This is a genomic window from Citrobacter sp. UYEF32, assembly GCF_040546205.1.
In the GTDB taxonomy this organism is placed as follows: Bacteria; Pseudomonadota; Gammaproteobacteria; order Enterobacterales; family Enterobacteriaceae; genus Phytobacter; species Phytobacter diazotrophicus.
This window is the reverse complement of record NZ_JBEPNI010000014.1, coordinates 1-54,337: the sequence shown is the minus strand read 5'-3', so window position 1 is coordinate 54,337 and position 54,337 is coordinate 1. Positions and strand designations below refer to the sequence as shown.

Here is a 54,337-nt window from a genome sequence, read left to right as displayed (position 1 = left end):
GAGGCCGAAAAACTGCGCGCCCAGCTTGCCGCAGCGAATGAGAAAACCGCGACGCTTGGCAAGAATATCGCCGAACTGGAGAAAACGGCGCAGGCGAATAGCGCGCGCACCGCCGCACTCGAACAGAGCCTGAAAGAGGCCACCAGCCAGAAAGCGCTGCTGGAGCAGCAACTGGCGAAGCAGTCCGACATCGACAAAACGCTGGCAACGCAGCGGGCGGAGGCCGAAAAACTGCGCGCCCAGCTTGCCGCAGCGAATGAGAAAACCGCGACGCTTGGCAAGAATATCGCCGAACTGGAGAAAACGGCGCAGGCAAATAGCGCGCGCACCGCCACGCTCGAACAGAGCCTGAAAGAGGCCACCAGCCAGAAGGCGCTGCTGGAGCAGCAACTGGCGAAGCACTCCGACATCGACAAAACGCTGGCAACGCAGCGGGCGGAGGCCGAAAAACTGCGCGCCCAACTTGCGGCGGCGAATGAGAAAACCGCGACGCTTGGCAAGAATATCGCAAAACTGGAGAAAACCGCGCAGGCAAATAGCGCGCGTACCGCCACGCTCGAACAGAGCCTGAAAGAGGCCACCAGCCAGAAGGCGCTGCTGGAGCAGCAACTGGCGAAGCAGTCCGACAGCGATAAGACGCTGGCGACGCAGCGGGCGGAGGCCGAAAAACTGCGCGCCCAACTTTCGGCGGCGAATGAGAAAACCGCGACGCTTGGCAAGAATATCGCCGAACTGGAGAAAACCGCGCAGGCGAATAGCGCGCGTACCGCCGCACTCGAACAGAGCCTGAAAGAGGCCACCAGCCAGAAGGCGCTGCTGGAGCAGCAACTGGCGAAGCAGTCCGACAGCGATAAAACGCTGGCGACGCTACTTGAGCAAGCCAGTAAACAAAACAGCGAACAGCTCGCTCAGCTTAATACTGCCAAAGACAAGATCGCAGAACAGTTCGCGCGTCTTATTAAACTTGAGCAGCAGGCAAAAAAAGCCGACGAAGAGAAAAAGCAGGCGTTGGCCAGTCTGGCAACGTTACAAAAGGAGCACGATGCGACTTCCCTTGAACTGGTTAAAGCAAAGCAGTCCGCCTACTCACTGAAAAAGCACAAGTCTGAGGAGGCAAAAATAAACTATGCCTACGGTGCGTATTACGCGGTTAAGGTTCTCTACGAATTCAAAGTACTGGAGAATGCCGGGCACAAGTTCTTACCTCTGGCCTTCCAGCAGGGGTTCAAAGATAAGCTCGCCAACACAATGCAACTGAGCGAAGAAGACGTTGGTCAGACTTTAACTCGTTTTGATCAGCAGGTGGGGGCGGCGAACGAGCGAGAACGGGAGCGTAACAAAAAACAGAGCATCCAGTTTGTTGCGCAGGCAGCGAAAGTCAAAGGCGCTGAGCGGACCCACAACGGCGTGGTTTACCAGGTTATCAAAAAAGGCAAAACACCGCTATTAACCGCAAACGATACGGTTCGTTTCCGGCTTGATGAAAAAATCAGTACCGGAAAGAAAATTTCTGTCGGCGAAGTACGAATTGGTATGGTGATTAAGCTTCCGGAATTAATGCAGCAAGGCTTGCTGCGTATCGGCAGTGGAGGCAAGGTCAGGATCACCGTTCCGAGTGAACTTGCCTATGGTGAACAGGGGATACCCGGTTCTGTGCCGCCAGGCGTGGCCTCGGAAATAACCCTCGAAATTCTTGGCATCGTGAAATAGCATAAGATGGGCCTCCTGGCTGGAGGCCCTTAGGTTATGCATCCGTGACCCGGTACTCAACGCAATGTGCTTCATCGGGCTGAGGAACCTCAAGCCTGGACGACATGCGCAGAATGACCTCTTCCGGTACGGCATGCTGGCGATTGGCATTCTGCGTTTTCCATTGCGGCCAGGGCACTTCCAGATAAACAATTTTTACCCTCGCCCCGTAAGCCGTGAACAGGCTGATAAGCTGAGTTCGCAGTTGCCGGCTGATGTTTGTTGCATTCCACACGAAGGGCGTTTTTTGCCGCAAAAGCACGCGCGCTTCCTCTTTCGCCAGTTGTACGACTTGCCCGGTTGCCGTGCGATCGGCGGGACTTACGCCCAACCGCCTGCGAATATCATCCAGGCTTATGACGGCCAACCCTTTGCAATGTTCGCTGATATAGCGATCTTTCCCCATTCCGGGCAGTGCGCTAAGCAAGGTCACCTCGAAGGACTCTGTGTCCCAGGGCACAAAATTTGCCGGGCTGTTCTCATGCGTCAGGTAATGCCAGCGTGCGGTATCGGATGCAAAGGGGCGCGCTTGCCCCCAGCAGTGCTGCTCCTGACAAAAGAGCTCAAACAAAGCAATGCGATCAAGCATCTCCTGTTTGTCTTCGCAATGACGCCCCTCCATATCGGCACGCGCGAGCAATGCCAGCAGTCGAGTGTCAATACGCATCGCAGCACTCAGCAGTAAGCGCTCAGGCGACGGGCGTTCCAGCAGCCATAAGGGGAGGCCATGCAGACGCACCAGCGCTGCAATCTGCTCGCGCAGGGCAAATGGCGTCGGGATGTCACGCCACAAAATTTGCCGTGCAGTGAGCTCACCTTTGCGGGCATGACCAGGCGAGTGGATACGTCCGTCATCGTCCTGGTGCGTGGTGCTGCGCTTTTCGACATCGTGCAGGAGCGCCGCGGCCCACATTATTTCCTGCTGCTGGCGTGGCAGTTGCTGATACTCATCCATTTCCGTCAACGCATTGAGGACCATCTCGGTGTGGATCCCTACATTGCCTTCCGCATGGTGAAAGGGATCCTGTGGAACCTGATGCATCTCTTCCACCCAGTTAAAACGCTGGCGTAAAGTGGCCCAGTTTTTGTCTTCGTTTAGCTGCCAGATCATCGTGTGCCTCCTGCTGCAAACTCATACGCCATACGGGCGCGTTGCCAGTTGCGCTTCCAGTGCTCGGTGGTTTTCACATGATTTTTGCGCACAAACTTGAAGACATTATGTGCAAATTCATCAACAGGAAATTCTTCACTGTTGCGGGTGACCACACCTTCGAGCGTACACGGCTTGCCGGTCTGGGTATCCCAGGGCGCAAATGCGCCACTGCCGGTTGTGAGCGCCAGAAACTCACGCTGCCACGCCTTTTCATCGTTTCCAGGCTGTGGGCCTTTCATCTCTGGTACGCAGGGAAAATCAAAGAGCGCAGCATAAAATTTGACCTCTTCCCAGCTTAACCAGACGTCCTGGCAGCGGATCGCAAAGAGAAAGAAATCCTGCTCCAGCGCGTGATACTCAATGGAATGGACGGCGTAAAGATTCTCACCAAAGAGTTCGAGATCGCCGAGATCGTTTTTCAGCAATTGCCAGCGCTGACGAATCTTATGTGTCCATGCGGATTGGGTAGGCGCAGCGTGCGAACGCGCAAAAACGCCATAGCGGTTCAGGCAGTTATTCTCACCGTCCAGCTTTTCCGTATGGACCAGCGACGCGATCGACTGCACATCACGCCAGTAATCGGCATTGATGCGGTCATCGCTGGTGGTGCCAGGGGAGAAAGGATAGTGCCAGGTTCTCCCATATTTTCGTTGTGAATTCATGATAATCCATTATTTTTTTGTGTAATTATTGTTCGCCCGCGCGGCGTGCGAATGCCAGGTTGAGTGGGTTAAAAATGTGAGGTTAACAATCACCCGCAAAAGGGGTGGACGACGTCAGAGGGATAAACAACCTGAGCGCGTTGCTCAGAACCGGTTAAGGTGAATGGAAGATTTCGGGGCGGGCGTAAAGATACACGCGTTATGATGATAAAACAACCACCTGCGAGTGCGGGCATAAAAAAAGGGATCCGAAGATCCCTTAGGTGAAAGCTTTTTTCTGCCGGAATGAGCGGTGCTTAGTGCGCACCACCACCACCGCCGCCAGCACCAAACGGCGGTCTGGCAAACCACACAAGGCCCAGCAAGACCAGGAATACCGCGGCCGACATCCAGAAAATCTCATTGGCGGAAATAATCAGCCCCTGATTGGTGATTTGCTGGGCTATCCAGCCGGATGCCTGCTGCTGTGACATCCCCAGCCCTTGCAACTGGTTATACATTTCCTGCGCGTTCGGGTTGTAAGGGTTTACTGACTCGGTCAGTTGCGCGTGATGCATCGATTCCCGGTTGGTCCACATGGTGGTGGTGATCGATGTCCCGATGGAACCAGCCAGCGTTCGGGCAAAGTTCGACAGGCTCGACGCCGCCGCCAGACGCTCTGGTGGCAGACCGGACAGGGTAATCGTCGTCAGCGGCATAAAGAAGCAGGCCACGGCGAAACCCTGAATAAATTGCGGCCATGCGGAAGCGCCAAAATCCATTCCCGGCTCAAAGGTATATGCACGCCAGTAGAAGCAGACGGCATACATAATAAAGCTGAATGTAACCAGCCTGCGCATATCGAGCTTATGGGCAAAACGACCAATGATCGGCGACAGCAGGACCGGGATCACCCCAACTGGCGCAGAGGCAAGCCCCGCCCATGTCGCGGTGTAGCCATAAACTTCCTGCAATAGCTGCGGCAACAGAACAATCGCGCCGAAATAGAGCATATAGGCGAGACTGATACACAAACAGCCGATGGTAAAATTCCGCGACTTAAAGAGCGACAGGTCGACTATCGGGTTCTCATCCGTCAACTCCCACACCACAAGAAAGCTTATCGCCACCACGGCGACAATGGTCAGGATGATGATCTCGCGGGAGTTGAACCAGTCCAGTTCTTTACCCTGGTCGAGCATCACCTGCAGGCTACCGATACCAATCACCAGTAACGCCAGGCCCACGCCGTCGATGCGGCGCTGTTCAGTGCGCGTTTCACGACCACGCAGCGATTGGAGAGTCAGCAGTACGACCAGTACGCCGATAGGGACGTTGATAAAGAAGATCCAGCCCCAGTGGTAGTTATCACTGATATAACCGCCGAGGATCGGGCCGCAAATGGGGGCTACGATCACCGTCATCGACCACAGCGCCAGCGCAATGGAACGTTTAGCGGGCGGGTAGTTACTCAGCAACAGACTCTGTGAGAGTGGAATCAACGGCCCGGCGACAATCCCCTGAATGACACGGAAGAAGATCAACATGCTCAGGCTATTGGAGACGCCGCACGCCCAGGAGGCGATAGCAAAAGCGACGGTAGACCAGAGGAACAGTTTGACCTCACCCACACGCTTCGCCAGCCAGCCGGTGATCGGAATCGAGATGGCGTTTGCCACCCCGAAAGAGGTGATAACCCAGGTACCCTGGCTCAGGGAAGAGCCAAGGTTGCCGGCAATCGTTGGGATCGCGACGTTAGCAATGGTGGAATCCAGCACCTGCATGAAGGTCGCCAGTGACAGCGCAATGGTCATAATGACCAGTTGCGCTCCTTCCAGCGGTTTTCTCTGTTGCATTACGCGTACCTCGGATTAACCCGCGTTGGCCTTCACGATATTTTCAATCAGGGTGTTGACCGGTTTCAGGTCAAGCTCACGTGCGTTGCTCTCATAGGCCGGGCTGGTGCGAACCTGGCTCGACAGTACCTGGCCGTCACGGTTGGTGGTATCAACATTGACCAGCGTTGAGAGGCCAATACGCAACGGGTGATCGCTCAACTGTTTTGCATCGAGTTCGATACGTACCGGCAGGCGCTGAACCACTTTGATCCAGTTACCGGTGGCGTTCTGAGCCGGAAGCAGAGAGAAGGCGCTGCCTGTACCCATATCCAGACCCACCACTTTGCCGGTGTATTTCACTTCATCACCGTAAAGATCGCTAACGACGGTGGCTGTCTGGCCGATACGCATATGCGCAAGCTGAGTTTCTTTGAAGTTTGCGTCCACCCACAAACCCGTGGCCGGTACGACGGCCATCAGCGAGGTTGTCGGGCTTATCTGCGCGCCAGGCTGAACGGCACGGCGAGAAACATAGCCGGTGATCGGGCTGACAATTTTGGTACGTTGCAGCGCAAGCCAGGCGTTACGCAGTTCAGCGGCGGCCTGTTTTACCGCAGGCTGATCTTCCAGACGGGTATCCAGGATCATCGCCTGGTTAGCGTTATATTGCTGAATAGCAACATCCAACTGCGCCTGTGCGGTGGCGACAGCATCACGGGCATGTTGCAGCTCTTCACGGCCAATCAAGTTGGCGTTGCCCAGCGGCACACGGCGATTTAAATCCGTTTGCGCCTGAGCCAGAGCGGTACGTTGCAGTTCGATGCTTGCCTGAAGCTGCTTGCCGTTGATCATCAACTGACGGGTCTGGCGAACGCTTGAGGCCAGCGTGGTCTGCGCTTTTTCAAATGCCTGTTGGGCATCGGTAGCATCGAGGGTGACCAGCACATCCCCTTGTTTGACGTAGTCGGTATTGTCAGCCCAGACTTTCGTCACGCTGCCGGATACCTGCGCCATGATTTGAACCTGGTTCCCTGCCACGTAGGCGTCATCGGTTTCCTCAAAATGACGCAGTACTAAAAACCAATAAATCCCATACGCCACGGCAATAACAATAAAGAGCAAGGTCAACAGCAGAAGGGCGCCTTTGCGTTTGCCTTTCTTTTTGACCGGTTGCTGCGGGGTTTGACTCTCCGCATTTGCGCTCATGCTTTTCTCCACGATCTTATTATTTCATATCGGCAAGGCCGACCTGTTTTGTCAGAAAGGCCAGCAGTGTGACGTGCCGGCCTGACGGAATTCTTATTCAATCTGGATGTTCGAGCGGATCTCAGCGTTAGCGCAGCGCCTCAAGGATGGTGCCGTCTTCGTCCATTTGATCCAGGCGAGTGAGCAACTTGCGTGTGATGTGCTCGAGTTGGTCTTTTTCAGCGGTAGTCAGCGAAGACCAGAGTTGGTGCAGACAGTTGTGCTGCGGTGGCAGAACCTGACGCAGGAATTCATGCCCTTTTTCGGTCAACTGCAGATGCAGGCAGCGACGGTCATTGTCGCTTTCACGGCGTTCAATCCAGCCGCGTTTTTCCAGTTCATCGGCGATACGGGTCGCATTGGTGCGGGAAGAGCCTAGCGCGCTGCTCAGTTCCGATGGCTGAATACTGTGATTTTCCTGCGACTCCAGGGTGATTAACGCCATAAATAATGTTTCGTTAATCCCTTGAGCTTTCAGCATTTTGTTGCGGTTTTCCAGCAGTTTGCCCTGCATGTGCATACACAGGCGGGTGAGCAGAATTTCCTGGAACGGGAAATCTTCATAGCGGCTGGCGCGGAATTTAAGCATTTGTTCAATGGGCGTAAACGAACTATCCATTTGGGCATAACCTCATTAATTGCAGTCGATATAGTAACGACAGTGACAAATAAAGTAAATGTATTATTTTCTCTAATAAATTTGCTTTAGTTATGGGACTGTCAGTAATTTCCAGACGATTCCGTAAGCGAGCGCGCGCAATAATCCAGCAATAATCAGGCTGCGCGTTTTCCAGAAACGCAGCCCCAGAAAGATAAATAAAACGTTAACGCAGCCCGTAAGGGGCGCGGCGGGGATGGAGAACAGAGTGATGCGGGAGATGAACTCGCCGGGTGGCGAAAAACCTGGCTTCGTGGCATTCAGGCCGAATGGGAATGCCACAGGAGCGTAACTTAATACGTCAGGAAGGCGGTTTCTGAACCCTTCCGGAAAGGTTGCCAGTGCAACGGGGAAGGGGTCGGTTGTTGTATCTCTACTATCCATAGTATTTGTTAAATATCACCCACGTTAAAATCACCGGGATAAATAAGTCGCATAACCATATCAGACTCAGGGGCACCTTAACACCCCGGTTTTTTGGTGTTGCGACCTGGCGTGGGCGGGATTTTATTCTGCTTTTTGCGGGGGCTGATAGCCTCGCCACCAGACCAACAGGTTAAGGGCAGCGAAACTGCCACCTGCAATACTCACCCCGGTCCAGCCTGCATGCTGCCATGCCGATGCGGAGATAAGCGATCCGGCCGCGCCACCGACGAAATAACTGGTCATATAACCGGCGGTCAGACGGTTACGGGCTTCGGGTTTGAGGCGATAAATGACGGTCTGGTTGGTAATGTGGACACCCTGTACAGTCAAATCCAGTACCAAAATCCCGACGATCAGCGCCAGCACCGAGCTTTGCCCCCAGGCAATCGCCAGCCAGGAGAGAAGCAGTAACCCCAGTGAGACGGTGGTGGTCAGGTGAGCTTTGCCTTTGTCCGCCAGGCTACCAAAAGGACGCGCGCCCAGTGCGCCTGCGGCGCCCACCAGGCCAAACAGCCCAATCACCCCTTCTGAGAAGTTAAAGGGCGGCGAGGCGAGCAGGAAAGCCATCGAGGTCCAGAGAATGCTGAAATTGGCGAAGGAGAGGCAGCCCAGCAGGGCCCGGGTGCGCAGTACTTTTTCTTTGGCAAACAGGGTGAAGATCGATCCCAGAAGCTGCGGGTAATTCAGGTGATTGTCCTGTTTGACCTTTGGCAGACCACGCCATAGCGCAATCGCCATGATCACCATCAGCACGCTGGCTACCCAGTAGACCGTACGCCAGCCGCCGAGGCTTGCCAGTAATCCGGCAACGGTTCGCGCCAGCAGAATGCCAAGCAGCAGGCCACTCATAATGGTGCCGATGACTTTGCCACGTTTTTCCGGCGCGGCAAGGGTGGCGGCCAGCGGAACGAGGATTTGCGCCACCACTGAGAAAAGGCCCGTCAGTGCGGTTCCAAGAACCATCATCCCAAGCGTGGTGCTGCTGGCCGTGATCAACATCCCTCCCGCAGCCAGCAGAGTCATGGAGACGATGAGCCGTCTGCGCTCAAACATATCGCCCAGGGGAACCAGGAACAGCAAGCCAGCCGCATAGCCGAGTTGGGCCGCGGTGACAATAAAGCCAGCCTGATTGGGAGAAAGCGCGAAGGCGCGGGCTATCGCATCGAGCAACGGCTGCGCGTAATAGTTGCTGGCGACGGATAGACCGGTGGCGACGGACATGAGCGCGATCAGCGCCGGGCTAAGCCCTTGATGTTGTTTGGTCATTTTTCTGTGACTGATTCATTAGCTGATTATTTTCGTGGATATCAATAATAACTAATGAAGAGAAAAAGGTGGGAGGGATCGCGTGTCGCTTAGTGCGGTTAAGAATTTGTGCGGTTTATTGCCCTCACCCCGCAGGGGCGAGGGGACCGATAGTGCTCGTATTATTTTGTGGGGATTCCTTTCCCACGGGGAGAGGGAGAAAACCGAGGGGAAGAGCGACTAAAAAGCCAAACCCTTACTTCTGCGCGGCCAGCGCCTCTTTCACCCAACCGTCAAACTGCTGCTGGTGGGCTTTGATCCAACCATCAACATGACCCTGAATATCCGCTTCAGAGGCGTGACCGGCGTGCATCATCGCGTTCTGCGCATTGATATCAGAAATCGGCAGCTTCATTACGGAGAACAGTTTCGCCGCCGCCGGATTTTTCTCGGCCCAGGCTTTATTGGCGACAATGTGCATTGTGTTCACCGGGAAGCCATAGTTCATACCGTTAGGCAGTTTGGTGTCGATATTTTTCTGCTCGCCCGGCAGAGAAGAGAATGGCACTTGCAGCCAGACCACATCTTTCCCCGGTTTCAGTACGTCACTAACCCAGTACGGCGTCCAGGTGTAATAGAGCACCGGTTTGCCTTCTTTAAAGCGAGTAATGGTATCGGCCATCATCGCCGCGTAATTGCCCTGGTTATGCACCACGGATTTACTCAGACCAAAGGCGTCAATCTGGTGGTTGATCACTGCTTCACAGCCCCAGCCCGGCGTACATCCTGTCAGGTCTGCTTTCCCGTCGCCGTTGGTATCAAACAGTTTGGCAATGTTGGGATCTTTAAGCTGATCGATGCTTTTAATGTTGTACTTCTCAGCGGTCTTCTTATCGATCAGATACCCCTGCGCTGCGCCGGTAACGAAATCCCCCTCGCGATAGAACTTTTTATCTCCGCCGGCCGCCGCGTACATATCATCATGCAGTGGTTGCCAGTTCACGGCGGTAAAGGTTACATCGCCCGCCGCCAGTGAGGTGTAACCGACGTTGTAGTCCACTTCGCTGGGCTTGTTGACGGTATAGCCGAGTTTTTCCAGCCCACGGCTGACCAGCAGGGTCTGGAATGTTTCTTCAGAGATAGTGCTCTGGAAAGGTTGTACGGTGATGCCTTTGCCGGGCAGGTCGGCCGCAAATGCGCTGGTGGAGACAAGGGTGGCAAACGCTGTGGCGAGAATAATGTTCTGTCGCATCGTTGTTATTCCTTCAATTTTAGGTAGGACTCAGTAGGCCCGGAGCGCGTGTCTCCGGGCGAGCTACATCGTTACTTAATGAACGGGCGAGTAATCAACCCAAGTGGGCCGGTGCTGTACCAGCGACGATTACCCCGGCTGCGGGCATCGCGACCCATCGCCTGTGTCAGGCGGTCGAGGATGATGGCGAGGATAACAATCCCCACGCCACCGACGGTTGCCAGCCCCATATCGAGACGGCCAATACCGCGAAGTACCATCTGACCAAGTCCACCGACGGCGATCATCGATGCGATCACTACCATGGAGAGGGCAAGCATAAGCGTCTGGTTGATCCCCGCCATAATGGTGGGCATGGCCAGTGGTAACTGTACTTTGAACAACATCTGGCGCGGGCTGGCGCCAAATGACCGTGATGCTTCAATTAAATCTTCCGGCACCTGGTTAATACCCAGGATAGTCAAACGCACCACCGGCGGCAGGGCGAAAATAATCGTCACCACCACGCCCGGCACGTTACCGATACCAAACAACATCACAATCGGCACCAGGTAGACAAACGCAGGCGTTGTCTGCATGGCGTCGAGCAGCGGACGGATGATCTTCGCCGCACGTTCACTGCGCGCCAGCCAGATGCCAAGCGGTAGTCCGATAATGATGCAAAACAGCAGGGCGGTCAGCACCAGTGCCAGCGTGACCATCGCCTGCGACCAGGCGCCAATCGCACCGATCAAAATCAGTGACACCAGTGCCGCGACGCCCATTCCTGCGCTGCTAATCTGCCAGGCGATCAGCGAAAAGACGATGATCGCGACCGGTGCAGGCATCCCCAACAGCAATTGTTGGAAGGCGCTTAAGATGTAATCCACCGGGACACGGATGCCCTGGAACACCGGGCGGAAGTGCGTCACCACCCAGTCGATCCCCTGTGTGACCCAGCTATCCAGTGGGATCAGCGTCTTATGGAAGGGATCCATAATATTAAAATGCTCCGGCGCAGGTGTTGGGGCATTGGCGAGCCAGTCGGCACCGCCACCATCCGTTGGTGCGGGGGCGGGTGATGATCCCCACGCATCAGCCGATTGTGCCGCGCTGTCGGTTGCCGGTGCGCTCTCCCACGGGTTATTTTGATCAGCCATTGTTTGCTCCCTCGCGATCTAAAGCCTGTAGCAGCATCCGTTTGGAGATGATGCCGACGTATTGTTGTTCTTCACCGACCACCGGTACCGCACAGGGTGCCTGGCCAACATGAGAGAGCAACTCGCTGAGCGGCGTTTCCGCTTCCACGGCAAGCGGGGAGTCGATTAACGCCGCATCAATACCCTGATTCTGGCTTAGCGCCGTTTTCAGAGAGTCGATGGAGACAATGCCAACAAATTTATTACCACGTTCAATCACATAACCATATTCACGGTCTTCATCCTGCAACATCTTCAGCGCTGAACGTGGGCCAAAACCTGGCGTTCTGCGAATAAGGCCGACCGGCGTGCGGCGGGCAATATCTTTTGCGCTGAATACCTGGCTAATATCCACGCCACGGAAGAAGGTTCGCACATAATCATTCGCCGGATTATTCAGAATTTCATCCGGTGTTCCGACCTGAACAACTTCGCCGTTTTGCATAATGGCAATCCGATCGCCAATACGCATTGCTTCATCCAGATCGTGGGAAATAAAGACCACAGTGCGTTGATGGCGCGACTGTAATTTCACCAGTTCATCCTGCATCTCGGTTCGAATTAATGGATCGAGCGCCGAGAAGGCTTCGTCCATTAATAAGATGTCGGGATTAATCGCTAATGCGCGAGCGAGACCTACGCGCTGGCGCATACCACCAGAGAGTTCATCCGGATAAGCATGGGCATAATTCTCCAGCCCGACCTGACGCAATGCATCTAAGGCTTTTTCCTGACGCTCACTGGCGCTCGCACCCGCTAATTCCATGCCAAACGCAGTGTTATTTAACACTGTCATATGCGGCATTAGCGCGAATGACTGGAAGACCATCGCAATCTTTTTCCTGCGCACCTCACGGAGTTCGGCATCTGATATTTTGGCGATATCCACGCCATCAATCAGTACCTGTCCGCGGGTGGGTTCAATCAGGCGATTGAGAAGGCGTACCATTGTGGACTTACCCGAACCGGATAATCCCATGATGACAAATATCTCGCCTTCTTCAATGGCCAGACTGGCGTCTTTAACGCCAAGCGATAGCCCTGTTTTTTCCAGAATTTGTTCTTTCGAAAATCCTTTTTCAATATATTTGAAAGCCCGCTGCGGATGCTCGCCAAATACTTTATATAGGTTTTTAACTTCTAATTTAATTGCCATGCAATAGAACGTTTCCTGTTATTTATTTATGTCGATATGTTACCTGATGCGAATAATTGACCGCGTATACCCTAGCATACTGAGATTCTGTGACAACCCTCATGACTTGTATTGGCGGAATTTTGCAAGGGTAAAATCGCCTGAATTTCCCATGAGATAAGGGCTGAGCGGTGATCTCATTTTTATGAGATTTTTCGTATTCGCTGCTGAAATTACGGTGCGATGATGGTGATTGTGGGTGAATATGGCGAAAGAATGACGGAAGAAATATTACGGAATGTGTGTAGTGAGTGTGCGGGAATAATATTGAACAATGCGCGGGTATTTCCCCTCACCCTAACCCTCTCCCCAAAGAGGAGAGGGGACCGATCGTGCTCGCATTTTTGTGGGGATTCCTCAGCCCCAGGGGAGAGGGCCGGGGTGAGGGGAGACGGGCGGCTCAGAAATCCCAGTCTTCATCCTCGGTTTCCACCGCTTTGCCCATCACATAAGACGAACCGGAACCCGAGAAGAAGTCATGATTTTCATCCGCCCCCGGTGAAAGGGCGGCGAGAATTGTCGGGTTTACTTCTGCCATTTCCGCCGGGAACAAGGGCTCATAGCCCAGGTTCATTAGCGCTTTATTGGCGTTGTAACAGAGGAAGGCTTTCACATCCTCGGCCCAACCTGACTCCGCATATAAGTCCTCGGTGTAGGTCACTTCGTTATCGTAGAGATCCATCATCAGCTCCAGCGCGAAATTTTTTAGTTCTTCACGCTTTTCACTGCTGACTTTTTCCACCCCTTTCTGATACTTATAGCCAATGTAATAGCCGTGAACCGCCTCGTCGCGAATGATCAAACGAATCAGGTCCGCCGTATTGGTCAACTTGCCACGACTGGACCAGTACATCGGAAGCCAGAAGCCGGAATAGAACAAAAACGACTCCAGGAAGACGCTGGCAATTTTCTTCTTCAACGGATCATCGGCACGGTAATACTCCAGGATGAGCTGTGCCTTACGCTGCAACGCGCTGTTCTCTTCACTCCAGGCGTAGGCCGCATCCACATCTTTCGTCTGGCACAGTGTGGAGAAAATCGAGCTGTAAGAGCGGGCATGCACCGCTTCCATAAAGCTGACGTTCGACAGCACCGCCTCTTCATGGGGCGTCAGCGCATCAGCCATTAACGTCGGCGCACCCACAGTATTCTGAATGGTATCGAGCAGCGTCAGCCCGGTAAAAACGCGGATCGTCAGTTGCTGTTCCGCGTGGCTCAGCGTCTGCCAGGCGGGGATATCGTTCGACAGCGGTACCTTTTCAGGTAGCCAGAAGTTACTGGTCAGGCGGTTCCAGACCTCAAGATCTTTATCATCCTGAATCTTGTTCCAGTTGACGGCGCTCACGCGTGATAGTGGTTTCATCCTTTTCTCCTTACAGCGCGCAGGACACGCAGCCCTCGATTTCAGTACCTTCCAGCGCCAGTTGGCGCAGGCGGATGTAGTACAGCGTCTTGATACCTTTCTTCCACGCATAAATCTGCGCTCTATTAATGTCGCGCGTGGTGGCGGTGTCCGGGAAGAACAGCGTCAATGACAACCCCTGATCCACATGACGCGTGGCCTCAGCGTAGGTGTCGATGATCTTCTCCGGCCCGATTTCATAGGCATCCTGATAAAACGCCAGGTTTTCGTTGGTCATAAACGGGGCAGGGTAGTAAACGCGCCCGGTTTTGCCTTCCTTGCGAATCTCAATTTTCGACACGATAGGGTGAATACTCGACGTGGCGTGATTGATGTAAGAAATAGACCCGGTAGGCGGAACCGCCTGCAGGTTCTGGTTGTAAATGCCGTAGCGCATCACGTTCTCACGCAACTGCTCCCACATATTGCGGTCAGGGAGGGTGATGCCGCTTCGGGCAAAGAGCGCACGGACTTTCTCTGTTTTTGGCTGCCAGTCCTTTTCCAGGTACTGATTGAAAAATTCCCCGCTGGCATAGCGCGACTGTTCGAAGCCTGCAAAACGCTGGTTGCGTTCGCGGGCCATCATCATCGAGGTATTCAGCGCGTGCCAGGTGATGGTGTAAAAATAGAAGTTGGTGAAATCCAGCCCCTCTTCACTGCCGTAGGCTATGCCTTCTCGCGCCAGATAGCCGTGCAGGTTCATCTGCCCAAGGCCAATAGCGTGTGATGCCGCATTCCCCGCTTCTACCGAGGGAACCGAGCGGATGTGGCTCATGTTTGAGACCGCGCTCAGGCCACGCACCGCCGTTTCCACCGTGCGGCCAAAGTCAGGCGAATCCATGGTATGGGCGATATTGAGCGAGCCGAGGTTGCACGAGATATCGTGGCCAATATCCACGTAGTCCAGGTTTTCATCCAGCGTGGACGGGCTATTCACCTGCAAAATCTCGGAGCACAGGTTGCTCATATTGATACGCCCGGCAATGGGATTAGCGCGGTTCACCGTATCTTCAAACATGATGTACGGATAGCCTGATTCGAACTGGATCTCCGCCAGCGTCTGGAAGAAATCGCGGGCGTTGATGTATTTCTTACGTACGCGGTCATCGGCAACCAGTTGTTCATACATCTCGCTTACTGCGATATCACCGAAGGGTTTGCCGTACAGGCGCTCTACGTCATAGGGTGAAAACAGCGCCATGTCAGCATTGTCTTTTGCCAGACGGAAAGTGATATCCGGGATCACCACACCTAGTGAGAGCGTTTTAATACGAATTTTTTCGTCAGCGTTTTCCCGTTTGGTATCGAGAAAACGCAAAATATCCGGGTGGTGCGCGTTGAGATAAACGGCACCGGCTCCCTGGCGCGCGCCTAACTGGTTTGCATAAGAGAAGGCATCTTCCAGCATCTTCATCACCGGAATCACACCCGACGACTGGTTCTCAATGCGCTTAATCGGCGCACCGGCCTCGCGCAGATTTGAGAGTAAAAAGGCCACGCCACCGCCGCGTTTAGACAACTGCAACGCTGAGTTCACCGCGCGGCCAATGGATTCCATATTATCTTCAATACGTAACAGGAAGCAGGAGACCAGCTCGCCGCGCTGCTTTTTGCCGCAGTTGAGGAAGGTCGGTGTTGCAGGCTGGAAGCGACCGGTCAGGATCTCATCGGTCAACTGCCGCGCCAGGGTTTTATCTCCCTGGGCGAGGGTAAGCGCGACCATGCACACGCGGTCTTCGAAATGTTCAAGATAACGTTTGCCGTCGAAGGTTTTCAGCGTATAGCTGGTGTAGTACTTCCATGCGCCAAGGAACGTCTGGAAACGGAAACCGCTGGCATGGGCGTGAGCAAAAAGGTCGACCACGAAAGCGCGATCATAACGCGCCAGCACGCTTTCATCGTAATATTCTTCCTGCACCAGATAGTTAAGGCGCTCATCCTGGCTGGCGAATGTCATGCTATTGGGCAGGACATGGTTGTTGTAGAACGCGTCTACCGCCTGGTGATCTTTGTCGAACTGGATGCGGCCTGCTTTATCGTACAGATTCAGCATGGCGTTCAGCGCATGGTAATCCGGTGCGGCTTGCATTACGCGCTCTGCGGTTGTCGTTGCCAAAATTCGCTCACTCCTTTACGCACGTTTTCAATGTCCTGCTGGGTTCCCATCAGCTCAAAACGGTAGAGATACGGCACGCCGCATTTCTGCGAGATCACATCTCCCGCTCGCCCGTAGGCTTCGCCAAAATTGCGATTGCCGGAGGCGATCACGCCGCGAATCAGCGCACGGTTATGCTGATCGTTTAAAAAGCGGATGACCTGACGCGGCACGGCACCTGCCGTACCGCCGCCGCCATAACTGGGAACAACAAGAATGTAGGGTTCGTCTACCCGGATGCGCTCACGCTCATTGAGTGGAATACGCACCGCCGACATCCCCAGTCGCTCAATAAACCGCTGCGTGTTTTCCGAGCTGCTGGAGAAATAGACGAGGATGCTCATGCGCTGGCCACACGCGGTGCGGTGTGCAGGCGGTTGATCATATCCGGGCGGAAACCAGACCATTGGGTTTCACCTGCAACCACGACCGGTAACTGACGAAAACCCATTGCGCGCAGTTCATCTGCGGCGTCCGGTACCAGATCGACATTCACCATTTCGAATTCAAGGCCACGGCTTTCCATTGCCCGTTTTGTGGCGTGGCACTGTACACAGTCATTTCGAGTGTAAATAGTAATGCGCATGATTCGTGTTTCCATTTAAAATAAGAGAACGGCGCGAAGGTTCGCGTCAGTCGTGTGCTCGTTGCTAACAGGAATACTATATGTAGTTGATAAAAGTTTCAACCACACAACATATAGGAAATTAAGATAAGTTTTTCCTGGTTGATGAGCGCAACGAGGAGGGGGCTTTATATGCGTAAAACAGGCCCGCAGGCAATAAAAAACCCCGCACGCGCATCACGTACGGGGTTGAGGAGGGGAGAGTAAGCGGGTTTAACGGCGGTTACAAATCAGCGCACCCAGGAAAATCCCGACGGCGGCAACTGCCCCCAGGGCATAGACCGGATTCTCTTTCACATAGGTACCTGCACAGCTTACCGCGTCACGCGCTGCCTGATGTGCTGGTGTCCGACCATGCAGACGCGCCCGGGTCTCTCTTAACAGGGCCTGCGCTTTACGACGTGCGGTATCCGCTTCGTCTTTTGCATCGCTACCCAGAGACTTGAGTACATCTTCCAGGCTATCGGCCAGTTTATGAACATCATTCTGGATATCCTGAACGCCTTCATCTACATCACTGCGATTAGGTCTGTTAAACATCGGATCCTCCTTTGTTTTCGATGTGAATTTTAGTTTAGACCATAATTTTGTGCCGCTAATCACCGAAACGGCATTTGCCCTCGTTTATGGACTTTTCTGAAAGCGTTGCTAATGCTGAGTAATGTAAGGTTGCGGTGCAGTAAAAAGATGACGAGGAAAAAATATGTATTTACGACCCGATGAGGTGGCACGCGTTCTTGAGAAAGTGGGATTTAAAATGGATGTCGCTACACCGAAGACCTACGGTTATCGCCGTGGGGATAATTACGTGTATGTTAATCGGGAGGCGCGCATGGGCCGTACGGCGCTGATCATTCACCCCACGCTAAAAGAACGAAGTCTGTCCCTTGCGGAACCCGCCTCGGAAATCAAGACGTGCGATCACTATCAAAACTTCCCGTTATATTTAGGCGGGGACGCGCAGGAACATTACGGTATTCCACACGGTTTCAGTTCCCGGCTGGCGCTTGAGCGTTTTTTATCGGGCCTGTTCGGCGAGTTTCAATAAGCAGTGACAGGCGCAGGCCTGTCACTCTGTCCTCAGGCTTTCGCCTGCTGAAAGCTCACGCCAAACAGACGGCGGCAATAATCCAGGAAGTAGCCGTACAGCGCACCCATCAGCATCGACAGTACCGCATTTGAACTCACCGCCGCGACAATCTGATGCCAGTCGGCGCCGACAGTCAGTAAAATAGCGACATATACCGGTGACTGGAAGGTGACATACGCCACCACATCGGCCAGCGTTCGCATTCCGCTTTTCGGGCTAATACGGCGGGCATACCGCATGATCGCATCGCGATACAGACCATAAGGCCACGCAATAATAATGTTGACCGGAATAGCAACCAGACGTGATGAAAGTGACTGCTCGAAGGTCATTCCAGAGAGGAATATTTCAATGAGCATGTTCACTACCGAACAATAGACAACCATTGCAAAGGTGTCTGCCACGGCATGACGCAGGCGGGACTGCGAAGAGAACATGGTACTGCTCCTTGAAAAGAGAAAATAAGCTGATACCGGACGGTAACTAGCGGTTTGCTGTGGAACATTTGATGGTGCTAGATTATATGTCTGGATATAAACTAACAACTAGCTAATAATTTTTATTTATTTTCTTTTTCTGGATAAATTGCTCTGCCTTTGCCTGTTTTTTGCGCATTTCGTTATTTTTGTTGGAGAGGGAAATAAAAGCATTTGATATCATTAACTTATGGATGAGTTGTGATGTTATTCACAAAGTGACTTATCGTAGCAACGCGTACTTTTAGCGAACAATCCTTCCCTGATGTTCATAATTCAATCAGCAGCATTTTTTATGCTAAACAAACGATTTTACCAGCGTTAAATGCTGTTTCTCTGTTTGGGTAAATATGCGGATTGTTTGCATAAAGAAAGGTGATGAAGGGGGGGTATACCGATAAGTTGCGGTGAGAAATGCTCACCGCAAAAAAGAATTAGCAGACGCCGAAATCGCCGTCTTCTTTATAAAGAGATACGTCCGCAGCTTTGAGGGTAATTTTCTCTGCCGCGTCATTATGCACCGGTACGGCAACGATTTGGTCCTCATGCACTTCAATGACTTTTAACTTCGGTCCGCCAATACGCGGCTGCACTACATCACCAACAGTAATCATATTCTCCTCCTTATTTCCTGGTCATTAAACCTTAGCGCGAACTGCCCACAAGGTACAGTTGGGCCGGATGATGACTGCTATTGATGAAATGTCGTTTTGCGTAAAAGAGGGTAAAAGCGCAAGGCTCGGCTGGCGGTGTTCCGTAAAGTGGCTAAGCTTTTACATTAAATTCCTTTTTTAACAATCACCTGCATTTTTATCGCAATGGAGAAGTTATGGGTTTCTGGCGTATTATTTTTACGATTATTCTTCCCCCGCTGGGCGTACTCATTGGTAAAGGCTTTGGCTGGGCTTTCATTCTCAACGTGATTCTGACGTTGCTTGGCTATTTCCCAGGCCTGATTCACGCTTTTTGGGTTCAATCACGTGACTAAGAGGCGAAGGGCGAGAGCTTTCGCCCTCATGTTTTTATAACTGATTGTTAACCTGATATTTTCTCCGATTTTTTGTGCAAGTCCGTAAAGTTCTTCGCCATTGAGACGATAAAAAATACGTTTGGCATCAATTCTAAGGAGAAGATATGAGCATTAAGGATGTAAGTTCGGCTGCCTCGTTGAGGGACATGCCTGCCACTACCCGTTTGGAAACGGTGCATGCCGTGACGGGGAAAAACGTTGATCCCGTTGATTCCGTTGAGGTCAGTCTGTCGCCGGAAGCGATGGCGCAAGCAAGGGATAACTTAACGCCGCCGACTCAGGAGGAGATAGACGCGAGCGCTCGCGAAGCGCTCAACCTGCGTAACCAGGCGATAGCGCGAATGCCAACGGGACCAAGCCTTGCCAGTGATTTCTATTCCGATCCCGCCACCGCTAATGACGCGGTCAGTTTTCAGGCCTTTTTCCAGAACGCCACGGTTAACGCCGATGAGATGGCTGACGCACTGCATAAAGCCCTGACATCCCCAACCCAAAACGGGGATTACACCACCAATGCGATGGATCTGGCCTTAACACAAGCCAAGCTGAATCTGGTGGTACAGAAGTATGTGGCGACGGATTACCAGACTGAGGCCAGCGCATTTGTCGCTCAGTTTATTAGTGATAAATCTTCACAGGCCGATCAGATGACCAAAGTGGTCCTGACTCAGGCGAGCAGACTGGCGGAAAGCCTGGGGGATCGCGACCAGGCACAGCATCATCAGGATGCCCTCGCACAACTGGCCGAAGGAACGCACTCTTCCCAGACAGTCCGCAATGCAATGCTGAGCCTTACCGCCAGCACCACAGACAGTGAGGCCTGGTTCTCTTCAATCAACAACTGGGTTGCGAAAAACCGCTCGATACCTTACATCCGTGAAATTGAGCAAGGCCATATCAGCGCACTACAGGAGCAGTGGCAGAGTTTTGTCACGGGCCTGAAAACGGATGTCTAATCCGCTGCCCCTCATTGACGGATGAGGGGCGATTAATATCCCACGGTATAGACGCGCCCTGTCTGCACGCCTTCAATACTGCGGCGATAAGCCAGCGCCACCCGCGCGGCTGGCACGCTCTCAAACCCCGGAAAGAAGGGGCCGTAGGCTTCTTGCGATTCGCTCAGCATAGTCGGGCTAACGACATTTATACGCTGCCCGTGTTTCAGTTCGCACGCCGCTGCCTTCACAAAACCTTCCAGCGCGGCGTTGACCGTCGTGGCATTGACCCCTTGCGCGATGGGCTCCTGGCCAACAATCCCGCTGGTTAGCGTAATCGAGCCACCCTCGTTCAGGTAATGTTGCCCTGTCAACGCCAGACGCACCTGGCCGAGCAACTTATCCTGCAGGCCAATCGAAAAATCCCGGCTGGTCATTTTCTCCAGCGGCCCAAAGAAAAGATTGCCGGTGGTGGCGACGATAGCATCGACTCTCCCCACATTTTCAAACAGTGTAGCCACGCTCTCATCGGACGTGATATCGACATGGAAATCACCGCTGGTGCGCCCTGCGCGGATAATGTCATGTTGACCCTGGCTCAGTTCCTGCTCAACCGCCCGACCTACGGTACCACTTGCGCCAATCAGTAGAATTTTCATTGTTATGCTCCTCTGTTGCAGTAGTGGCTATTCTTCCGCTAATTATTTATAAGATAAATGAGCTAAACGTTAATTGATTACTAACTGTGGGTTAGCAATATGGATAAGCTGCGCAGTATGGAAGTGTTCGTTACCGTTGCGGATTGCGGCAGTTTCACCCAGGCGGCAAGCCAATTGAATCTGTCGGCGGTGATGGTGGGGAAATACATCGGTGCGCTGGAGGAGCAGCTTGGCGCAAGGCTGGTGGAGCGCAATACCCGGCGACAAAGTCTGACGGATGCCGGGCGTGTCTATTATGAAGAGGCACGCCGGGTGCTCGAGCAGGTACATATGGCGGATACCTCCATTGAACGACTGCGCGATACTCCCGCCGGTACGTTGCGGGTAAGTGCCTCCACGACGTTTGGCGCCTGCGTGGTGGCTCCGCTGACTGCCGCCTTTCTTAATGCGCATCCGCAGGTACGCGTCGAACTGGATCTGAGCAACCGACGGGTTGATTTGGTTGATGAAGGATTCGATCTGGCGATCCGCATTGGTGGGTTACACAACGATGACGTGGTTGCAAAGCCACTGTGCCTTTATCGCATGGTGATTTGTGCTTCACCCGACTACCTGGCGCGGCACGGTGAGCCACGTACGCCGGATGATTTACAGCATCATCGCTGCCTGTCGCATATGGTCTGGAACGCGAATAACGAATGGAAACTACCGGGAACGGACGGCGACATGTCCTGGCGGCAAGACCCGGTATTTCGTTGTAATGACGGGCAGGCATTGCGCCTTGCCGCTGTTGCGGGAGCGGGGTTATTACTCCAGCCGGAGATCTTACTGACCGATGAACTGGCAAGCGGCAAACTGGTACGCGTGTTAACGGACTTTGCGCCACAGCCGCGCCAGGTGTGGCTGCTTTATCGCCAGCAGCGCCGTCCGTTACCTAAGCTCACTCGCTATGTTGCCCATTTGCTCGACCATATCAACGCGTGGGTTGCCCCTTCCTGAGAGTGACGGCACGTAATATAGAGGGCTCCAGCAGCCGGGCGACCGCAGCAAACACCGGCACCACCACGGAGTTACCAAACTGACGATAGGCCTGCGTGTCCGACACCGGAATGCGAAACGGTTTTTCGCCCGGTTTCTCAAAACCCATCAGGCGCGCGCATTCGCGTGGCGTTAGCCTGCGCGGACGACGCTGCTGGTTGGCGGCGTCGCTAAAGTTGCTTTCACCCAGCGCTTTATCCCAGCCGCGATCGACCAGAATTTCTGAGCCATCTTTGTGATAGCGGGCAGATAAGGTTCGTGCCACGCTGGCTGCATTCGTGGGATCAACCAGTCCAAATCCAAAACCGTTGCCTTTCGCCGCGTGCTTCTTCGCATAATGGAAAAGGTAATCCCACAGTTTGGGCGACAGCACATACTTCGCATCAACAGTGGGCTCAAGGAGCTCACCGAAGGTCGGTCTGCTGCGCGGATAGAAGCGGTCGATATTACGCAGGGTAAAATCTTGCTTGAGCTGTAAATCGCGGCGAAAACCCACCAGAACAATACGTTCGCGGTGCTGGGGCAGAAAGTGTTTGCCATCCACAATCTTCGGGTCGTCTTTACCGGTCGCTTCGGCGTCGGCCACGTCGTACCCCAGTTCATCAAGGGTATTCATGATCACGGTAAAGGTTTTCCCCTGATCGTGGCTTTTCAGGTTTTTGACATTTTCCAGGACAAAGATGGCCGGGCGTTTGGCTTTAATAATCCGCGCGACATCGAAAAAGAGCGTGCCTTGCGCTTCGCATTCAAAACCATGGGCGCGACCGAGGGCGTTCTTTTTACTCACCCCGGCTAAGCTGAATGGCTGGCATGGAAATCCTGCCAACAGGACGTCATGATCGGGGATCTGTTCGTCGATATGCGCATAGGCCTGCGCGTCGGTGACGTCCGGTTTACCGCTCAGCGTAACTTCGCGAATATCCTGATTAAAACGATGGCTGCTTTCGTCGTTGTACCAGTTAGCTTTATAAGTCCGCACCGCATTTTTGTTCCATTCACTGGTAAAGACACACTGTCCGCCAATGGCTTCAAAACCATTGCGGATACCGCCAATACCGGCGAACAAGTCGATAAAGCGGAATTGATAATGCGGATGGTGCGCAGGCGGCGAAGGAAGCATTTTGCGCAGTAAGGCTTCCTCGGCGGCGGTAAGTGGCGCAGGGGTGCCTTTGCCATTGACCCGCCGGTTTAATCTTTCACGACTCCATTCGTTTTGACCCAGTTTGCGTAACTGTTCCGCCACATACTTTTGTCCGTAGATTTCCAGTACCCGGCCCAGCAATGCGTTGTCGTCTTCTCGTTGCCGTTTGTCTTCTGCTTCGGCCTGGCGCTGAAGCTCCTGCGCGATTGAATCAAATTCCGACATGACGTCTCCTTGGGTTAATGCGTGAAAATATATCACTCATTTGACCCAGAGGAGAGTTTTACCTGCTGTTATCAGTGAATGTTGGGACGGTACGCAAAACCGCGTACGCTCTGCGTGTTATCCAGCAAAGGGAACGGTATACGTCTAATGGTGGGGCAGCGACACCCATTTATAGCCCAACAGCATGGTGCCAAGGATTATCGTTGCCGTGGCGCTGAGATGCATCAGAAAATCCAGCGCACTCACATGGGTTGGGTGGCAAAGGGCCAGTAATGTCAGCGCCATGCAGGCGACGCCAGCCCCGGCGGCTGCCAGGCTCCGGGCGGGAAATAACGTGCGGGTACGGCGTAGATAACCAATCACGATCGCCATCATCGGCACGCTCACCACAACCATAAAGAGATAACAATTTGTTCCCACCTCGCTGCCTTGTACCGGGAGGTGGTGATGCAATTGCATATTGGCAAAGGAAATTGCGAGCCAGAGGCTAACCAGCGGCGTAAACCATTTCCAGCTCAGGGATTGCTGCCCGGCAATGCTCAGCAAAAAGGCGTTACGGATAGCCAGCGCGCCGGTAATAAAGGTCAGAAATAACTGCAAGATAACCCACGCGGCGCCTGTCTGAGACCAGTCGGTAAAAGTCCGGTGCACCAGTAAACTGGCCAGCGCCCCACAGGGCAATGCCATCACGATCCACGCTACAACCCGCCATCCGGGCTGCCACGGACGTTTTACGGGCTCGATAGTGCGACTTAACTGCTCAATAAAAAGATCATGATCGGCCATGATGTGCTCCTAACCGACGAAGGTTACTTAATGCGCGATGCAGCAGAGACTTAACGGCCGCCACCGTCAGGTTATTGTGCGTCGCGGTTTCTGAAAGGGTCATTTCGTGCAGGTGAACATGTTCAATTACCTGCCGCTGGCGCGCCGGAAGCTGGTTTAACAGCATGGCGAGTTCTTCCCTGGACTGGTGTTGTTCAACGCTGGCGGCCAGATAACGGTCTTCGCTTGCGTACTCAGACGCCTCGCTGTCGTCTTGCTCGCGCTGGCGATGACGGCCACGACGGCGCAGCGCATCAACCGAACGGGCATGGGCAATCGCCATCAGCCACGGCAAAAAAGGTGAAGCGGGATCGTAGGTGTGACGTACCCTGTGCACGGTCAGCAGCACATCCTGAATGACATCTTCAACCAGCATGTCATCGTCAACCTGCTTACGTACCAGCGAGCGAATAACCGGTACCAGCGCCTTTAGCAACTGCGTGTAGGCCGCCTGATCGCCGGCCTGGGCAAGCGCCATCAATTGCGGCCATTGCTCACGTGTTGCCTCATGTTTTTCCATATTCCGCCTTACTTACGGCTTCATGTCTTTTTACCGCTGGCCTGTGTCAGGGCGTTGACCACTATCGACGGGGTGAGCACCTGCGGCAAGATTTTCGGTTCGCTGCCATCTGCCGGATAGACCACATACAGCGGCAGGCTGCCCTGACCCAGGGCGTTCATCGTGTCATCGATATCGGCATTAAATTTGGTTGAGTCGGCCACCATATAAAGTGTGCCCGTGCGCGCCAGCGCCTCTTTCACGGCCTGCGTAGACAGCGATGTCTTCTCGTTTACCTGACAAGTGATACACCAGGATGCGGTGAAATTGACGAAAATCGCTTTGCCGTGGCCACGATTATCCGCCACATTTTGCGGCGACCATTTTACCTCTTCGACATGTGCCGTCGTCTCAAGCGGGGCGCCATTTTTGATTACCGACGGCAGCGGAACAATGACTGCCAGAATCAGCGCAGCGGTGACTGCAAACAACGCGAGATGCCGCTTACCGGCAAAGCGCCGTTGCTGCGCCATACCATAGAGCCAGGCGGCGAAACTCAGCACTACAGCAGCCGCCAGAATCGCGGCGAGCGCGGTGGTTCCTGCCTGCTGAGCCAGCACCCATACCAGCCAGCCGAAGGCGCCGAACATCGGAAACGCCAGGCCACGTTTTAGCGTATTCATCCAGGCACCGGGGCGCGGTAGCCATTTTCCCAACGCCGGGAAGAGGGAGATAAGAGTGAATGGCGCGGCGAAACCGAGGGCGAGGGCAAAGAAGATAACCAGCGCCACGGCAGGTGGTTGCACCAGCGCATAGCCAATAGCACCTGCCATAAACGGGGCGGCACAGGGGGTTGCCACAATGATCGACAGCGCCCCGGTTAGCGCCGCCCGGACAAACGCACCGCGCTCAACGGAAATTTCCCCGGCGCGCTGCATCGACAGACCCACTTCAAACACGCCAAGTAAATTCAGCGCAGCGCCCAGAATAACCAGTGCGAGGAAGGCAATCACCAGCGGCGACTGGAGCTGAAATCCCCAACCGACAGCGGTACCGCCCGCCCGCAGGGCTAACAAAACCGCGGCCAGTATCAGCATGGTAACAACCGTGCCGAGTAAGAAGCCAAGCCCTTCTTTGCGCGTCTGCACCGTACTGTGCGAATGGCGAACCAGCCCCAGCGCCTTAAGCGAGATTATCGGGAAAACGCAGGGCATAAAATTAAGGATAATGCCGCCTGCGAAGGCGGCCAGCATTGCGGTTAACATAGTGAGTCTCTGATGGCTAATGGGGTGGTTGACGTCCGCCTTTTACGAGTGCGAATTTGCGTACTGTTTCACCGCATCCATCGTTTTCTGGATATGCGTTTCCGGGTTTCTGTCAGTGTAGCTCAGCAGGATCTTACCGTCCGGCGCGATAACAAATGAGGTCCGGTCAGAAAGGGTTTTGCCATTCATCTGCATCAGCGTCTGGTACTCCGAGGCGACTTTTGCGCCTGGGTCAGCCGTGACAGTGAACTTATCGCGGCACTCCAGTTTAGAGAACTCATCCACCTGGTCCACATTACCTGCGGTCACGCCAATGACGGTCGCGCCCAGTTTTTTGAAGTCATCCGTGGCTTCGGCAAAGGCGTGGGCTTCGATGGTGCAGCCTTTACTGAATGCCGCCGGGAAGAAATAGAGCACGACCGGGCCTTTTTGCAGGGCCTGTTTCAGTGAGAACGTCAAAGGCTTGCCCGCAAGGGCGCCCTGCAATTGAAAATCGGGGGCCTGCGCACCGGTTGGCAATGCAGCCTGGGCATTGAACATCGGCATTGAGACGCTAAGCAGTACGGCAGAGGTAAGGCTCAAAAAGAGTTTTTTCATCGGTGTCATGTTGCGCTCCACGGGTTAGGAAATTTAACGCTCATAGACAGTTCGCTGGATGTCGCGGGAAAGTTTCGCCTGGGGTAAAAAAATTTCCTCGCTGAAAAAGCGGTTTAGCAGCAGGGCTATTTCACGATGCGATATGGGTAGCGAGGAACACTTTTGCGGCTGGTTGCCATTTTATCCTGCCTGGTTATTTGACAGTCGGGTGTCAGCATCGGCTTGATGCCGGGCCGTTGCGTTTCAAAAGTATATTCCACCGGGTATTAATTTTAATGGTCCGGCCTTTCGGGAACCGCCCCGGGATGTTATTGGCCCGGCTTGACCTGGTAACCTGAACATCTGTTTTTTCGGCTCTGCTGCTTATATTAGACGCTGGTTTTTTATTGTAATAGAGAGTAAAGGATTACAGTTCGGCTAAACGGACTTGCCGTGACGGGGATATGAATATCAGGAGAGTGCGATAAAGCGCAGTAGTACAACGGAGAATATGGCGGTGTTTTTTAATTGACCGTCATGCGCTTAAGATTATTCTGTAGCTGATGGTCAATCATCTTATGTTATCGGCAGGGTGTGCGGGTTTCACTATATAAAGAGTTTCATAGCATTGCGGGGGAGCGTGCCTCCCCCCATAGCTGGATATTAGATTGCGAAATCTTCCAGTTTTTTCCCTTTCTCAAGCGCGGAGGTAATCGCTTTAGGCGTGCGGCCCTGGCCTGTCCAGGTTTTTTCGCTGCCGTCTTCGTCGATATATTTGTATTTCGCCGGGCGAGGCTCACGGGTCGATTTTGTTTTTGTCGCCTGTCCTTTTAAGGAGGAGATGAGCTCTGCCGGGTCAATGCCTTCCTCAAGAAGTTTCACACGAAACGCTTCGAGTTTTGCCTGTTTATCCTCGAGTTCCTTACGCTGAGAGGCTTCTTCTTCGCGGCGTTCTTCAACGATGACCGTGAACTTTTCGAGAATATCTTCAAGATATTCCAGGCTAACTTCACGCGTTTGAGCACGCAGTGTGCGAATGTTGTTTAAGGCTTTCAGTGCTTCTGACATTTGCAGATCCTTTTACTTGAATTTGGTGGTGTTTCGAATTGCTTCTTTACGAATGGTTCCGGGAAACCAAACGAGCGTATCACTTTTGTTTCTCGGGTGGACACAATATATATACCGCCGATGCAAAATAATTTATAGCAAATTATGAATGGAAATGTCTGTCTTTTAGTGTCATTACTCTTTTTTTTCTAAGTAGAGTATTTCGCTGCGCAGTTAAAAGCATAACCACTTCCCTCATCCTTACCAATTTCATGGGTAGTCATCTCTGAAAACCCCTTTCGCAACGGGTCTTTTTTCTTCTCAATACCCTTACTCCCGGTAATTGACCGTCACGCTTTGCTTATATCCGAAATAGAATGAGAAAGATTTGTGCGCTTTGTCGCGAATTCAAAATCATGCCGCACCGTTTGTCCAGGTCAGCCCGTTGCGTCGGGAAGGTGTGTTGTACTTGATAAGCGGCAAGCTACGCGTGTGAAATAGCGCTTTAAGAAATACCAACTGCAGGTTGTCTTCTCTTCACGCTTTTTGCTAAGTGCATTTATCCAGCTCGACAAGAAGTCTGTTTAGCTCATATTGAATGTGCTTCCGACGCTGTTTTAATAGCAAGCGGGCCGGAACAACGCGATCAATAATGGTCGACTTCCTGGCCATGAACTTCATTGCGAGTCGGGTGACGTCTTCTTCTGTCCAGCCAGGCCACTGTCCATGTTTTTCCTTTGACATGAAAAATGTACGGTCACTCTGTTTTGCCACATTTTCAGGACGGTGTTCGAAGAGGGGCAGAGAAGGAAACTATCTGCCCGGCAATGATCAGATTTCGCACTTGCATCTCAACATTTTTGCATGACAAACGCGTGCGAGTACACAGAGAGGCTAATTTAGCCATGTATGAAATTCTATGTGAATTGTCCCGACGCGGAGTGAGGCAGGTGACAAGATGCCACCGCTGTAATGCCGGACAAAACAAAGCCCGCACTTTCGCGGGCTAATGCTATTGTCATGGCTCAAATCTGCGTTCTCAATCCTGTTTAATAGTTAATACCCACGAGCAGAATAGACACGGGCCATTCCCGCCCAATCCGAGAACAATATTTCATACTTAACCGGTGTGTAGTCAATGATGCTATCCATTGCTGCTGTGTTCCATGCATTATCTGAAATTTTACGATCCCTGGCAGTTTTCCCCCACTCGACAATCTCTTTTGCAAGCCCCTGAACACATGCCCTGCTTAACACTTTCTTGCCGTAGTATGCGCCCATGTCAGAACATGATGCCATGCTCATATCAAGACTGTTTCTTAAATAACTCAGCCCGTTAATGGATATAAAACTGCGACCGTTGGCATACACCATACCATTGTCACGAGCGGTAAACTTAACAGTGCGTAACGCATCCACTATCTTTTTTTGATCTGGTGTTGGGTCTATCCACGGGGAAGGATAAATAGTTCTTTCGGAGGCAATATATGCTTCTTTTTCACGTTCCTTGTTTGCTTCGTTTCTCGCGCTGTACTGTTCCTCAAAGGCATTAAACTCTTTTTGGTACTTTTCATCGAACTGGTCTTTTTTAGCACTGAATGCAGAAATACTCTGATAAAAATCAGTTTCGCTAACTTTGCCAAGCCCCATATTCCAGTAATCTTTTTGATAATCAATGTAAATGACATCGACTCTGTATTTGTTCTCTAAGGCTTCAGCCAAATTTTTCAAGTATGCATAAATATCAACTCGCTTTTCTTCATCATCCTCAAGTGAAGATAGTTGTCCAACATTCGGGCCACCGTACTCATGGTATGCAGCATAGAAAACAGGAATGAACGAAAGATTAGCGTTAACGGCTTTGATGATATTCTGTTCGTTACATGTTGTGTCATCCCACTTTAACAGGCTATTGCCACCTTTTCGGTACGTTTCACAGTCCTCGATACCCAGGCGAACAATCGCATTCCATCCCGGGCGCTGCTTATAATCGTCGTTCTTGATGATATGGAACCGGGAAAGGGTTTGGGATGGAAAAAATTGACCAGCCGTGCAAGATGAAAGAAGAAGAGTAACCGAGAGGCTGGCTATTAGTTTTAGCCCCCCGAAAGTCTGTAATTGTTTCATATGAATGTCCGATTAATAAAAACTCCTGGGATCTTAAATTGTATTTAAAAATAAATCCATCTCAGATAAAAGGTAACTTGCTGATTTTTATTGCTCAAATCCAGGCTGCCAACTATCGTGCATTCAAGAGTTTCCTTTAAGTTCGAGGCTATGAAAGCGCGACGTTTATCATCTGGCTGCCGGGATAAAGCGGTTTTTATTGGCTCGCTGCGTCCTTCATTTTTCTGGCGCTCGATAATGTTATTCACTCAAGTTCGGTACTGGAATTTAATTGCAGCGCCATACTTTTTCTACAGTTTATTCCGCCTCGTTACCTGCGCTTTTGGCTTCATTGAGAAAGCTATTTCAGCCTGCTGGTGTAGCACTTTACAAAGCTTTGTCGCAGCGGCGCGCCAGCGCTTCCAGAAGATCATTGTCGGAAGTACTCAATGCACCAAATAATGGAACAGCAGATACAGCAAGCTCCGTTGAGGAGACTGACACTGCACTACTAAATTGCCATATGCCGCTGGTAGGGGTACCTGTTTTTCGTACAGTTTTTGGGCAAGGGTAGACAATGCCGGGGCTGGTCAGTTCGGAATCATTTAGTTGCCATTGGACTTCAACGGACAAATTCAGGGTACAAAAAAGCCCGCAGGGCTTGCGCCGTGCGGGCTCTCAGGACTTCATCGGATGACTCTGGTAATCACCGATGGAGAATTTTGGTGGAGCTGGCGGGAGTTGAACCCGCGTCCGAAATTCCTACATCCTCGGTACTACATGCTTAGTCAGTCTTTACATTCGCCTGGCACCTGCGGACAGACACGCCACTACCAGACTAGCCTGATTAGTTTTAACGCTTCAACCCCAGGCAGGGTCTCCACGCGATCTCTTTTGGGTTTGACCTCTCTTTGATCCCCGTCTTAAGAGCGGAAGCTAGGGAGAGAGGGCTCAGAGCAGGTTATTAAGCTGCTAAAGCGTAGTTTTCGTCGTTTGCGACTATTTTTTGCGGCTTTTTACGAGGCAAACCGCCCCTCGGCATGCACCTTGGGTTTCGCAAATCCCGTCGAATCCAGAATCAGCCCCAAAAGTGTTGCGCTAAGTATAACAGATTTATGACGCAGCACACCAGTCCATATCGCTGTAATGCTTTTGCCAGAGCTGTCTGGCGAGAATGTGAACAATAACCACTGATATCGTTACGAATAGAGATGATCAAGTTCAGAGGTAAAATTCAGAGAAACGATATGGGAAGAGAAGGGCATGACATACGAGGAATCTTGATGTTCAAACATTTCTCAACACCCAAAGTGAGAAAGGCGCTGTGGGAAAGATGTGTTGCCCGGACACTCCCGCTGCGGAAGCATCCGGTGGGCGTTATTAGCGGCCTGCGTTTTTCATAATGCGGGCTTTATCCAGTTGCCATTCACGCTCTTTAAGATCGGAACGTTTATCGTGCTGTTTCTTACCTTTCGCAACGCCGATTTTGACTTTGCACCAGGCATTTTTCCAGTACAGCGAAAGCGCGACAACGGTATAACCTTCGCGGTTTACGCGACCATAGAGGCTATCCAGTTCACGTTGGTTGAGCAGCAACTTACGCGTACGGGTTGGATCGCAAACATAGTGGCTCGAAGCCACCGCCAGCGGGGTGAAGTTGGCACCGAACAGGTATGCTTCGCCATCTTTCAGAATCACATAGCTGTCGCCGATGTTGGCTTTGCCCGCTCGCAGGGATTTGACTTCCCAGCCCTGCAGAGACAGACCCGCCTCAAACTCTTCTTCGATAAAATATTCATGGCGGGCGCGCTTATTCATCGCGATAGTGGCGGAACCGGGTTTGTGTACTTTTTTCTTCGTCATAAGTGTCGTGAAGCCATTGGTAATCTGATATCCAAAAAGACCTCATTGCATCCTGTGAGGTTCAACGCGTTATCTTAGCACGAGTTCCGGCGTAGCGTTTTCCTTTCATGTATGGGAAATGTTATTATTTGATGATTGTATGATCGCAGGAAATGCTATGCCTCAGATTAGTCGCTCTGCACTGGTGCCTTACAGCGCAGAACAAATGTATGAATTGGTTAACGATGTGAAATCTTACCCGCAGTTTCTGCCGGGGTGCACGGGTAGCCGCGTGCTGGAGTCCGGCCCTACGCAGATGACGGCGGCAGTGGATGTCTCGAAAGCGGGAATCAGCAAGACTTTCACAACGCGAAATACCTTAACGGCAAACCAAACCATTTTGATGCACCTTGTCGATGGTCCATTCAAGAGGTTGATGGGGGGCTGGAAGTTTACGCCGCTATCAGCGGATGCCTGCCGCATCGAGTTTAACCTTGATTTTGAATTTACCAATAAGCTGATTGAACTGGCTTTTGGTCGTATTTTCAAAGAGCTGGCCGCCAATATGGTAGATGCCTTTACCGTACGTGCGAAAGAGGTCTACAGTGCCGGGTAAGATTGCGGTGGAAGTGGCGTATGCGTTGCCGGAAAAGCAGTACCTGCAGCGGGTGAGCCTGGAAGAAGGGGCAACCATCGAACAGGCGATTGTTGCCTCTGGCCTGCTTGAGTTACGTACAGATATCGATCTCAGCCGCAACAAAGTGGGCATTTATAGTCGCCCGGCAAAACTGCAAGATGTTGTTGCTGATGGTGACCGTATCGAAATTTATCGCCCGCTGATTGCTGATCCGAAAGAATTGCGCAGGCAGCGCGCGGAGAGAGCGGCGAAGAAATAGATCTGTTCAGGCTTCGGCGAGCGTTTTTAACAGACTGTTCAGCCTGGCGCTGGCATTCTTATACGGTGAGGCGCTGTTGAATTGAATCATACGTCCTCGCGTCCATTTTCCGTACCAGAGCTGGTGGTACAACTCATCGTCACTAAAGCCATTCACCAGTGATATCAGTTGCTGTTGATTCTCTTCCAGCATGGCAAGCAGCGTTGGCCATGACGTAATATGCTGGTAATCAGCGTAGTATTTTTGTGCAAGCTTCCCCAGTTCATTCCATTTAAAGCCTTTTGCCGGGAAGTCTATTTCTTCGCCTGCGGCTTCCTGTTGGTGCCAGAAGAGAACTTGCTCTCCCCAGCCAATCAGATAGCTGACAAGATTAGCAACACTCATGCGGCTACCAGCTACGTGCCCTTCCAGGCATTGCTGATAAGCGATGTCCGCCGGAATGCGGATGAGTTTTTTGCGCAGGGCGCTTGCCGACTTTTTCATTGCTTCCAGTAAGGCAGTTTTGCTTTCTGGCACGGCCATCTTCTCTTCCCCTGAAATGAAAAATGGCGCCATTGGGCGCCATTTCTAATCCTGCGATTACTCTTTTGTCAGTGCGGGTTTGTTATCAATGTTGGTTAATACGCCGCTGCTGTTAAAGGTAAGAGTCAGCGTCTGCTGGGTCACACCTTCGTGCCCTGGCTGCTGACGGAATACGTAGAACCAGGTGCTGCTTCCGAACGGATCGGTCATCATCGGCGTACCCAATGCGTATGCAACCTGCTGTTGCGTCATCCCTACGCGGATTTTAGAAACGTCATTCGGAGTCAGGTAGTTCCCCTGATTGATATCAGGACGGTAAACCACTCGCTCCAGAGTGGAACAGCCTGCGGTCAACATCAGAAGAACCGCTGCGGCAGCAGTCAGCATTTTACAGCGCATAGTGATTTGATTCCTTTTCGGGCCCGAACAGTACGTGGCTCATTTGTAATGTGCCGATAATAATAGACCTTTAGCCAGTTTAAAACCTTTGCTACCTGGTCTGACGGCGAATTTATCGTGTACTGAGACCTTACTAATGGCAAAAAGTTTACGCAGCGAGTAGCTCTTTCGCATTTGCCAGTGTATTTCGGGTGACTTCACTACCGCCTAACAGCCGTGCCAGTTCCTGTAAACGTGCGCGTTTATCTAAAGGCAGCATATGTGTTTCGGTCATTGCGCCATCGGTCTCTTTGCTAACAAAGAAGTGATGGTGCCCACAGCCCGCAACCTGGGGCAGGTGAGTTACGCACATCACCTGGGTAGATTCGCCTAACTGGCGGAGAAGTTTGCCAACGACCGCTGCCGTTGGACCACTGATCCCTACATCCACTTCGTCGAAAATCAGCGCCGGGGTTTCCATTTTCCGGGCGGTGATGACCTGAATGGCTAATGCGATACGTGATAACTCACCGCCGGAAGCGACTTTAGAAATAGCCTGTAAGGGCTGGCCGGGGTTTGTTGTAACGCGGAACTCAATACGGTCCGCGCCATCTGCCGTGAGCGTGTGCTCATCAAAGCTGACGTCGATATCAAATACCCCATGGGGCATCGAGAGCATATGCATGCTGTCTGTGATTAATTGTCCCAGTTCTTGCGCGTAGTGTACCCGCTGCGTATGAAGCTGACGGGCTGCGTCCAGTGCCAGTTGGTGGTGCTTCGCCACCGCAAGCTTCAGGGTTTCCTGGGAGTCAGCCTGGTCATCAAGCTGTTGCTGTTCTTCCAGCAATGCCTGATGAAATTGCGGCAGTGCTTCCGGACTGACATGGTGTTTGCGTGCCAGCGAAATCTGTTTTGAAATACGCTGCTCAAGCTCATACAAGCGGTTCGGGTCGAGGTCCAGACGGTCACAGTAATGACGCAGTTCATCGCTGGCCTCGCTGACCTGAATTGCCGCTTCTTCGAGCATCGTGAGAACGCCGGACAGGCTGGCATCCATACCTGCCAGTTCGGTGACCATTTGGCGTGCGGTATAGAGCTGGCTTTGCAGATTGGCATCTTCGCCGTCGGCCAGCAAATTCAGCGCATGCTGACTGGTACTAAGTAACTGACCGCTGTTGGCGAGGCGTTTGTACTCTTCATCGATCTGTTCAAATTCACCCGGCTGCGGGTTGAATTCGTTCAGCTCTTTCAATTGATAGTGCAGCAGTTCGGCACGCGCGGTACGCTCCTGACTTTGCTGCTGATGCTGCGCCAGCTCGCGGCAGCTTGTATGCCACTGACGGTAATGTTCTGCCATCTGTTGAGTAAGTGCATACTCACCTGCGTAGCCATCCAGCAACGCTTTCTGATGCTCAGATTTTACGAGCAACTGGTGCGCGTGTTGGCCGTGGATTTGAATCAGCAACTGCCCCAACTCGCGCAATTGCGAAAGGGGAACTGCCGTGCCGTTGATAAAACCACGAGAGCGCCCGTCACTGCTGATAACGCGACGAAGTAAACACTCACGCCCGTCTTCAAGCTGGTTTTCTTCCAGCCAGCGCTGTGCCGCAGGCGTATCTTTCAGGGCGAAACGCGCGCACAGGTCAGCGCGTGCAGCACCCGCTCGCACCATGTCGGCATCGGCACGACCACCCAGGCAAAGCCCCAGCGCATCAATAGCGATGGATTTACCTGCGCCGGTCTCACCCGTGATAGCCGTCATTCCGCTATGGAAGTCGATCTCGAGTTCACGAACAATCGCAAAGTTGCTGATAGTCAGTTGTGCCAACATGGTTGCTTTCCTGTATGAATAACCATAACTGTGTTTAAATACAGTATAAACTGGTTTTATATACAGTAAAGCCCTGGGGCATGTTTTCAGAACAATTTTTTTGACCAGCCGAGTTTCGAGCTTAATGTATTGAAATAACTGTAGTCTTTAGGGTGTATCAGATTGAGATGGTAGTCGCAGCGTCGAATCAATACATCTTCGCCTTCCTGAATAGGCAGCGCGATTTGGCTGTCGCAACTTACTTCCAGATCGCTGCGACGGTGTGAGAAACGCAGGCGAATGGTGCTGCTGCTGTTAATGACCAGCGGGCGTGCTGAGAGCGTATGCGGAAACATGGGTACCAGAGTGATGGCATCCAGTGAAGGGGTCAGGATTGGGCCGCCCGCTGAAAGCGAGTAGGCCGTGGAACCTGTCGGCGTGGAGATGATCAGGCCGTCTGAACGTTGGGAGAAGGCAAATACCTCATCAATATAAACTTCGAACTCAATCATATGGGCAACTTTGCCCGGATGGAGAACGACTTCATTGATGGCAGTGCTGATGCGCTTCTGGCAGTCCTGCTGGCAGACTTGTACTTCCAGCAAAAAACGCTTTTCCGCAATATAATAACCTTCCAGAACGTCAGCCAACTGCTGCTGTGCGTTATCGGGGTCAAGGTCTGTCAGAAAGCCCAGATTGCCACGGTTGATGCCAATGACTTTAATATCGTAGCGCGCCAGCGTGCGTGCGGCGCCAAGCATATTACCGTCACCGCCGACGACAACCGCGAGATCCGCCTGCTGACCAATTTCGGCCAGCGTACCGGTACGCACGTTTTTAAGCTGTAACTCTTGTGCAATCTGCTGCTCGACAATGACGTCATACCCTTTTGTGCACAGCCAGCGATAGAGCATTTCATGTGTGGTCAGCGCGGTGGGGTGACGTGGATGACCGACAATACCAATACACTTGAAATGATGAGCCATTTTCTGGTGGTCCTTGTGCCAAATGAATGATGACAATCTGTCGCGTTCCCTTGAAACCCGGAAACTGATCCCCATAATAAGCGAAGTTAGCGAGATGAATGCGAAAAAACGCGGAGAAATTCATGAGTAGTAAAGAACAGAAAACGCCTGACGGGCAAGCCCCGGAAGAAATTATCATGGATCAGCACGAAGATATTGAGGCGGTTGAACCAGACGCTTCTGCTGAGCAGGTGGATCCGCGCGATGAGAAGATTGCCAACCTCGAAGCGCAACTGATTGAAGCGCAGAACCGTGAGCGTGACGGTATTCTGCGTGTGAAAGCAGAAATGGAAAACCTGCGTCGTCGTACCGAGCTGGACGTTGAGAAGGCGCATAAATTTGCGCTGGAAAAATTTATCAACGAACTGCTGCCGGTAATTGATAGCCTGGATCGCGCACTGGAAGTTGCGGACAAGAACAATGCCGACATGTCCTCCATGGTCGAAGGTATTGAACTGACGTTGAAATCTATGCTGGATGTGGTGAAAAAATTCGGCGTGGAAGTCGTGGCCGATACCAACGTTCCGCTGGATCCGAATGTGCATCAGGCTATCGCGATGGTGGAGTCAGAAGAGGTGGCGCCGGGCAACGTGCTGGGCGTGATGCAAAAAGGCTTTACCCTCAATGGCCGTACGATTCGTGCCGCGATGGTGACGGTGGCAAAAGCGAAGGGTTAATTTTCCCCTCATGTTAACCCTCTCCTTACCGGGAGAGGGTTATAAGTATTATTCCGCCACGCTGTCGCGAAGGGATTTGACCGGAATAACCCGCACCTGCTTAATCATATTGTCCTGCACATCGAGAATATCGATATCATAGTGTTCAATGCGCACACGGGTGCCAGCGGCCGGGATCTCTTCCAGGGCTTCAAGTAACATTCCGTTAATTGTCCGGGCCTCTGCTTCCGGTAACTGCCAGTTAAATGCTTTATTCAACTCACGTACGTTGGCGCTGCCATCAATGATCACAGACCCGTCATTCTGCGGTGTTACTTCTTCGGCCAGTGACGGCGACATCGATGTCGTAAAGTCCCCAACAATCTCTTCAAGAATATCTTCAACCGTAATCAGCCCCTGAATATCGCCGTATTCGTCCACAACCAGGCCGACTTTCTTTTTATTGCGTTGGAATTTCACCAGTTGAATGCTGAGCGGCGTACCTTCCGGCACATAATAAATCTCATCAGCGGCGCGCAGCATGACCTCTTTGGTGAACTCTTTTTTCTCCGTCATCAGGCGGTAGGCTTCGCGCACGCGAAGCATGCTGATGGTATCGTCAAGCGAATCCCGATAGAGCACGATGCGACCATGCGGCGAATGGGTAAGCTGGCGCACGATCGACTTCCAGTCGTCGTTGATATCGATACCGACAATTTCGCTACGCGGCACCATGATGTCATTGACGCTTACTTTTTCCAGATCCAGTATCGACAACAGCATGTCCTGGTTGCGTCGGGAGATCTGGGAGCGGGATTCGTTCACGATGGTACGTAACTCCTCCTTACTGAGGGCCCCGCTGATAACGACATCAGCTTTGATTCCCACCATCCTCATCAGAATCCGCGTCACACCATTAAGCAGCCAGACCAACGGCATCATAATGATTTGCAGCGGTACTAACAGAACGCTACTGGGAAAAGCGACTTTTTCGGGATAAAGAGCGGCGATGGTTTTTGGCAGGACTTCGGCAAATACCAGCACGACAAAGGTCAGCACACCGGTTGCAATTGCCACGCCAGCGTTACCGTATAAACGCATACCAACAATAGTCCCCAGCGCAGAGGCGAGGATGTTGACGAGGTTATTGCCAATCAATACCAGGCTGATAAGTCGGTCAGGTTTACGCAGCAGTTTTTCGACGCGCTTAGCGCTTCGATGGCCCTGCTTTGCCAGATGACGCAGGCGATAACGGTTAACGGTCATCATACCGGTTTCAGAACCGGAGAAGTACGCCGAAATCACCACCATGATGATCAGGGTGACGATCAGCGTCGTGGTGGAAATGTGTTCCAGGGGGAACTCCTTATTAACTTAGGAAATGCTGCAGAACGCGGCTACCAAAATAGGCCAGCGTTAAAATGCCCGCGCCTGCGACGTTAAACCACACGACACGGCGCCCGCGCCATCCTTTATGGTAATGGCCCCACAGCAAGACGATATAGACGAACCAGGCGATGATCGACAGGACAGCTTTGTCGATATTCTCCATGCTGAACAGGTTCTTGAGGAAGAAGAGACCTGTACAGAGCGTTAAAGTCAGCAGAACCACGCCAATCTGCGTGATATGAAACATTTTGCGCTCAATACTCATTAACGGCGGCATTTCACTGCTGAATGCCAGTCGTTTATTCTTCAGTTGGTAGTCAATCCACGCCAGTTGCAGCGCATACATCGCCGCGATAATCAGCGTGGCATAGGAGAAGAGTGAAAGCCCAATATGAACCATCATACCAGGCGTGGTTTCGAGATGCGTGATGTACTCGTTCGGCACAAAAATAGCGAAGGCGAGGTTGATCAGCGCAAAGGTATAAACGATGGGCAACAGCAGCCAGCCACGATTTTTCGACGCCACAATGGTCATGACCGTACAGATCATCAAACTGACCAGCGAACCGACGTTTAATAAGCTTAGGTTTTGCCCACCATCGTCCGGAAAAATCCGCTCTTTAAGCGCGAAGCCGTGAAACATCAGCGCGACAACCGCTGATAAAATCGCCATGCGGCGCCAGCCGCTGTTTTTCTGCAGCAAACCGGGAACGATCAGTGCGAGGCTGATGGAATAAGCGGCAAGAGAAATTAAGGCGAACACGGGCATAGTGACGTCGACAGTTGACCTGAGAAGAAAGAGAAGCAGTATAACGTTACGTGACTCTGGCTCCAACCGTTGCATCACATACATCACGAATGTCTTCATGTTATACTGACGCAAATTTCTGTTATGCGTCGCCCTGGCGGCCCATCGTTTTACCTCAGGCGAGAGACAATGTTTGATAATTTAACCGATCGTTTGTCGCGCACCCTGCGCAATATCAGTGGTCGTGGACGCCTCACTGAAGACAACATTAAAGACACGCTACGCGAAGTGCGTATGGCGCTGCTGGAAGCGGACGTCGCCTTGCCGGTCGTGCGTGATTTCATCAACCGCGTAAAAGAAAAAGCGGTTGGTCATGAAGTGAATAAGAGCCTGACCCCGGGTCAGGAGTTCGTCAAAATCGTGCGCAACGAACTGGTTGCGGCGATGGGCGAAGAGAACCAGAGCCTTAACCTGGCCGCTCAGCCGCCAGCCGTTGTATTGATGGCGGGTTTGCAGGGGGCTGGTAAAACTACCAGCGTAGGTAAACTGGGTAAGTTCTTGCGTGAAAAACACAAGAAGAAGGTAATGGTAGTTTCCGCGGACGTTTATCGCCCGGCGGCGATCAAACAACTGGAAACCCTTGCGCAACAGGTGGAAGTCGACTTCTTCCCCTCTGATGTCGCGCAAAAGCCGGTGGATATCGTTAATGCAGCGCTGAAAGAAGCGAAGCTTAAGTTCTACGACGTGCTGCTGGTGGATACCGCCGGTCGTCTGCACGTTGACGAAGCGATGATGGATGAAATCAAACAGGTTCATGCCGCGATTAACCCGGTAGAAACCCTGTTTGTTGTTGATGCGATGACCGGTCAGGATGCGGCGAATACCGCGAAAGCGTTTAACGAAGCGCTACCGCTGACGGGTGTTGTATTGACCAAAGTGGACGGTGACGCCCGTGGCGGTGCGGCGCTCTCCATTCGCAATATCACTGGCAAACCGATTAAGTTCCTCGGTGTCGGCGAGAAGACCGAAGCACTGGAGCCGTTCCATCCGGACCGTATTGCTTCGCGTATCCTTGGCATGGGTGACGTCCTGTCGCTGATTGAAGATATCGAAAGCAAGGTCGACCGCGCTCAGGCTGAGAAACTGGCGTCCAAACTGAAAAAAGGTGACGGTTTCGATCTGACCGACTTCCTGGAACAGCTGCGTCAGATGAAAAACATGGGCGGTATGGCGAGCCTGATGGGCAAGTTGCCGGGCATGGGGCAGATTCCGGACAACGTGAAAGCGCAAATGGATGACAAAGTCCTGGTGCGTATGGAAGCGATCATCAACTCAATGACCTTTAAAGAGCGTGCGAATCCTGAAATCATCAAAGGCTCTCGTAAGCGCCGTATTGCTGCAGGCTGCGGGATGCAGGTGCAGGATGTTAACCGCCTTCTGAAACAGTTCGACGACATGCAGCGCATGATGAAGAAAATGAAGAAGGGCGGTATGGCGAAGATGATGAGAAGTATGAAGGGGATGATGCCGCCTGGGTTCCCTGGCCGCTAAGACTAAATCGGCCTGGCTTATTGGCCATTTTGGTGCCGGGGTGTGCTCGCCATCCTTACGTACTGCGTGTACGCTCCGGTGGCTGCGCGCACGCCGGCACCAAACTGACTGCAACGCCGACGGCCTCGATATCACAGTTTCTAAACTGTTGATTGCAATTTCCCCAGAAATCAGTAAAATTTTCGGGCTTTTAATATGACACCGGGCTCCGTTCCTCGATGGGGCCCGGTTGTTTTATTCACACAAGAGGATGTTATGGTAACTATTCGTTTAGCACGTCACGGCGCTAAAAAGCGTCCGTTCTACCAGGTTGTTGTCACCGACAGCCGTAATGCACGCAACGGTCGCTTCATTGAGCGCGTTGGCTTCTTCAACCCGATCGCGTCTGAGAAAGAAGAAGGCACCCGCCTGGATCTGGATCGTATCGCTCACTGGGTTGGCCAGGGCGCTACCGTTTCTGATCGCGTAGCTACGCTGATCAAAGAAGTAAACAAAGCAGCTTAATCTGTCACGGTGGTCATGATGAGCAAGCAACACGCCGCGCAGAGCCCTGTTAATCCTATCGTTCTGGGTAAACTGGGATCTTCCTACGGTATCCGTGGTTGGCTCAGAGTGTTTTCTTCCACCGAAGACGCCGAAAGCATTTTTGACTATCAGCCCTGGTTTATTGAACGGGCGGGTCAGTGGCAGAGCATTGAGCTGGAAAGCTGGCGCTACCACAATCAGGACATTGTCATCAAACTGAAAGGTGTTGATGACAGAGATGCCGCGAATCTGCTGACCAATTGCGAAATTGTCGTAGATTCATCGCAGTTGCCGGAACTGGAAGAGGGTGACTACTACTGGAAAGACCTGATGGGCTGCCAGGTAGTGACCACCGAAGGTTATAGCCTCGGTAAAGTCATCGATATGATGGAAACCGGGTCAAATGACGTTCTCGTCATCAAGGCAAACCTGAAAGATGCATTTGGTATCAAGGAGCGGTTGGTTCCGTTCCTCGATGGGCAGGTTATCAAGAAAGTCGATCTCACTACTCAAACCATTGAAGTAGATTGGGATCCTGGTTTTTAAACCTCCGGATATACGGTAAAAGACGGCGCTATGTGGATTGGCATAATTAGCCTGTTTCCTGAAATGTTCCGCGCGATTACCGACTACGGGGTAACTGGCCGGGCAGTTAAAAATGGCCTGCTGAGCATCCAGAGCTGGAGTCCACGTGACTTTGCTCATGACCGGCACCGTACCGTGGACGATCGTCCTTACGGCGGCGGACCGGGGATGCTAATGATGGTGCAACCTTTGCGGGATGCCATTCATGCAGCAAAAGATGCGGCCGGTGAAGGCGCAAAAGTGATTTATCTGTCACCTCAGGGGCGTAAGCTTGATCAAGCGGGCGTCAGCGAACTGGCAACGAATCAGAAACTGATTCTGGTGTGCGGGCGCTACGAAGGGATAGATGAGCGCGTAATCCAAACCGAGATTGACGAAGAATGGTCTATCGGCGATTACGTTCTCAGCGGTGGTGAGTTACCAGCCATGACGCTGATTGATTCGGTCTCCCGGTTTATTCCGGGTGTTCTGGGACATGAAGCTTCGGCAACGGAGGATTCCTTTGCTGATGGATTACTGGACTGCCCACACTATACTCGACCTGAGCTGTTAGAAGGGATGGAAGTACCGCCAGTGTTACTGTCGGGAAATCATGCCGAGATACGTCGCTGGCGTTTGAAACAGTCGTTGGGCCGCACCTGGCTTAGAAGACCTGAACTTCTGGAAAACCTGGCTCTGACTGAAGAGCAAGCAAGGTTGCTGGCGGAGTTCAAAAAAGAACACGCATAACAGCAACATAAACATGATGGGACAGCGTAAGCCCCCAATATCAGTTTACCCAGGATAAGAGATTAAATTATGAGCAACATTATTAAGCAAATTGAACAAGAACAGATGAAGCAGGACGTACCTTCCTTCCGTCCGGGTGATACCGTGGAAGTGAAAGTATGGGTTGTTGAAGGTTCCAAAAAACGTCTGCAGGCATTCGAGGGCGTGGTTATCGCTATTCGTAACCGCGGTCTGCACTCTGCATTCACTGTTCGTAAAATTTCCAACGGCGAAGGCGTTGAGCGTGTCTTCCAGACTCACTCTCCGGTAGTTGACAGCATTGCTGTTAAACGTCGTGGTGCTGTACGTAAAGCTAAACTGTACTACCTGCGTGAGCGCACTGGTAAGTCTGCTCGTATCAAAGAGCGTCTTAACTAAGATTCGCTTTCGCGACATCCTGTTAGAAAGGGCTGGCCTGTGGGCTGGCCCTTTTTTTATGGTTTAAAAAGGGACAATGGAATTGCATTTACCCGTATGACCCGGAGTGGTAATGCTTATTCAAAGCCCCAGCATCATGTTCTTGCTCCCCCAATTCAGGCAATGGCTTCGTCGTCGAACACCTGTGTAACGTCCATACGATGAATGCTTATGGCTTGCCCTGCATGGTACTTTTGCGCAAGCCTTCATATGCGCTCTTGCAGACTCCTGAAAATAGCGTGTATTAAATTGTTTACACGTTGCCGCCATGGGATGAGGCTAGAAATTGGATATGTAAAGATAAATGTACGAATTTTGGATTGAATTCTTTACTGATTGTGATATCGTGTCACCTCCTCACTGAGGAATAACTATCGCAAACGAGTCATACAGGATCACCAATCATGCAAAAAGACGCGCTGAATAACGTACACATTACCGACGAACAAGTTCTGATTACTCCGGATCAACTGAAAGCCGCTTTCCCGCTGAGTATTGCTCAGGAAGCGCAGATCGCGCAGTCCCGCCAGACGATTTCCAACATCATCGCCGGAGAAGATCCGCGTTTGTTGGTCGTTTGCGGCCCCTGCTCAATTCATGATCCAGAAACCGCACTTGAATATGCTCGTCGATTTAAAGCACTTGCCGCAGAGGTCAGCGATAGCCTCTATCTGGTGATGCGCGTCTATTTTGAAAAACCCCGTACCACCGTCGGCTGGAAAGGGTTGATTAACGATCCCCATATGGATGGCTCGTTTGATGTTGAGGCCGGGCTGAAAATTGCTCGCCAGTTATTGGTGGAACTGGTCAACATGGGGCTGCCGCTGGCAACCGAAGCGCTCGACCCGAATAGCCCGCAGTACCTGGGCGATCTGTTTAGCTGGTCCGCCATTGGTGCACGCACCACGGAATCACAAACCCACCGTGAAATGGCTTCCGGTTTATCAATGCCAGTGGGCTTCAAAAACGGTACCGACGGTAGCCTGGCAACAGCGATTAACGCGATGCGCGCTGCAGCAATGCCGCACCGTTTCGTCGGTATTAACCAGGCCGGCCAGGTCTGTCTGTTGCAAACGCAAGGCAACCCTGATGGTCACGTGATCTTGCGCGGTGGTAAAGCGCCAAACTACAGCCCTGCGGATGTTGCTCAGTGTGAAAAAGAGATGGAGCAGGCGGGACTCAAGCCAGCACTGATGGTAGATTGCAGCCATGGCAATTCGAATAAAGATTACCGCCGCCAGCCAGCAGTGGCTGAATCGGTTGTTGCGCAGATCAAAGACGGAAACCGTTCAATTATTGGCTTGATGATTGAAAGTAATATCCACGAAGGCAATCAATCATCCGAGCAGCCGCGTAGTGAAATGAAATACGGTGTTTCCGTCACCGATGCTTGCATTAGCTGGGAAACCACTGAGGTGTTGCTGCGTGAAATCGGCAATGACTTGCGCAGTAGCCTTGCGGCACGTCTGGCTTAAGAGGGTGTTATGGTTGCAGAGCTGACCGCGTTACGCGATCAAATAGATGAAGTCGATAAAGCGTTGTTGGAACTACTGGCTCGCCGTATGTCGCTGGTTGCCGAAGTCGGTGAAGTAAAAAGCCAATACGGCCTGCCGATCTATGTTCCGGAACGCGAGGCCTCGATGCTGGCGTCCCGTCGTCAGGAAGCTGAAGCCCTGGGGGTGTCACCGGATTTGATTGAGGATGTTCTGCGTCGCGTTATGCGTGAATCCTATTCCAGTGAAAACGACAAGGGGTTCAAAACCCTCTGTCCTTCGCTACGACCGGTCGTACTTGTCGGCGGCAACGGGCAAATGGGGCAGTTGTTTGCCAAAATGCTGACGCTTTCTGGCTACCAGGTGCGTATTCTGGAAAAAGATGATTGGGCACAGGCGCAGGCAATTGTCGCTGATGCGGGCATGGTCATTGTGAGTGTTCCTATTCATATCACTGAAAAGGTGATCGCACAGTTACCGCCGTTACCGGACGACTGTATCCTTGTCGACCTGGCGTCAGTAAAAAGCGGGCCATTGCAGGCGATGCTGGAAGCACATAAAGGACCTGTCGTCGGTCTGCATCCGATGTTTGGCCCTGACAGCGGAAGCCTGGCGAAACAGGTTGTCGTGTGGTGCGATGGTCGAAACCCGGATGCTTACCAGTGGTTCCTGGAGCAAATTCAGGTATGGGGTGCGCGCTTACATCGGATCAGCGCCGTAGAACATGACCAGAATATGGCGTTTATCCAGGCGTTACGCCACTTTGCCACTTTTGCATACGGGCTGCATCTGGCTGAAGAGAATGTACAGCTTGAGCAGTTACTGGCACTCTCGTCGCCTATTTATCGCCTTGAACTGGCGATGGTTGGCCGCTTGTTCGCGCAGGATCCACAACTCTATGCCGACATTATTATGTCTTCGGAAAATAACCTGGCACTTATAAAGCGCTACTACCAGCGTTTCGGCGAGGCGATTAGCCTGCTGGAGCACGGTGACAAGCAGGCGTTTATTGACAGCTTCCGTAAGGTAGAACACTGGTTTGGCGATTATGCTAAACGTTTCCAGAATGAAAGCCGCGTCTTGCTGCGTCAGGCGAATGACAGCCGCCAATAAATAAAAAGCCGTTTATACTGAAAAGCCAGTGGTATACCGCTGGCTTTTTTCTTTTTAAGGGACAGATATGGCTGAACCGCAACTGCTGTTTGATTACACCGGGCACCTCCCGGAATGCCCGACATGGAGTGAAGAGGAGCAGGCGCTCTGGTGGGCCGATATTCTTGAAGGCGAACTCCATCGTTATCATCCTGCTACCGGTGAGCATTCGGTGCTTTGTTTTCCCGAGGAGGTTGGCTGCTTCGCATTGAGAGAGAAGGGCGGTTTTATTGTCGCGATGCGCAACGCTATCTGGCTCGCCGATAAGCGAGGGTTGCTGGTACAAAAAGTGTGTGATAACCCGTCAAACCCGCAACTGGCGCGTTTTAACGACGGTGGCACCGATCACCTTGGCCGTTTCTATGCAGGGACATTCTGGGGGCCGGGCGATTACAACGGTGCGCTTCTGATGCGTATTGATAATGACCTTAAACCCAGGGTGATACAATGCGATATTCAAGGCCATAATGGTCTGGCGTTCAGCCACGACAAGCAGTGGATGTTTACGTCTGATACACCAAACGGGGTTATCTATCGAACGCCGCTGGATGAGCAGGGGGAGGCTGGTGTGCGCGAAGTCTTCCGGCGATTTCAAGTCGGTGAAGGTATCCCGGACGGTGCGGCAATGGATGTTGAAGGCTGCTACTGGAGCGCAATGTTCGATGGCTGGCGTATTGCACGGTTTTCACCGCAGGGAGAGCAACTGGCAGAGTATCGCCTGCCGGTACGTTGCCCGACAATGGTCTGCTTTGGCGGAACCGATATGAAAACGCTGTTTATTACGACCACGCGGGAGAATATGGATGAGCAGGAGATAGCGGATTATCCTCTTTCGGGGGCGATCTTCACCCTGCCGGTTGAGGTGGCAGGAATGAAGAAATCACCGTTTATAGAATGTTAAGCCGGATCGACAGGTACGACGTTTTCACTGGGATAACAGCCGAGCACCTTAAGCGAGCGGGTAATGGATGTCAGCTCACGCAGGGCTTTTTGCACATCCAACGCGTGTAAGTTCGCCTGAATATCCAGGTAGAACATCTCTTCCCACGGGTTGCCGTGGATCGGGCGCGATTCCAGTTTGGTCATGATCAGGTTGTGATTACGCAGCACCAGTAATGCTTCAACCAGCGCACCGGCCTGTTGACCCGTTGCAATCAGCAATGTGGTTTTGGCCGGGACCTGATCGGAGACATCAATCGCTTTGCGGGCAAGTACTACAAAGCGAGTGATATTCTGCGTTTGGTTTGCCAGATTGCGTTCCAGTACTTGTAATCCATACAACGCCCCGCCGGCTTCATTACCCAGTGCGGCCACATGCGGAGAGTTTTCCTGTGCCACACGTTCCATGGCGGAGGAGGTACTTTCGCAATATTCAATTTTCCAGTGCGGGTAGCGATTCAAAAACTGGCTACATTGTTGGAAAGGCTGCGGATGGCTGTAAACGGTCTGGATTTTATCCAGGTCGGTGGAACCGGATACCAGGACGCAGTGGTCAATTGGCACGGTCAGCTCACCCACAATCGACAGGCTGGTGTGTTGTAGCAAATCGTAAACGTCATTGATGGCCCCGGAACTGGTGTTTTCCAGTGGCACGACCGCGTAATCAGCCTGACCTGTTTCAACCTGATTAAAAATATCGTGAAATTTCAGACAGCCACTCTCAATAAATTGCTCGAAATGGCGGGCAGCATACTGGCGCGCAGCCAGATGAGAGTACGAACCTTTCGGGCCGAGGAAAGCGATACGGGCAGAGTGTGGGTTAATTTTGTTGAGATGCTGCTGGAGCAGCGCCTGCTGGGTAAGAACGGAATCTTCGATAATAAGCTGGAACAGGCGAGTGATGTAATGGGCGTCGAGGTGATGCGTTTTACCTAATTGAATTAGACGTTCCAGCAGGTCACGTTCACGATCAATATCCCGAACAGGGCGGTGAGAAGCCAGTTTTGCTTTACCCACCTCAACCGCCAGTTGACGCCGCTCGGCCAACAGGGAAAGTAACTGCTCATCCAGGGCGCTTATTTTTACACGTAAATCCAGTAAAGGGTTATCCGCTGTCATGTTGTTGCCTTAATTGTTATCAATAAAAAAGGCCTCCCGGAGTGGGAGGCCTTGTTGTTCGTCTTCGCATTCTTTATCACAAAACGAATCGCCTCCCGGTCATGGGAAGGTAAAAAAGAATGCGAAGAAGAACGGAACATGTTTCATGAAAATTTCCTTTTGAGTGTCAGACTAAAGTACCTGTACTGTTTTCTCTCTGTCAATAAAAAACGCGCCCGAAGGCGCGTTGCTGATTAACTCAATGCTGTGAGGTTATTCTTCTTCAACGAAGTCCGCGTCTTTCACCGAGGTAGTGGCGCGACGCGCTTCACCCTTGTGCTGCACTTTATTGAGCTGCCGTTCCAGCTTGTTGATCAAATCGTTAATAGCGGTATACATATCTTCATGTTTTGCGCTGGCGACCAGATGTCCGTTTGGCGTATTAATAGTGGCATCTGCAATGAAGCCCTGCGGTTCTTTCGACAGGATGATATGTGGATTAATAAGATGTGTTTGCCATTTTTCCAGTTTGGCGAGACGGTCTGCGACATGTTGGCGAATTGCTGGGGTGATTTCCATTTGTTTGCTGGTAATGTTCACTGTCATAAATTTTACCTCTTGTCTTTCCGTCTTGGTGATTCCAGCATACCTCGACCAATGTCAAAATGTGTGATTTAAATCACATTATTTTGTCACTTTTTGTCAAGGGAGACGTTTTGTGAGGCAGGACAGGAAGAGGGCAAATATTACTTGTCGAAGGCCGGAATACCCGTCATAGTTGATAGGATGACTTGAAGCTAAACCGCTTCAGCTCTGCCTTGCAGGCATAAAAAACGGCAGCTCGTGGCTGCCGTTTTGCGTTTTGGAATGACTCAACTACTGGAACCATTGCTAGCAATAATTTTTGCCACTTTATCGGCCTGAGCGGTCATCTGCATTTCACGGTAGGCATTTTCCATCAACGGCAGCGCATCGCGCGTTGCTTTGGTATCCGGGAAGTCACGCATCATACCTTCAACACGATTCACCACTGCGACCCATGCGCCGCGTTTGGTGTAGTACTCCGCCACAGAGTACTCATATTTCGCGAGGCGGTCTTTCAGGAAAACCAGACGTTTGGTTGCATCGGTAACGTATTGACTACGCGGGTAGCCACGAACCAATTTAGAGAAATCTTTAAATGCTTCACGCGCATGTTGCGGATCGCGATCGCTGCGATCAACGCCAAAGAAACCCTGCAGAGCGCTGTCATCTAACGCCATATTAGTCAGACCACGCATATACATGACATAATCAATGTTAGGATGGGTTGGGTTCAGACGTATGAAACGGTCGATTGCGGCCTGAGCCAGCGGAAGATCGGCATTTTTGTAATAAGCGTAGATCAGATCCAGCTGCACCTGCTGCGAGTAAGGTCCAAACGGATAACGGTTATCCAACGCTTCCAGTTGCGTTATGGCTGCCTTCCAGTTACCGTCTTGCAGTTTTTGCTGGGCAGTCGCGTAGATTTCATTTGGCGGATTATCAGGCACCACTTCCTTTGAACCGGAGCAACCCGCCAAAGCCAGGCTCAACGTGGCGGCTGCCACCAGATATTTCATGCGCGTCATGACGATTAGACTTTCCTCAGAATGTGTATGCGGGAGATTGTCTTTCCTGCTCCCGACTAAGACCAGCTACAATAGCACACTATATTAAACGGCAAAGCCGTAAAACCCAACGTTAACGAAGAAGCTGTATATGGCACAACGAGTACAACTCACCGCAACGGTTACCGAAAATCAACTCGGTCAACGCTTAGATCAGGCTTTGGCCGAATTGTTCCCGGATTATTCGCGTTCGCGTATAAAAGAATGGATTCTCGACCAGAAAGTACTGGTCAACGGTAAAATGTGTGACAAACCCAAAGAAAAAGTGTTGGGTGGAGAAAGCGTTGCTATCAACGCTGAGATAGAAGAAGAGGCGCGTTTCGAACCGCAGGATATCCCGCTTAATATTGTCTATGAAGATGACGACATTATTGTTATTAACAAACCGCGTGATTTAGTGGTTCACCCGGGCGCCGGCAACCCCGACGGGACAGTGCTCAATGCGTTATTGCATTATTATCCCCCTATCGCGGATGTTCCGCGCGCCGGGATTGTTCACCGTCTGGACAAAGACACGACCGGTCTGATGGTGGTGGCAAAAACAGTCCCGGCACAGACGCGCCTGGTGGAATCTTTGCAACTGCGTGAGATAACTCGTGAATATGAAGCAGTGGCGATTGGTCATATGACATCAGGCGGTACGGTTGAAGAGCCTATTAGTCGCCACCCGACCAAACGTACGCATATGTCTGTACACCCGATGGGTAAACCTGCGGTGACGCACTATCGCATCATGGAACATTTCCGTATTCACACGCGCCTGCGTTTGCGTCTGGAAACGGGGCGTACCCACCAGATCCGCGTTCATATGGCGCACATCACGCATCCGTTGGTCGGTGACCAGCTCTACGGTGGTCGCCCGCGTCCGCCAAAAGGTGCGTCGGATGAATTTATTGCCGCGCTGCGTAAGTTCGATAGACAAGCGCTGCATGCAACGATGCTTCGCCTGTACCATCCAATCACTGGCATTGAGATGGAATGGCATGCGCCAATCCCGCAGGACATGATTGACCTGATTGACGCCATGCGTGCCGACTTCGAAACCCATAAGGATGATGTGGCCTGGTTATGACCAAACTGATTGTCCCTGAATGGCCGCTTCCCTCAGGCGTAGCGGCATGTAGCTCTACACGTATCGGCGGCGTGAGCCTGCCACCTTACGATTCGCTCAACCTGGGGGCGCACTGCGGTGATGACCTGACACATGTTGAAGAGAACCGTAAGCGAGCGTTTATGGCGGGAAATCTTCCGTCAAAACCGGTGTGGCTTGAACAGGTGCACGGTAAGGATGTCCTTAAACTTACCGGTGAACCATATGCCAGCAAGCGTGCCGATGCCTCGTACAGCAATTCGCCAGGGACAGTTTGTGCCGTAATGACCGCGGACTGTCTGCCCGTACTTTTTTGCAATCGCGCGGGTACAGAAGTGGCAGCGGCTCACGCGGGATGGCGTGGGCTTTGTGCGGGTGTACTGGAAGAGACCGTGAACTGCTTCGCTGATAAACCCGAAAATATTTTTGCCTGGCTGGGACCGGCTATTGGGCCCGATGCTTTCGAAGTCGGCCCGGAAGTGCGCAATGCTTTTATGGCAGTACAGTCTATTGCAGACAGTGCGTTTCGCCCGGCAGGGGAAAAATATTACGCGGATATCTACACCCTTGCGCGTCAGCGCCTGGCAAGCGTCGGCGTGACGCAAGTCTTCGGCGGCGATCGTTGCACTTTCAGCCAAAAGGATGATTTTTTCTCATATCGTCGGGACAAAAACACAGGCCGTATGGCAAGTTTCATTTGGCTGATATAACCTATCGAATCAAGACGATCCGGCACGTGTAACTTTCTTTTCGCATAATTCAGGTCATTCACCTTGAATAATTGAGGGATGACCTCATTTAATCTCCAGTAGCAATTTTGACCTGTTATGGGGGGAGTTATGCGTCTGGATCGTCTTACCAATAAATTCCAGCTTGCTCTTGCCGATGCCCAGTCGCTTGCACTGGGGCACGACAACCAATTCATCGAACCTCTTCATTTAATGAGCGCCTTGCTGAATCAGGAAGGGGGATCGGTACGTCCTTTATTAACCTCTGCTGGCGTGAACGCCGGGCAATTGCGTACGGCTATTGAGCAGGCGTTAAGCCGTTTGCCGCAGGTGGAGGGCACCGGCGGCGATGTGCAGCCTTCGCAAGACCTCATGCGAGTACTGAATCTCTGCGACAAGCTGGCGCAGAAAAGAGGGGACAACTTTATTTCGTCAGAGCTTTTTATTCTGGCGGCGCTTGAATCACGCGGCTCGCTTGCCGACCTGCTGAAATCAGCCGGTGCGACGACGGCAAATGTGACTCAGGCAATTGATCAAATGCGTGGAGGTGACAACGTGAACGATCAAGGGGCCGAAGACCAACGTCAGGCCTTGAAAAAATACACGGTCGATCTGACTGAGCGGGCTGAACAAGGCAAGCTCGATCCGGTTATCGGGCGTGATGAAGAAATTCGCCGTACCATCCAGGTACTGCAGCGTCGTACCAAAAACAACCCTGTTCTTATTGGTGAACCTGGTGTCGGTAAAACCGCCATTGTTGAAGGGCTGGCACAGCGTATTGTTAACGGTGAAGTCCCGGAAGGTTTAAAAGGCCGTCGGGTACTGGCACTGGACATGGGGTCGCTGGTGGCCGGGGCGAAATACCGTGGTGAATTTGAAGAGCGCTTAAAAGGTGTGCTTAACGACCTCTCCAAACAGGAAGGTAACGTTATTCTCTTTATCGACGAGTTGCACACTATGGTGGGAGCGGGGAAAGCAGACGGTGCTATGGACGCCGGGAACATGCTGAAACCGGCGCTGGCACGTGGTGAGCTTCACTGCGTGGGGGCCACGACGCTTGATGAGTATCGCCAGTACATCGAAAAAGACGCGGCACTGGAACGTCGCTTCCAGAAAGTGTTTGTTGCTGAGCCTTCTGTTGAAGACACGATCGCGATCCTGCGTGGCCTGAAAGAACGCTACGAGCTGCATCATCACGTGCAGATCACTGACCCGGCTATCGTAGCGGCTGCAACTTTGTCGCACCGCTATATTGCTGATCGCCAGTTGCCGGATAAAGCGATTGACCTGATCGACGAAGCAGCGTCCAGCATTCGTATGCAGATCGACTCTAAGCCGGAAGAACTGGACAGACTCGATCGCCGTATTATCCAGCTTAAACTTGAACAGCAGGCGTTGCTGAAAGAATCGGATGATGCCAGTAAAAAACGTCTGGAGATGCTCAACGACGAGCTTTCAGATAAAGAACGGCAGTATTCCACATTAGAAGAAGAGTGGAAGGCTGAGAAAGCCTCGCTTTCCGGTACTCAGTCGATAAAGGCCGAACTTGAGCAGGCAAAAATTGCTATTGAGCAAGCGCGTCGTGTTGGTGACCTGGCGCGGATGTCTGAGCTGCAGTACGGCAAGATCCCGGAACTGGAAAAACAACTGGAAGCGGCCACTCAGTCTGAAGGTAAAACGATGCGTCTGTTACGTAATAAAGTGACGGATGCAGAAATTGCCGAAGTGTTGGCGCGCTGGACCGGTATTCCGGTTTCCAGAATGATGGAAGGCGAACGCGACAAACTGCTGCGTATGGAGCAAGAGCTGCATCAGCGTGTGATTGGCCAGGACGAAGCTGTTGAAGCTGTATCGAATGCCATCCGCCGTAGCCGCGCCGGGCTGTCCGATCCGAATCGGCCGATTGGTTCCTTCTTATTCCTTGGGCCGACCGGGGTAGGGAAAACCGAACTGTGCAAATCGCTGGCTAACTTTATGTTTGATAGTGATGACGCCATGGTGCGTATCGATATGTCTGAGTTTATGGAGAAACACTCGGTATCGCGTCTCGTCGGTGCTCCTCCGGGATATGTCGGGTATGAAGAGGGGGGGTATCTCACCGAGGCGGTCCGCCGCCGTCCTTATTCCGTCATCTTGCTTGATGAGATCGAGAAAGCGCATCCGGATGTATTTAACATCCTATTGCAGGTATTGGATGATGGCCGCCTGACCGATGGGCAGGGGAGAACGGTAGACTTCCGTAACACGCTGGTCATCATGACCTCTAACCTTGGGTCGGATTTAATTCAGGAGCGGTTTGGCGAACTGGATTACGGCCATATGAAAGAGCTGGTGTTAGGTGTGGTCAGCCATAGCTTCCGTCCGGAATTCATCAACCGTATAGATGAAGTGGTTGTATTTCATCCGCTTGGTGAAAAACACATTGCTTCTATTGCTCAAATCCAGTTGCAGCGTTTGTACAAACGCCTGGAAGAGCGTGGGTATGAAGTCAACCTTTCCGATGAAGCTTTGAAACTGCTGAGCGAGAATGGTTTTGATCCGGTGTATGGTGCACGGCCTTTGAAACGTGCAATTCAGCAGCAGATTGAAAACCCGCTGGCGCAGCAAATTTTGTCTGGCGAACTTTTACCGGGCAAAACAATTCAATTAGTTGTGAAAGATGATCGGATTGTGGCAGTGCAGTAAGTCACAAAACAGCAAAAACGAGCCTCCAGGGGCTCGTTTTTGTTTAAAAACCAGGCAAGAATTGCCTCTCAATATCTGCTTTGCCTGGAAAGTGAGCAAACGATATTTTTTTTGAATTTTATACTTGTCACTTCCTAAGAACTCCCTATAATGCGCCTCCACTGACACGGAACAACGGCAAACAAGCCGCCGGGTCAGCGGGGTTCTCAGGCGAATGCCGGTGAGAATTCCGCAGAGAAAAGCGAAAATAAACGCTTGACTCTGAAAGAGGAAAGCGTAATATACGCCACCTCGCAACGGTGAGCGAAAGCCGCGTTGCACTGCTCTTTAACAATTTATCAGACAATCTGTGTGGGCACTCAAAGTGACATGGATTCTTAATGTCTTCGGACACTAAATGAATACCAAGTCTCATAGAGTGAACACGTAATTCATTACGAAGTTTAATTCTACGAGCATCAAACTTTTAAATTGAAGAGTTTGATCATGGCTCAGATTGAACGCTGGCGGCAGGCCTAACACATGCAAGTCGAACGGTAGCACAGAGGAGCTTGCTCCTCGGGTGACGAGTGGCGGACGGGTGAGTAATGTCTGGGAAACTGCCCGATGGAGGGGGATAACTACTGGAAACGGTAGCTAATACCGCATAATGTCGCAAGACCAAAGAGGGGGACCTTCGGGCCTCTTGCCATCGGATGTGCCCAGATGGGATTAGCT

At 52.0% G+C, this 54,337-nt stretch carries 55 protein-coding genes, 1 rRNA gene, 1 other RNA gene and 1 other annotated feature; of the genes, 20 read left to right on the top strand and 37 right to left on the bottom strand.

Annotated elements, in window-relative coordinates; all coding sequences use genetic code 11:
• Positions 1–1,710 (top strand): FKBP-type peptidyl-prolyl cis-trans isomerase N-terminal domain-containing protein (locus ABIB59_RS25795; protein ID WP_354037530.1); only part of this gene is annotated, 1,710 nt, incomplete at its 5' end.
• 34 nt (positions 1,711–1,744) lie between these two features.
• On the opposite strand, the gene ABIB59_RS25790 is transcribed toward ABIB59_RS25795, so the two are convergent.
• The 15 genes from ABIB59_RS25790 to ABIB59_RS25720 all read right to left on the bottom strand — a co-directional run bounded on the left by ABIB59_RS25790 (position 1,745) and on the right by ABIB59_RS25720 (position 17,302).
• Complete coding sequence (locus ABIB59_RS25790) at positions 1,745–2,860, bottom strand: AAA family ATPase (RefSeq protein ID WP_354037528.1); 1,116 nt, start codon at positions 2,858–2,860, stop codon at positions 1,745–1,747.
• The gene (locus ABIB59_RS25785) at positions 2,857–3,564 is read right to left on the bottom strand and encodes an RNA ligase family protein (protein WP_079497819.1); all 708 of its coding nucleotides are present in this window, start codon (positions 3,562–3,564) and stop codon (positions 2,857–2,859) included. Before ABIB59_RS25785 ends, ABIB59_RS25790 begins: the two co-directional genes overlap by 4 nt.
• A 296-nt stretch (positions 3,565–3,860) precedes the next feature.
• Positions 3,861–5,399 (bottom strand): multidrug efflux MFS transporter permease subunit EmrB, encoded by a 1,539-nt coding sequence (gene emrB, locus ABIB59_RS25780; protein ID WP_039077609.1) that lies wholly within the window; start codon positions 5,397–5,399, stop codon positions 3,861–3,863.
• A 15-nt stretch (positions 5,400–5,414) separates the two neighbouring features.
• Positions 5,415–6,587: a multidrug efflux MFS transporter periplasmic adaptor subunit EmrA gene (emrA, locus tag ABIB59_RS25775; RefSeq protein WP_165158081.1), complete on the bottom strand. Its 1,173-nt coding sequence runs from the start codon at positions 6,585–6,587 to the stop codon at positions 5,415–5,417.
• A 127-nt stretch (positions 6,588–6,714) separates the two neighbouring features.
• On the bottom strand, positions 6,715–7,245 hold the full coding sequence (gene mprA / locus ABIB59_RS25770) for a transcriptional repressor MprA (protein ID WP_039077607.1): 531 nt from the start codon (positions 7,243–7,245) through the stop codon (positions 6,715–6,717).
• A gap of 90 nt (positions 7,246–7,335) precedes the next feature.
• Complete coding sequence (locus tag ABIB59_RS25765; RefSeq protein ID WP_354037525.1) at positions 7,336–7,668, bottom strand: hypothetical protein; 333 nt, start codon at positions 7,666–7,668, stop codon at positions 7,336–7,338.
• 123 nt (positions 7,669–7,791) lie between these two features.
• Entirely contained in the window at positions 7,792–8,976 is a 1,185-nt protein-coding gene (locus tag ABIB59_RS25760; protein WP_107224583.1) for an MFS transporter, read from the bottom strand.
• Between the two features lie 235 nt (positions 8,977–9,211).
• The gene (gene proX / locus ABIB59_RS25755) at positions 9,212–10,207 is read right to left on the bottom strand and encodes a glycine betaine/L-proline ABC transporter substrate-binding protein ProX (RefSeq protein ID WP_039077604.1); all 996 of its coding nucleotides are present in this window, start codon (positions 10,205–10,207) and stop codon (positions 9,212–9,214) included.
• Between the two features lie 71 nt (positions 10,208–10,278).
• Positions 10,279–11,346, bottom strand: a complete 1,068-nt coding sequence (gene proW, locus ABIB59_RS25750; protein ID WP_107224584.1) for a glycine betaine/L-proline ABC transporter permease ProW — start codon at positions 11,344–11,346, stop codon at positions 10,279–10,281.
• On the bottom strand, positions 11,339–12,541 hold the full coding sequence (gene proV / locus ABIB59_RS25745; RefSeq protein WP_039077602.1) for a glycine betaine/L-proline ABC transporter ATP-binding protein ProV: 1,203 nt from the start codon (positions 12,539–12,541) through the stop codon (positions 11,339–11,341). Before proV ends, proW begins: the two co-directional genes overlap by 8 nt.
• A gap of 439 nt (positions 12,542–12,980) precedes the next feature.
• Positions 12,981–13,943 carry a class 1b ribonucleoside-diphosphate reductase subunit beta gene (gene nrdF, locus ABIB59_RS25740; RefSeq protein WP_071194721.1) on the bottom strand — a complete coding sequence of 321 codons (963 nt, stop codon included), beginning with the start codon at positions 13,941–13,943 and terminating at the stop codon, positions 12,981–12,983.
• Between the two features lie 10 nt (positions 13,944–13,953).
• Positions 13,954–16,098, bottom strand: coding sequence for a class 1b ribonucleoside-diphosphate reductase subunit alpha (gene nrdE, locus ABIB59_RS25735; protein WP_354037522.1), 2,145 nt, complete (start codon positions 16,096–16,098; stop codon positions 13,954–13,956).
• Positions 16,071–16,481, bottom strand: a complete 411-nt coding sequence (nrdI, locus tag ABIB59_RS25730; RefSeq protein ID WP_107224586.1) for a class Ib ribonucleoside-diphosphate reductase assembly flavoprotein NrdI — start codon at positions 16,479–16,481, stop codon at positions 16,071–16,073. The genes nrdE and nrdI overlap by 28 nt, the downstream gene beginning before the upstream one ends.
• Positions 16,478–16,723 (bottom strand): glutaredoxin-like protein NrdH, encoded by a 246-nt coding sequence (nrdH, locus tag ABIB59_RS25725; protein ID WP_071194719.1) that lies wholly within the window; start codon positions 16,721–16,723, stop codon positions 16,478–16,480. The genes nrdI and nrdH overlap by 4 nt, the downstream gene beginning before the upstream one ends.
• A gap of 252 nt (positions 16,724–16,975) precedes the next feature.
• Positions 16,976–17,302: a DUF883 family protein gene (locus ABIB59_RS25720; protein ID WP_039077597.1), complete on the bottom strand. Its 327-nt coding sequence runs from the start codon at positions 17,300–17,302 to the stop codon at positions 16,976–16,978.
• Positions 17,303–17,465: 163 nt separating this feature from the next.
• Here ABIB59_RS25720 and ABIB59_RS25715 point away from each other — a divergent pair, with 163 nt between their 5' ends.
• The gene (locus ABIB59_RS25715) at positions 17,466–17,810 is read left to right on the top strand and encodes a DUF2002 family protein (RefSeq protein ID WP_039077596.1); all 345 of its coding nucleotides are present in this window, start codon (positions 17,466–17,468) and stop codon (positions 17,808–17,810) included.
• A 32-nt stretch (positions 17,811–17,842) separates the two neighbouring features.
• Here the strand turns inward: ABIB59_RS25715 and alaE are convergent, their stop codons facing one another.
• The gene (gene alaE / locus ABIB59_RS25710) at positions 17,843–18,289 is read right to left on the bottom strand and encodes an L-alanine exporter AlaE (protein WP_047369158.1); all 447 of its coding nucleotides are present in this window, start codon (positions 18,287–18,289) and stop codon (positions 17,843–17,845) included.
• Between the two features lie 473 nt (positions 18,290–18,762).
• Complete coding sequence (locus tag ABIB59_RS25705) at positions 18,763–18,942, bottom strand: GDFGVC terminal motif YodC-like protein (RefSeq protein ID WP_071194717.1); 180 nt, start codon at positions 18,940–18,942, stop codon at positions 18,763–18,765.
• A 215-nt stretch (positions 18,943–19,157) separates the two neighbouring features.
• On the opposite strand from ABIB59_RS25705, the gene ABIB59_RS25700 reads away from it, so the two are divergent.
• Entirely contained in the window at positions 19,158–19,316 is a 159-nt protein-coding gene (locus ABIB59_RS25700) for a YqaE/Pmp3 family membrane protein (RefSeq protein WP_039077593.1), read from the top strand.
• 146 nt (positions 19,317–19,462) lie between these two features.
• On the top strand, positions 19,463–20,314 hold the full coding sequence (locus tag ABIB59_RS25695; protein ID WP_039077592.1) for a hypothetical protein: 852 nt from the start codon (positions 19,463–19,465) through the stop codon (positions 20,312–20,314).
• Positions 20,315–20,346: 32 nt separating this feature from the next.
• On the opposite strand, the gene ABIB59_RS25690 is transcribed toward ABIB59_RS25695, so the two are convergent.
• A complete protein-coding gene (locus tag ABIB59_RS25690) occupies positions 20,347–20,952 on the bottom strand; it encodes a short chain dehydrogenase (RefSeq protein ID WP_354037518.1) in 606 nt (201 codons plus the stop codon).
• A gap of 99 nt (positions 20,953–21,051) precedes the next feature.
• Between ABIB59_RS25690 and ABIB59_RS25685 the strand changes: the two genes are divergently transcribed.
• Positions 21,052–21,951, top strand: a complete 900-nt coding sequence (locus ABIB59_RS25685; protein WP_354037516.1) for a LysR substrate-binding domain-containing protein — start codon at positions 21,052–21,054, stop codon at positions 21,949–21,951.
• On the opposite strand, the gene ABIB59_RS25680 is transcribed toward ABIB59_RS25685, so the two are convergent.
• The 9 genes from ABIB59_RS25680 to smpB all read right to left on the bottom strand — a co-directional run bounded on the left by ABIB59_RS25680 (position 21,926) and on the right by smpB (position 31,537).
• Complete coding sequence (locus ABIB59_RS25680) at positions 21,926–23,356, bottom strand: DNA cytosine methyltransferase (RefSeq protein WP_039077589.1); 1,431 nt, start codon at positions 23,354–23,356, stop codon at positions 21,926–21,928. The two genes, ABIB59_RS25685 and ABIB59_RS25680, sit on opposite strands and share 26 nt — an antisense overlap.
• Positions 23,357–23,500: 144 nt before the next feature.
• Positions 23,501–24,142, bottom strand: coding sequence for an NrsF family protein (locus tag ABIB59_RS25675; RefSeq protein WP_079497826.1), 642 nt, complete (start codon positions 24,140–24,142; stop codon positions 23,501–23,503).
• Complete coding sequence (locus tag ABIB59_RS25670) at positions 24,129–24,701, bottom strand: RNA polymerase sigma factor (RefSeq protein WP_354037514.1); 573 nt, start codon at positions 24,699–24,701, stop codon at positions 24,129–24,131. Before ABIB59_RS25670 ends, ABIB59_RS25675 begins: the two co-directional genes overlap by 14 nt.
• Positions 24,702–24,721: 20 nt before the next feature.
• Positions 24,722–25,945, bottom strand: coding sequence for a protein-disulfide reductase DsbD family protein (locus tag ABIB59_RS25665; RefSeq protein WP_039077586.1), 1,224 nt, complete (start codon positions 25,943–25,945; stop codon positions 24,722–24,724).
• A gap of 42 nt (positions 25,946–25,987) precedes the next feature.
• On the bottom strand, positions 25,988–26,551 hold the full coding sequence (locus ABIB59_RS25660) for a peroxiredoxin (RefSeq protein WP_039077585.1): 564 nt from the start codon (positions 26,549–26,551) through the stop codon (positions 25,988–25,990).
• A 633-nt stretch (positions 26,552–27,184) separates the two neighbouring features.
• Positions 27,185–27,589, bottom strand: coding sequence for an H-NS family histone-like protein (locus ABIB59_RS25655; RefSeq protein ID WP_039077584.1), 405 nt, complete (start codon positions 27,587–27,589; stop codon positions 27,185–27,187).
• A gap of 1,035 nt (positions 27,590–28,624) precedes the next feature.
• Positions 28,625–29,695: a hypothetical protein gene (locus ABIB59_RS25650; protein WP_052249201.1), complete on the bottom strand. Its 1,071-nt coding sequence runs from the start codon at positions 29,693–29,695 to the stop codon at positions 28,625–28,627.
• Positions 29,696–30,397: 702 nt separating this feature from the next.
• Positions 30,398–30,760, bottom strand: a transfer-messenger RNA (tmRNA) gene (gene ssrA, locus ABIB59_RS25645).
• Positions 30,761–31,054: 294 nt separating this feature from the next.
• A complete protein-coding gene (smpB, locus tag ABIB59_RS25640; RefSeq protein WP_039077570.1) occupies positions 31,055–31,537 on the bottom strand; it encodes an SsrA-binding protein SmpB in 483 nt (160 codons plus the stop codon).
• Between the two features lie 157 nt (positions 31,538–31,694).
• Here smpB and ABIB59_RS25635 point away from each other — a divergent pair, with 157 nt between their 5' ends.
• Together ABIB59_RS25635 and ABIB59_RS25630 are read left to right on the top strand one after the other, a co-directional pair.
• The gene (locus ABIB59_RS25635) at positions 31,695–32,132 is read left to right on the top strand and encodes a type II toxin-antitoxin system RatA family toxin (RefSeq protein WP_197718602.1); all 438 of its coding nucleotides are present in this window, start codon (positions 31,695–31,697) and stop codon (positions 32,130–32,132) included.
• Positions 32,122–32,412: an RnfH family protein gene (locus ABIB59_RS25630; protein WP_039077568.1), complete on the top strand. Its 291-nt coding sequence runs from the start codon at positions 32,122–32,124 to the stop codon at positions 32,410–32,412. The genes ABIB59_RS25635 and ABIB59_RS25630 overlap by 11 nt, the downstream gene beginning before the upstream one ends.
• 6 nt (positions 32,413–32,418) lie before the next feature.
• On the opposite strand, the gene ABIB59_RS25625 is transcribed toward ABIB59_RS25630, so the two are convergent.
• The 4 genes from ABIB59_RS25625 to nadK form a co-directional block, all read right to left on the bottom strand.
• On the bottom strand, positions 32,419–32,934 hold the full coding sequence (locus ABIB59_RS25625; protein ID WP_354037510.1) for a ClbS/DfsB family four-helix bundle protein: 516 nt from the start codon (positions 32,932–32,934) through the stop codon (positions 32,419–32,421).
• A gap of 57 nt (positions 32,935–32,991) precedes the next feature.
• Positions 32,992–33,333 (bottom strand): outer membrane protein assembly factor BamE, encoded by a 342-nt coding sequence (gene bamE / locus ABIB59_RS25620; protein WP_039077567.1) that lies wholly within the window; start codon positions 33,331–33,333, stop codon positions 32,992–32,994.
• A 148-nt stretch (positions 33,334–33,481) separates the two neighbouring features.
• On the bottom strand, positions 33,482–35,143 hold the full coding sequence (gene recN / locus ABIB59_RS25615; protein ID WP_039077566.1) for a DNA repair protein RecN: 1,662 nt from the start codon (positions 35,141–35,143) through the stop codon (positions 33,482–33,484).
• Between the two features lie 86 nt (positions 35,144–35,229).
• Complete coding sequence (gene nadK / locus ABIB59_RS25610; RefSeq protein WP_039077565.1) at positions 35,230–36,108, bottom strand: NAD(+) kinase; 879 nt, start codon at positions 36,106–36,108, stop codon at positions 35,230–35,232.
• A gap of 122 nt (positions 36,109–36,230) precedes the next feature.
• On the opposite strand from nadK, the gene grpE reads away from it, so the two are divergent.
• Entirely contained in the window at positions 36,231–36,824 is a 594-nt protein-coding gene (grpE, locus tag ABIB59_RS25605; protein WP_039077564.1) for a nucleotide exchange factor GrpE, read from the top strand.
• A gap of 48 nt (positions 36,825–36,872) precedes the next feature.
• On the opposite strand, the gene ABIB59_RS25600 is transcribed toward grpE, so the two are convergent.
• Both ABIB59_RS25600 and ABIB59_RS25595 read right to left on the bottom strand, forming a co-directional pair.
• Positions 36,873–38,159 carry an HlyC/CorC family transporter gene (locus ABIB59_RS25600; protein ID WP_039077563.1) on the bottom strand — a complete coding sequence of 429 codons (1,287 nt, stop codon included), beginning with the start codon at positions 38,157–38,159 and terminating at the stop codon, positions 36,873–36,875.
• 13 nt (positions 38,160–38,172) lie between these two features.
• On the bottom strand, positions 38,173–38,961 hold the full coding sequence (locus ABIB59_RS25595) for a cytochrome C assembly family protein (protein ID WP_039077562.1): 789 nt from the start codon (positions 38,959–38,961) through the stop codon (positions 38,173–38,175).
• A gap of 168 nt (positions 38,962–39,129) precedes the next feature.
• Here ABIB59_RS25595 and ffh point away from each other — a divergent pair, with 168 nt between their 5' ends.
• From ffh to ABIB59_RS25555, 8 genes are all read left to right on the top strand, one after another.
• Entirely contained in the window at positions 39,130–40,491 is a 1,362-nt protein-coding gene (gene ffh / locus ABIB59_RS25590) for a signal recognition particle protein (RefSeq protein ID WP_039077561.1), read from the top strand.
• A gap of 255 nt (positions 40,492–40,746) precedes the next feature.
• A complete protein-coding gene (gene rpsP / locus ABIB59_RS25585; protein ID WP_039077560.1) occupies positions 40,747–40,995 on the top strand; it encodes a 30S ribosomal protein S16 in 249 nt (82 codons plus the stop codon).
• Between the two features lie 18 nt (positions 40,996–41,013).
• Positions 41,014–41,562 (top strand): ribosome maturation factor RimM, encoded by a 549-nt coding sequence (gene rimM / locus ABIB59_RS25580; RefSeq protein WP_071194706.1) that lies wholly within the window; start codon positions 41,014–41,016, stop codon positions 41,560–41,562.
• A 30-nt stretch (positions 41,563–41,592) separates the two neighbouring features.
• The gene (gene trmD / locus ABIB59_RS25575) at positions 41,593–42,330 is read left to right on the top strand and encodes a tRNA (guanosine(37)-N1)-methyltransferase TrmD (protein WP_039077558.1); all 738 of its coding nucleotides are present in this window, start codon (positions 41,593–41,595) and stop codon (positions 42,328–42,330) included.
• Positions 42,331–42,399: 69 nt separating this feature from the next.
• Positions 42,400–42,747, top strand: coding sequence for a 50S ribosomal protein L19 (gene rplS / locus ABIB59_RS25570; RefSeq protein WP_006178051.1), 348 nt, complete (start codon positions 42,400–42,402; stop codon positions 42,745–42,747).
• Positions 42,748–43,190: 443 nt separating this feature from the next.
• Positions 43,191–44,261: a 3-deoxy-7-phosphoheptulonate synthase AroF gene (gene aroF / locus ABIB59_RS25565; RefSeq protein ID WP_039077557.1), complete on the top strand. Its 1,071-nt coding sequence runs from the start codon at positions 43,191–43,193 to the stop codon at positions 44,259–44,261.
• Positions 44,262–44,270: 9 nt separating this feature from the next.
• Entirely contained in the window at positions 44,271–45,392 is a 1,122-nt protein-coding gene (gene tyrA, locus ABIB59_RS25560) for a bifunctional chorismate mutase/prephenate dehydrogenase (RefSeq protein WP_108700812.1), read from the top strand.
• Between the two features lie 67 nt (positions 45,393–45,459).
• Positions 45,460–46,332, top strand: a complete 873-nt coding sequence (locus ABIB59_RS25555; RefSeq protein ID WP_108700813.1) for an SMP-30/gluconolactonase/LRE family protein — start codon at positions 45,460–45,462, stop codon at positions 46,330–46,332.
• Here ABIB59_RS25555 and pheA read toward each other — a convergent pair.
• The 4 genes from pheA to bamD form a co-directional block, all read right to left on the bottom strand.
• A complete protein-coding gene (pheA, locus tag ABIB59_RS25550; RefSeq protein ID WP_039077554.1) occupies positions 46,329–47,489 on the bottom strand; it encodes a bifunctional chorismate mutase/prephenate dehydratase in 1,161 nt (386 codons plus the stop codon). The genes ABIB59_RS25555 and pheA overlap by 4 nt on opposite strands.
• Positions 47,490–47,511: 22 nt before the next feature.
• Positions 47,512–47,637: a sequence feature (Phe leader region), on the bottom strand.
• A complete protein-coding gene (gene pheL, locus ABIB59_RS25545) occupies positions 47,589–47,636 on the bottom strand; it encodes a pheA operon leader peptide PheL (protein ID WP_103245904.1) in 48 nt (15 codons plus the stop codon). Its footprint overlaps the feature before it by 48 nt.
• A gap of 104 nt (positions 47,638–47,741) precedes the next feature.
• The gene (gene raiA / locus ABIB59_RS25540; RefSeq protein WP_039077553.1) at positions 47,742–48,074 is read right to left on the bottom strand and encodes a ribosome-associated translation inhibitor RaiA; all 333 of its coding nucleotides are present in this window, start codon (positions 48,072–48,074) and stop codon (positions 47,742–47,744) included.
• 266 nt (positions 48,075–48,340) lie between these two features.
• Positions 48,341–49,078 carry an outer membrane protein assembly factor BamD gene (bamD, locus tag ABIB59_RS25535; protein WP_039077552.1) on the bottom strand — a complete coding sequence of 246 codons (738 nt, stop codon included), beginning with the start codon at positions 49,076–49,078 and terminating at the stop codon, positions 48,341–48,343.
• A gap of 130 nt (positions 49,079–49,208) precedes the next feature.
• On the opposite strand from bamD, the gene rluD reads away from it, so the two are divergent.
• The 4 genes from rluD to ABIB59_RS25515 form a co-directional block, all read left to right on the top strand.
• Positions 49,209–50,189: a 23S rRNA pseudouridine(1911/1915/1917) synthase RluD gene (gene rluD, locus ABIB59_RS25530; RefSeq protein WP_039077551.1), complete on the top strand. Its 981-nt coding sequence runs from the start codon at positions 49,209–49,211 to the stop codon at positions 50,187–50,189.
• A complete protein-coding gene (gene yfiH / locus ABIB59_RS25525; protein WP_354037503.1) occupies positions 50,186–50,917 on the top strand; it encodes a purine nucleoside phosphorylase YfiH in 732 nt (243 codons plus the stop codon). Before rluD ends, yfiH begins: the two co-directional genes overlap by 4 nt.
• A 129-nt stretch (positions 50,918–51,046) precedes the next feature.
• A complete protein-coding gene (gene clpB / locus ABIB59_RS25520) occupies positions 51,047–53,620 on the top strand; it encodes an ATP-dependent chaperone ClpB (protein ID WP_354037501.1) in 2,574 nt (857 codons plus the stop codon).
• A gap of 468 nt (positions 53,621–54,088) precedes the next feature.
• Positions 54,089–54,337 (top strand): 16S ribosomal RNA (locus ABIB59_RS25515); the annotation flags it as partial.

Bases quoted from the DNA above. Each gene is read 5' to 3' on its own strand.
- ABIB59_RS25790 (WP_354037528.1), bottom strand. From the start codon at position 2,860: ATGATCTGGCAGCTAAACGAAGACAAAAACTGGGCCACTTTACGCCAG.
- ABIB59_RS25785 (WP_079497819.1), bottom strand. From the start codon at position 3,564: ATGAATTCACAACGAAAATATGGGAGAACCTGGCACTATCCTTTCTCC.
- emrB (WP_039077609.1), bottom strand. From the start codon at position 5,399: ATGCAACAGAGAAAACCGCTGGAAGGAGCGCAACTGGTCATTATGACC.
- emrA (WP_165158081.1), bottom strand. From the start codon at position 6,587: ATGAGCGCAAATGCGGAGAGTCAAACCCCGCAGCAACCGGTCAAAAAG.
- mprA (WP_039077607.1), bottom strand. From the start codon at position 7,245: ATGGATAGTTCGTTTACGCCCATTGAACAAATGCTTAAATTCCGCGCC.
- ABIB59_RS25765 (WP_354037525.1), bottom strand. From the start codon at position 7,668: ATGGATAGTAGAGATACAACAACCGACCCCTTCCCCGTTGCACTGGCA.
- ABIB59_RS25760 (WP_107224583.1), bottom strand. From the start codon at position 8,976: ATGACCAAACAACATCAAGGGCTTAGCCCGGCGCTGATCGCGCTCATG.
- proX (WP_039077604.1), bottom strand. From the start codon at position 10,207: ATGCGACAGAACATTATTCTCGCCACAGCGTTTGCCACCCTTGTCTCC.
- proW (WP_107224584.1), bottom strand. From the start codon at position 11,346: ATGGCTGATCAAAATAACCCGTGGGAGAGCGCACCGGCAACCGACAGC.
- proV (WP_039077602.1), bottom strand. From the start codon at position 12,541: ATGGCAATTAAATTAGAAGTTAAAAACCTATATAAAGTATTTGGCGAG.
- nrdF (WP_071194721.1), bottom strand. From the start codon at position 13,943: ATGAAACCACTATCACGCGTGAGCGCCGTCAACTGGAACAAGATTCAG.
- nrdI (WP_107224586.1), bottom strand. From the start codon at position 16,481: ATGAGCATCCTCGTCTATTTCTCCAGCAGCTCGGAAAACACGCAGCGG.
- nrdH (WP_071194719.1), bottom strand. From the start codon at position 16,723: ATGCGCATTACTATTTACACTCGAAATGACTGTGTACAGTGCCACGCC.
- ABIB59_RS25720 (WP_039077597.1), bottom strand. From the start codon at position 17,302: ATGTTTAACAGACCTAATCGCAGTGATGTAGATGAAGGCGTTCAGGAT.
- ABIB59_RS25715 (WP_039077596.1), top strand. From the start codon at position 17,466: ATGTATTTACGACCCGATGAGGTGGCACGCGTTCTTGAGAAAGTGGGA.
- alaE (WP_047369158.1), bottom strand. From the start codon at position 18,289: ATGTTCTCTTCGCAGTCCCGCCTGCGTCATGCCGTGGCAGACACCTTT.
- ABIB59_RS25705 (WP_071194717.1), bottom strand. From the start codon at position 18,942: ATGATTACTGTTGGTGATGTAGTGCAGCCGCGTATTGGCGGACCGAAG.
- ABIB59_RS25700 (WP_039077593.1), top strand. From the start codon at position 19,158: ATGGGTTTCTGGCGTATTATTTTTACGATTATTCTTCCCCCGCTGGGC.
- ABIB59_RS25695 (WP_039077592.1), top strand. From the start codon at position 19,463: ATGAGCATTAAGGATGTAAGTTCGGCTGCCTCGTTGAGGGACATGCCT.
- ABIB59_RS25690 (WP_354037518.1), bottom strand. From the start codon at position 20,952: ATGAAAATTCTACTGATTGGCGCAAGTGGTACCGTAGGTCGGGCGGTT.
- ABIB59_RS25685 (WP_354037516.1), top strand. From the start codon at position 21,052: ATGGATAAGCTGCGCAGTATGGAAGTGTTCGTTACCGTTGCGGATTGC.
- ABIB59_RS25680 (WP_039077589.1), bottom strand. From the start codon at position 23,356: ATGTCGGAATTTGATTCAATCGCGCAGGAGCTTCAGCGCCAGGCCGAA.
- ABIB59_RS25675 (WP_079497826.1), bottom strand. From the start codon at position 24,142: ATGGCCGATCATGATCTTTTTATTGAGCAGTTAAGTCGCACTATCGAG.
- ABIB59_RS25670 (WP_354037514.1), bottom strand. From the start codon at position 24,701: ATGGAAAAACATGAGGCAACACGTGAGCAATGGCCGCAATTGATGGCG.
- ABIB59_RS25665 (WP_039077586.1), bottom strand. From the start codon at position 25,945: ATGTTAACCGCAATGCTGGCCGCCTTCGCAGGCGGCATTATCCTTAAT.
- ABIB59_RS25660 (WP_039077585.1), bottom strand. From the start codon at position 26,551: ATGACACCGATGAAAAAACTCTTTTTGAGCCTTACCTCTGCCGTACTG.
- ABIB59_RS25655 (WP_039077584.1), bottom strand. From the start codon at position 27,589: ATGTCAGAAGCACTGAAAGCCTTAAACAACATTCGCACACTGCGTGCT.
- ABIB59_RS25650 (WP_052249201.1), bottom strand. From the start codon at position 29,695: ATGAAACAATTACAGACTTTCGGGGGGCTAAAACTAATAGCCAGCCTC.
- smpB (WP_039077570.1), bottom strand. From the start codon at position 31,537: ATGACGAAGAAAAAAGTACACAAACCCGGTTCCGCCACTATCGCGATG.
- ABIB59_RS25635 (WP_197718602.1), top strand. From the start codon at position 31,695: ATGCCTCAGATTAGTCGCTCTGCACTGGTGCCTTACAGCGCAGAACAA.
- ABIB59_RS25625 (WP_354037510.1), bottom strand. From the start codon at position 32,934: ATGGCCGTGCCAGAAAGCAAAACTGCCTTACTGGAAGCAATGAAAAAG.
- bamE (WP_039077567.1), bottom strand. From the start codon at position 33,333: ATGCGCTGTAAAATGCTGACTGCTGCCGCAGCGGTTCTTCTGATGTTG.
- recN (WP_039077566.1), bottom strand. From the start codon at position 35,143: ATGTTGGCACAACTGACTATCAGCAACTTTGCGATTGTTCGTGAACTC.
- nadK (WP_039077565.1), bottom strand. From the start codon at position 36,108: ATGGCTCATCATTTCAAGTGTATTGGTATTGTCGGTCATCCACGTCAC.
- grpE (WP_039077564.1), top strand. From the start codon at position 36,231: ATGAGTAGTAAAGAACAGAAAACGCCTGACGGGCAAGCCCCGGAAGAA.
- ABIB59_RS25595 (WP_039077562.1), bottom strand. From the start codon at position 38,961: ATGCCCGTGTTCGCCTTAATTTCTCTTGCCGCTTATTCCATCAGCCTC.
- ffh (WP_039077561.1), top strand. From the start codon at position 39,130: ATGTTTGATAATTTAACCGATCGTTTGTCGCGCACCCTGCGCAATATC.
- rpsP (WP_039077560.1), top strand. From the start codon at position 40,747: ATGGTAACTATTCGTTTAGCACGTCACGGCGCTAAAAAGCGTCCGTTC.
- rimM (WP_071194706.1), top strand. From the start codon at position 41,014: ATGAGCAAGCAACACGCCGCGCAGAGCCCTGTTAATCCTATCGTTCTG.
- trmD (WP_039077558.1), top strand. From the start codon at position 41,593: ATGTGGATTGGCATAATTAGCCTGTTTCCTGAAATGTTCCGCGCGATT.
- rplS (WP_006178051.1), top strand. From the start codon at position 42,400: ATGAGCAACATTATTAAGCAAATTGAACAAGAACAGATGAAGCAGGAC.
- aroF (WP_039077557.1), top strand. From the start codon at position 43,191: ATGCAAAAAGACGCGCTGAATAACGTACACATTACCGACGAACAAGTT.
- tyrA (WP_108700812.1), top strand. From the start codon at position 44,271: ATGGTTGCAGAGCTGACCGCGTTACGCGATCAAATAGATGAAGTCGAT.
- ABIB59_RS25555 (WP_108700813.1), top strand. From the start codon at position 45,460: ATGGCTGAACCGCAACTGCTGTTTGATTACACCGGGCACCTCCCGGAA.
- pheA (WP_039077554.1), bottom strand. From the start codon at position 47,489: ATGACAGCGGATAACCCTTTACTGGATTTACGTGTAAAAATAAGCGCC.
- raiA (WP_039077553.1), bottom strand. From the start codon at position 48,074: ATGACAGTGAACATTACCAGCAAACAAATGGAAATCACCCCAGCAATT.
- bamD (WP_039077552.1), bottom strand. From the start codon at position 49,078: ATGACGCGCATGAAATATCTGGTGGCAGCCGCCACGTTGAGCCTGGCT.
- rluD (WP_039077551.1), top strand. From the start codon at position 49,209: ATGGCACAACGAGTACAACTCACCGCAACGGTTACCGAAAATCAACTC.
- yfiH (WP_354037503.1), top strand. From the start codon at position 50,186: ATGACCAAACTGATTGTCCCTGAATGGCCGCTTCCCTCAGGCGTAGCG.
- clpB (WP_354037501.1), top strand. From the start codon at position 51,047: ATGCGTCTGGATCGTCTTACCAATAAATTCCAGCTTGCTCTTGCCGAT.